The sequence below is a fragment of the Candidatus Edwardsbacteria bacterium RifOxyA12_full_54_48 genome (assembly GCA_001777915.1).
Lineage (GTDB): Bacteria > Edwardsbacteria > AC1 > AC1 > EtOH8 > UBA2226.
On record MFFN01000001.1, the window covers coordinates 1 to 57,671 of the forward strand.

The 57,671-nt window shown below is 55.4% G+C and carries 49 protein-coding genes, 3 tRNA genes and 1 pseudogene (1 of these 53 running past the window's edge); 48 read left to right on the plus strand and 5 right to left on the minus strand.

The window, feature by feature from the left end; all coding sequences use genetic code 11:
* The 18 genes and pseudogenes from A2273_09960 to A2273_10045 all read left to right on the plus strand — a co-directional run bounded on the left by A2273_09960 (position 1) and on the right by A2273_10045 (position 21,034).
* Positions 1-927: pseudogene (locus A2273_09960) on the plus strand (hypothetical protein).
* 193 nt (positions 928-1,120) lie between these two features.
* Positions 1,121-1,768, plus strand: a complete 648-nt coding sequence (locus A2273_09965; protein ID OGF09142.1) for a YggS family pyridoxal phosphate enzyme — start codon at positions 1,121-1,123, stop codon at positions 1,766-1,768.
* Positions 1,769-1,916: 148 nt separating this feature from the next.
* The gene (locus tag A2273_09970) at positions 1,917-2,222 is read left to right on the plus strand and encodes a hypothetical protein (protein OGF08949.1); all 306 of its coding nucleotides are present in this window, start codon (positions 1,917-1,919) and stop codon (positions 2,220-2,222) included.
* Positions 2,223-2,240: 18 nt separating this feature from the next.
* Positions 2,241-2,972, plus strand: a complete 732-nt coding sequence (locus tag A2273_09975; protein ID OGF08950.1) for a hypothetical protein — start codon at positions 2,241-2,243, stop codon at positions 2,970-2,972.
* Positions 2,969-3,793: a purine-nucleoside phosphorylase gene (locus A2273_09980; GenBank protein OGF08951.1), complete on the plus strand. Its 825-nt coding sequence runs from the start codon at positions 2,969-2,971 to the stop codon at positions 3,791-3,793. Before A2273_09975 ends, A2273_09980 begins: the two co-directional genes overlap by 4 nt.
* Before the next feature lie 89 nt (positions 3,794-3,882).
* On the plus strand, positions 3,883-4,797 hold the full coding sequence (locus tag A2273_09985) for a sugar kinase (protein OGF08952.1): 915 nt from the start codon (positions 3,883-3,885) through the stop codon (positions 4,795-4,797).
* A 146-nt stretch (positions 4,798-4,943) separates the two neighbouring features.
* Complete coding sequence (locus A2273_09990; protein ID OGF08953.1) at positions 4,944-5,822, plus strand: hypothetical protein; 879 nt, start codon at positions 4,944-4,946, stop codon at positions 5,820-5,822.
* 49 nt (positions 5,823-5,871) lie between these two features.
* Positions 5,872-9,126 carry an isoleucine--tRNA ligase gene (locus A2273_09995; protein ID OGF08954.1) on the plus strand — a complete coding sequence of 1,085 codons (3,255 nt, stop codon included), beginning with the start codon at positions 5,872-5,874 and terminating at the stop codon, positions 9,124-9,126.
* A 15-nt stretch (positions 9,127-9,141) separates the two neighbouring features.
* Positions 9,142-9,540: a hypothetical protein gene (locus A2273_10000; GenBank protein OGF08955.1), complete on the plus strand. Its 399-nt coding sequence runs from the start codon at positions 9,142-9,144 to the stop codon at positions 9,538-9,540.
* A gap of 7 nt (positions 9,541-9,547) precedes the next feature.
* The gene (locus A2273_10005; GenBank protein OGF08956.1) at positions 9,548-10,096 is read left to right on the plus strand and encodes a signal peptidase II; all 549 of its coding nucleotides are present in this window, start codon (positions 9,548-9,550) and stop codon (positions 10,094-10,096) included.
* An 88-nt stretch (positions 10,097-10,184) separates the two neighbouring features.
* Positions 10,185-12,587: a hypothetical protein gene (locus A2273_10010; protein OGF08957.1), complete on the plus strand. Its 2,403-nt coding sequence runs from the start codon at positions 10,185-10,187 to the stop codon at positions 12,585-12,587.
* 19 nt (positions 12,588-12,606) lie between these two features.
* Entirely contained in the window at positions 12,607-13,353 is a 747-nt protein-coding gene (locus A2273_10015) for a hypothetical protein (protein OGF09143.1), read from the plus strand.
* Complete coding sequence (locus A2273_10020; GenBank protein ID OGF08958.1) at positions 13,340-14,524, plus strand: hypothetical protein; 1,185 nt, start codon at positions 13,340-13,342, stop codon at positions 14,522-14,524. The genes A2273_10015 and A2273_10020 overlap by 14 nt, the downstream gene beginning before the upstream one ends.
* Positions 14,525-14,674: 150 nt before the next feature.
* A tRNA-Leu gene (locus A2273_10025) sits at positions 14,675-14,759 on the plus strand.
* A 206-nt stretch (positions 14,760-14,965) separates the two neighbouring features.
* The gene (locus A2273_10030) at positions 14,966-16,279 is read left to right on the plus strand and encodes a trigger factor (GenBank protein OGF08959.1); all 1,314 of its coding nucleotides are present in this window, start codon (positions 14,966-14,968) and stop codon (positions 16,277-16,279) included.
* A 31-nt stretch (positions 16,280-16,310) separates the two neighbouring features.
* Complete coding sequence (locus tag A2273_10035; protein ID OGF08960.1) at positions 16,311-17,720, plus strand: aminopeptidase; 1,410 nt, start codon at positions 16,311-16,313, stop codon at positions 17,718-17,720.
* A gap of 84 nt (positions 17,721-17,804) precedes the next feature.
* Positions 17,805-19,613 (plus strand): hypothetical protein, encoded by a 1,809-nt coding sequence (locus A2273_10040; GenBank protein OGF08961.1) that lies wholly within the window; start codon positions 17,805-17,807, stop codon positions 19,611-19,613.
* Between the two features lie 185 nt (positions 19,614-19,798).
* Complete coding sequence (locus tag A2273_10045) at positions 19,799-21,034, plus strand: hypothetical protein (GenBank protein OGF08962.1); 1,236 nt, start codon at positions 19,799-19,801, stop codon at positions 21,032-21,034.
* Positions 21,035-21,329: 295 nt separating this feature from the next.
* Here the strand turns inward: A2273_10045 and A2273_10050 are convergent.
* The 5 genes from A2273_10050 to A2273_10070 form a co-directional block, all read right to left on the minus strand.
* Positions 21,330-21,406: transfer RNA gene (locus A2273_10050), tRNA-Met, on the minus strand.
* A 73-nt stretch (positions 21,407-21,479) separates the two neighbouring features.
* A tRNA-Met gene (locus tag A2273_10055) sits at positions 21,480-21,556 on the minus strand.
* 49 nt (positions 21,557-21,605) lie between these two features.
* Positions 21,606-21,932, minus strand: coding sequence for a hypothetical protein (locus A2273_10060; protein ID OGF08963.1), 327 nt, complete (start codon positions 21,930-21,932; stop codon positions 21,606-21,608).
* 9 nt (positions 21,933-21,941) lie between these two features.
* Positions 21,942-23,219, minus strand: a complete 1,278-nt coding sequence (locus tag A2273_10065; GenBank protein ID OGF08964.1) for a phosphopyruvate hydratase — start codon at positions 23,217-23,219, stop codon at positions 21,942-21,944.
* A gap of 26 nt (positions 23,220-23,245) precedes the next feature.
* Positions 23,246-23,983 carry a hypothetical protein gene (locus A2273_10070; protein OGF08965.1) on the minus strand — a complete coding sequence of 246 codons (738 nt, stop codon included), beginning with the start codon at positions 23,981-23,983 and terminating at the stop codon, positions 23,246-23,248.
* A gap of 124 nt (positions 23,984-24,107) precedes the next feature.
* Between A2273_10070 and A2273_10075 the strand changes: the two genes are divergently transcribed.
* The 30 genes from A2273_10075 to A2273_10220 form a co-directional block, all read left to right on the plus strand.
* Positions 24,108-24,788 (plus strand): hypothetical protein, encoded by a 681-nt coding sequence (locus A2273_10075; protein OGF08966.1) that lies wholly within the window; start codon positions 24,108-24,110, stop codon positions 24,786-24,788.
* Positions 24,785-25,960, plus strand: a complete 1,176-nt coding sequence (locus A2273_10080; GenBank protein OGF08967.1) for a hypothetical protein — start codon at positions 24,785-24,787, stop codon at positions 25,958-25,960. The genes A2273_10075 and A2273_10080 overlap by 4 nt, the downstream gene beginning before the upstream one ends.
* A 27-nt stretch (positions 25,961-25,987) precedes the next feature.
* Complete coding sequence (locus A2273_10085) at positions 25,988-26,182, plus strand: rubredoxin (protein ID OGF08968.1); 195 nt, start codon at positions 25,988-25,990, stop codon at positions 26,180-26,182.
* 168 nt (positions 26,183-26,350) lie between these two features.
* Positions 26,351-27,175, plus strand: a complete 825-nt coding sequence (locus A2273_10090) for a hypothetical protein (GenBank protein OGF08969.1) — start codon at positions 26,351-26,353, stop codon at positions 27,173-27,175.
* Positions 27,176-27,247: 72 nt separating this feature from the next.
* Complete coding sequence (locus A2273_10095) at positions 27,248-29,014, plus strand: hypothetical protein (protein ID OGF08970.1); 1,767 nt, start codon at positions 27,248-27,250, stop codon at positions 29,012-29,014.
* 532 nt (positions 29,015-29,546) lie between these two features.
* Positions 29,547-32,645, plus strand: coding sequence for a hypothetical protein (locus A2273_10100; GenBank protein OGF08971.1), 3,099 nt, complete (start codon positions 29,547-29,549; stop codon positions 32,643-32,645).
* A 3-nt stretch (positions 32,646-32,648) separates the two neighbouring features.
* On the plus strand, positions 32,649-33,503 hold the full coding sequence (locus A2273_10105) for a 2-oxoacid ferredoxin oxidoreductase (protein ID OGF08972.1): 855 nt from the start codon (positions 32,649-32,651) through the stop codon (positions 33,501-33,503).
* On the plus strand, positions 33,500-33,883 hold the full coding sequence (locus A2273_10110; GenBank protein OGF08973.1) for a hypothetical protein: 384 nt from the start codon (positions 33,500-33,502) through the stop codon (positions 33,881-33,883). The genes A2273_10105 and A2273_10110 overlap by 4 nt, the downstream gene beginning before the upstream one ends.
* A gap of 21 nt (positions 33,884-33,904) precedes the next feature.
* Positions 33,905-34,270 (plus strand): hypothetical protein, encoded by a 366-nt coding sequence (locus A2273_10115; protein ID OGF08974.1) that lies wholly within the window; start codon positions 33,905-33,907, stop codon positions 34,268-34,270.
* A gap of 24 nt (positions 34,271-34,294) precedes the next feature.
* Positions 34,295-34,804 (plus strand): flavin reductase, encoded by a 510-nt coding sequence (locus tag A2273_10120; protein ID OGF08975.1) that lies wholly within the window; start codon positions 34,295-34,297, stop codon positions 34,802-34,804.
* Position 34,805: 1 nt separating this feature from the next.
* Positions 34,806-35,474 carry a hypothetical protein gene (locus A2273_10125; GenBank protein ID OGF08976.1) on the plus strand — a complete coding sequence of 223 codons (669 nt, stop codon included), beginning with the start codon at positions 34,806-34,808 and terminating at the stop codon, positions 35,472-35,474.
* Positions 35,475-35,493: 19 nt separating this feature from the next.
* On the plus strand, positions 35,494-36,072 hold the full coding sequence (locus tag A2273_10130) for a hypothetical protein (protein OGF08977.1): 579 nt from the start codon (positions 35,494-35,496) through the stop codon (positions 36,070-36,072).
* 9 nt (positions 36,073-36,081) lie between these two features.
* Entirely contained in the window at positions 36,082-36,360 is a 279-nt protein-coding gene (locus A2273_10135; GenBank protein ID OGF08978.1) for an NrdH-redoxin, read from the plus strand.
* Complete coding sequence (locus A2273_10140; GenBank protein ID OGF08979.1) at positions 36,357-36,857, plus strand: hypothetical protein; 501 nt, start codon at positions 36,357-36,359, stop codon at positions 36,855-36,857. The genes A2273_10135 and A2273_10140 overlap by 4 nt, the downstream gene beginning before the upstream one ends.
* Positions 36,838-38,070 carry a hypothetical protein gene (locus A2273_10145; GenBank protein ID OGF08980.1) on the plus strand — a complete coding sequence of 411 codons (1,233 nt, stop codon included), beginning with the start codon at positions 36,838-36,840 and terminating at the stop codon, positions 38,068-38,070. Before A2273_10140 ends, A2273_10145 begins: the two co-directional genes overlap by 20 nt.
* Positions 38,071-38,226: 156 nt before the next feature.
* Positions 38,227-39,198, plus strand: a complete 972-nt coding sequence (locus A2273_10150) for a hypothetical protein (GenBank protein OGF08981.1) — start codon at positions 38,227-38,229, stop codon at positions 39,196-39,198.
* A gap of 9 nt (positions 39,199-39,207) precedes the next feature.
* Positions 39,208-40,278: a hypothetical protein gene (locus A2273_10155; GenBank protein OGF08982.1), complete on the plus strand. Its 1,071-nt coding sequence runs from the start codon at positions 39,208-39,210 to the stop codon at positions 40,276-40,278.
* 29 nt (positions 40,279-40,307) lie between these two features.
* A complete protein-coding gene (locus A2273_10160) occupies positions 40,308-41,477 on the plus strand; it encodes a hypothetical protein (protein OGF08983.1) in 1,170 nt (389 codons plus the stop codon).
* Positions 41,478-41,529: 52 nt separating this feature from the next.
* Positions 41,530-41,898: a hypothetical protein gene (locus A2273_10165; protein OGF08984.1), complete on the plus strand. Its 369-nt coding sequence runs from the start codon at positions 41,530-41,532 to the stop codon at positions 41,896-41,898.
* Positions 41,899-41,994: 96 nt separating this feature from the next.
* Positions 41,995-42,795 (plus strand): hypothetical protein, encoded by an 801-nt coding sequence (locus A2273_10170; protein ID OGF08985.1) that lies wholly within the window; start codon positions 41,995-41,997, stop codon positions 42,793-42,795.
* Positions 42,796-42,830: 35 nt separating this feature from the next.
* Positions 42,831-43,724, plus strand: coding sequence for a glutamate racemase (locus tag A2273_10175; GenBank protein ID OGF08986.1), 894 nt, complete (start codon positions 42,831-42,833; stop codon positions 43,722-43,724).
* Positions 43,721-47,077, plus strand: coding sequence for a hypothetical protein (locus tag A2273_10180; GenBank protein ID OGF08987.1), 3,357 nt, complete (start codon positions 43,721-43,723; stop codon positions 47,075-47,077). Before A2273_10175 ends, A2273_10180 begins: the two co-directional genes overlap by 4 nt.
* An 8-nt stretch (positions 47,078-47,085) precedes the next feature.
* The gene (locus tag A2273_10185; GenBank protein ID OGF08988.1) at positions 47,086-48,060 is read left to right on the plus strand and encodes a hypothetical protein; all 975 of its coding nucleotides are present in this window, start codon (positions 47,086-47,088) and stop codon (positions 48,058-48,060) included.
* A gap of 79 nt (positions 48,061-48,139) precedes the next feature.
* Positions 48,140-50,182, plus strand: coding sequence for a hypothetical protein (locus tag A2273_10190; protein OGF08989.1), 2,043 nt, complete (start codon positions 48,140-48,142; stop codon positions 50,180-50,182).
* Positions 50,183-50,322: 140 nt separating this feature from the next.
* Positions 50,323-51,555 carry a hypothetical protein gene (locus tag A2273_10195; protein OGF08990.1) on the plus strand — a complete coding sequence of 411 codons (1,233 nt, stop codon included), beginning with the start codon at positions 50,323-50,325 and terminating at the stop codon, positions 51,553-51,555.
* Positions 51,552-54,056: a hypothetical protein gene (locus A2273_10200; GenBank protein OGF08991.1), complete on the plus strand. Its 2,505-nt coding sequence runs from the start codon at positions 51,552-51,554 to the stop codon at positions 54,054-54,056. Before A2273_10195 ends, A2273_10200 begins: the two co-directional genes overlap by 4 nt.
* The gene (locus A2273_10205; GenBank protein OGF08992.1) at positions 54,044-54,505 is read left to right on the plus strand and encodes a hypothetical protein; all 462 of its coding nucleotides are present in this window, start codon (positions 54,044-54,046) and stop codon (positions 54,503-54,505) included. The genes A2273_10200 and A2273_10205 overlap by 13 nt, the downstream gene beginning before the upstream one ends.
* A 100-nt stretch (positions 54,506-54,605) precedes the next feature.
* Positions 54,606-56,081, plus strand: coding sequence for a lysine--tRNA ligase (locus tag A2273_10210; GenBank protein ID OGF08993.1), 1,476 nt, complete (start codon positions 54,606-54,608; stop codon positions 56,079-56,081).
* Positions 56,082-56,134: 53 nt separating this feature from the next.
* Entirely contained in the window at positions 56,135-57,367 is a 1,233-nt protein-coding gene (locus A2273_10215) for an ABC transporter permease (GenBank protein OGF08994.1), read from the plus strand.
* Positions 57,368-57,390: 23 nt separating this feature from the next.
* Positions 57,391-57,671: the 5' end (the start) of a hypothetical protein gene (locus A2273_10220; protein OGF08995.1), read on the plus strand. Its footprint extends 754 nt past the window's final position; 281 of the gene's 1,035 nt are visible here — the first part of the coding sequence; its start codon is at positions 57,391-57,393; the stop codon falls past the right edge of the window.

The window sequence follows — 57,671 nt, forward strand, 5'->3', positions numbered from 1 at the left end:
GAATACGACAACGGCTGGACGCAATACGAACGGAATATTTCCTACGCTTCCGGCGGGTTGTCAAAATATCCATCGGCTTGCGTCAGACAATTATGGCCCCAATCCAAACTGTACATTCTCTGGACAGAAGACTTGCCAGACGCTAAAGCCATCATTCAAAAACCGGTAAAAATCTATGCCCAGGAAATAGAGCCGGTGCCGTATTATTATGCCGATCTTGGCACAGAAGAAGCTTCAGTTTATACAATACAAAAAGAAGGCGTTTTGATCTACGGCCAAACGCCGGACTTGACCGTTGATTACCATTCCACCCAGCTAAAATACTCTTTCTCCGGCCTTGATCCCGCAAGGTCATACATGCTGAAGGCCGTTTACTACCATGAAACCAGCGATCGCATTCAGCAGAAGATGAAAATTGACGGCCAGCAGTTCGATGTGGCCAACCTCAAGCCCAAGGAAAAGGTCGAGTTCAAACGGTGGCTGATGCCCAAACTTTACAGCGACGGGCAGATTGACATCACAATAGACAAGCAGAAGGGCGAATATGCCGTTTGCGCGGTTTTATCCATCGAGGAATACGAGAAGGACTGCGACAACACCAAGGACGGCGGCGCACAGGCAACTTTAAGCGAAACAAAGATCGTTGCCCACCGCTATGAATTATTGCCGAATTCACCCAATCCCGCCAGCGGCCAAACCACCTTCAGGTATCAATTAGCCCAATCTGGCAAGACCACATTTAAGGTTTACAATACTTTGGGGCAGGCGGTAAAGACCATCGTGGACGCTTACCAACAGCCGGGCGTATACAGCGTCAACTGGGACGGCAAGGATACGCAAGGCAAAAAAGTGGCTAACGGCGTTTATTTCTACCGTATAAATTCCGGCGAATTTGACGCCACCAAGAAAATGGTGATATTGAAGTAACCAATCCAAAACTCGTTATTCAAACAAGAAAGGCCGGTTTAGTAACCGGCCTTTCTTGTTTACCGACCGGGCGGCGTAAGCCGTAACCTCTTTTTATCGGGGGCATTTTTGTATTGCAAATGGGGCTTTAAATGAGATATAATAATATGTTATGCAACAAGTAGGGTATAATCTAAAGCGGCTTGGCAAAAGCATCGACGATGCTTGTCGCGGTGCCGGGCGGCGACCGGAGGATGTTACCCTGGTGGCGGTCACCAAAACCTTCCCGGCCGAGATTATCGAGCTGGCCATCGCCGCCGGGGTGGACATCATCGGGGAGAACCGGGTGCAGGAGGCTCTGGAGAAATATTCCCGCATTGGTCCCAAGGTGCAGTGGCACCTGATAGGGCATCTGCAGTCCAACAAGGCCAAAAAAGCGGTGGAGATCTTTTCCCTGATCCACTCCGTAGATTCGGTAGATTTGGCCCGGGAGGTGGGCCGGAGGGCCGGACAGATCGGCAAAAACCAGGAGGTCCTGCTGGAGATAAACACCTCCGGGGAGTCCCAGAAGTACGGGTTTCAGCCGAATGATGTTCTAACGGTTTTAAAAGAGATAAATGATATTGCGGGGCTAAAAGTGCTGGGGTTGATGACAGTGGGGCCGCTGACCGATGATGTCGACAAGATCAGAAATTCGTTCAAGATGCTGAAAAAAATATTCGATGAGATCAGGCTTCAAGCCATGCCCAACATCGAAATGAAACACCTGTCCATGGGGATGTCGGGAGATTATCGGATGGCCATCGAGGAGGGCTCAACCATGATCCGGGTGGGCAGCGCCATCTTCGGGAGCAGGGATTGAATTTGCCACTGAGACACAAAGGCACAAAGGTTTTTACGTCAAGAAAAGGCAATTGCGAACAGACGTCTAAGCCTAACAAATGAAACAATCCGGCCCATCATTTTCGGGTAAACGGGAATCTAGATAATGTATTTTTAAAAGAAATCGAATAATCCTTTTGACAAATTTCATAATCGCACTGGGAAAAGCGCTGGCCCTGGCGTTGGATGTTTACATGTGGGTGATCATAATCCGGGCGCTGATCTCGTGGGTCAACCCCGATCCCTTCAATCCCATCGTCCGGCTGCTGGCCAGGCTGACCGATCCGGTATTAAGGCCCATCAGGAGGGTGATCCCGCTGGGGAACAGCGGGCTGGACCTCTCTCCGATGCTGGCCATACTGGCCATATTCTTCATCAGGAATTTTCTGGTGGCCAGCCTGATCGAATACGGCTATCGTTTAAAAATCTATTGAAATTAAGGAGGAGTCGCCATGAAACTGACCCCCTTGGATATAAGAAAACAGACCTTCAAGAAGAAGCCCATGGGCGGGCTGGACCCGGCCGAGGTGCAGGCCTTCCTGGAGATGGTGGCCGGAGAGTTCGAAGAACTGATCCGGGAGAACACCAGCCTGGCCGAGAGGATGCAGGGGCTGGACGGCAAGATAGACGATTACCGCCGGATGGAGAAGACCCTGCAGGACACCCTGATGTCGGCCCAGAAGACCTCGGACGAACTGCGGGACAACGCCGAGCGGCGGGGCGAACTGTTCATCAAAGAGGCCCAGTTCAAGGCCGACCAGATCATCGGAGAGGCCCGGGCCCGGCTGATGGATTTGCAGCGCCAGATAGCCGACCTTAAGAACGTTCGCAGCAGCTACCTGGCCAAGCTGCGCAGCCTGGTGGATTCGCATCTGGAAATGCTGCAGACCCAGGAGATGGATTCGGGCATCAGGATCCAGACCAATATATTCTCGGCCATGAAGAAGGAAGAGCGGGCCGGGAGCCAGCCGCCGGAGCAGCCCCAGCCGGAGATCTCCCAAGATGAGCCCAGCTTGGCCGATATGAAGAAGATGCTGAGCACCTTGATGAGCACCGCCAAGATCCGCGAGTCCGATGAAATTCCGGCGGCCGAGTCCGAGAAGGACGACCTGCCGCCGCTGATCAACGACGGGCCGGAGTCCCCAGGAGAGATCGATCACAGCGACAGAGAGGAAGCGAAATGAGCGATATGATCAAGATGATAGGCCAGGCGGCCGATCACATAAAAGGCAAAACCAGGATCAGCCCCAGGATCGGCATCATCCTGGGCACCGGCCTGGGCGGGCTGGTCAAGGAGATAGACATCCAGGATACCATCCCCTATCAGGAGATCCCCCATTTTCCGGTGTCCACCGTGGAGAGCCACGCCGGCAAGCTGATATTCGGGCATCTCTCGGGAAAACCGGTGATGGCCATGCAGGGCCGCTTCCATTACTATGAGGGCTACAACATGCAGCAGGTGACCTTCCCGGTGCGGGTGATGAAGGCCCTGGGGGTGGAGATCATGATTGTCTCCAATGCCTGCGGCGGGGTCAATCCGGCCCACCAGGCCGGCGACATCATGCTGATCTCGGACCATATCAACCTGATGGGGGACCATCCCCTGATCGGCCAAAATTTCAACCAGCTGGGCCCCAGATTTCCCGACATGTACAACCTCTACGATATGGACCTGCAGAAGCTGGCCGAGCAGACCGCCCTGGAGGAAAAGATCAAACTGCAGAAAGGCGTCTACCTGGCGCTGACCGGCCCCACCCTGGAGACCGGGGCCGAATACCGGATGGTCCGCCTGCTGGGGGCCGACGTGGTGGGGATGTCCACGGTGCCGGAGGTGATAGTGGCCCGCCATTCGGGAATGAAGGTGATGGGTTTTTCCATCATCACCGACATGGGCTTTCCCGAGGCCATGAGATCGGTCAGCCTGGAGGAGGTCATAGCGGTGGCCGGCCAGGCCGAGAAAAAGTTCGTACAGCTGGTCAAGAGCGTGATGGCTAAAATAAAGTGATGTCGCATCGGTTTGAGCTGTTTGAAAAGTGAGAAACAGCTCGAACCGTTTCAAACCATTAAACTTATAAACTATAGTGAGACTTTGTCATGCCTATGTTAGTGGTCGGTTCCATCGCATTGGATTCCGTCAAAACACCCTTCGGGGAGACCAAGGAGGCCCTGGGGGGAAGCGCCCTCTATTTTTCCTCGGCCGCCAGTTTTTTCACCCAGGTCAGCTTGGTGGGGGTGGTGGGGGAGGATTTCCCAAAAGATAATATCGAGTTTCTGGCCAAGCGGGGGGTCGATCTCTCCGGGCTGGAAGTGGTGCCGGGCAAGACCTTCCGCTGGGCGGGTTCCTACCAATACGATATGAACGAGGCCAAGACCCATGCCACCGACCTGAACGTCTTCGAGGGATTCCGGCCCAAGCTGAAGCCGGAGCATGAAAATGCCGAATTTCTCTTTCTGGCCAATATCGACCCGGTGCTGCAACAGGACGTCATCTCCAAGGTCAAGGGACCGAAAGCCATCGGCTGCGACACCATGAACTTCTGGATAAGCGGCAAGAAGGACGAACTGTTGAAGACCATCAAAAAAGTGGATATCATGTTCATCAATGACGCCGAGGCCCGGCAGCTGGCCGGGGTGCCCAACCTGATAAAGGCGGCCAAGGCCATCAGAGCCATGGGCCCCAAGATCCTGGTGATAAAAAAAGGCGAGCACGGGGCCATTCTGCTGACAGATGATACGGCCTTCACCGTGCCGGCCTATCCCCTGGAGGACGTGTTCGATCCCACCGGTGCGGGCGATTCCTTCGCCGGCGGGTTCATGGGATATCTGTCATCCAAGGGAGAGATAAACGACCGAAACCTCCGCCGGGCCATGATCTACGGCAGCGTGATGGCCTCCTTCAACGTGGAGAGCTTCTCCATGGATCGGCTGAAGACATTGACCAGGGAGGAGATCGAAAAACGCTTCCAGGAGTTCAAGAAACTGTCGCATTTCGAGGAATGCGAGGTTTGAAGCTGAGATTTTAACCACAAAGGCACTAAGGCACAAAGGTTCCATTAAAGTATTTGTAAAAGATCCAATACTCTACGTTAGTAAGATAATCGGAAGTGTATCTTGTATCATATAAACCGGATGTTAATCGAAATGGGGGAAGGGTAATGAAAAAAACTCTGATGTCGGCAATAATTTTGATCATGACAGCATCGGTCGTTCTGGCACAGACCGCCAATAAAACCGCGGTGGCGGTGATGCCGCTGCGCGGTTCGGACATCTCCGAGACCGAATCCAAGTTCCTGACCGAGCGCCTGACCATCGAACTGCAGAGGACCGACAGCTTCGACGTGCTGGAGCGGGACAAGATGGATGAGATCCTCAAGGAGCAGGGTTTCCAGCAGACCGGGGCCTGCGACGAGACCGCCTGCCTGGTGGAGGCCGGAAGGCTGCTGCCGGTGCAGAAGATGGTCGGCGGTTCGGCCGGCAAGGTGGGCAACATCTACTCGGCCCAGGTCCGGCTGATAGATCTCAAGACCGGCAAGGTGGAAAAAACAGCCACCAGGGATTATCAGGGTCAGCTGGATTTCCTGCTGACCGCCGGCATGCGGGAATCGGCCGAGGAACTGGCCGGGATACTCAAGCCCCAGGAGAAGGTCCCGGTCCAGCAGCAGATGAACCAGCAGACCGAGACCATGATGCGGGGCTTCATGGAGGCACAGTACGAGGACAAATCCAAATCGAAGGGTTGGGCTATCTTTTGGTCGGTGATCCCAGGTTGCGGCAACTTTTACGCCAAAAATTACAAAGCGGGGGTGCTTTTCCTGACGGCCGGGCTGATGACCCAAAGTTTATGGGTTGAGAAACAGGACGAATCGAAAAAGACTTGGGGGTTTATCCATTTGGGCGTCAGGGTGACCGACTGCGTGGTGGCGGTGAAAAGCGTAAGCAGTTATAATGCCAACCTTCGTAAAAAACTGGGCCTGAGCTTTCAGGTCACGCCTTTCGATAAACGCCCGGCGTTGGCGTTAAGCAAAGAATTCTAAATTCAGATGACACAAATATAACCCTCAGTATCACTCAACAAGGCAGACAATGTACCAAAGCGTTCCCCAAAATCTGGACTTTCCCGAACTGGAAAAACGGATACAAAAGTTCTGGGAAGACAACAGGACCTTCGAAAAGCTGGCGGCCCGCAATCGGGGTTCGGCTCAAAAATTCCGTTTCATTGACGGGCCGATCACCGCCAACAATCCCATGGGGGTGCATCACGCCTGGGGCCGCACCTACAAGGACCTGTACCACCGCTACAAGGCCATGCAGGGCTATGATGCCCGCTATCAGAACGGCTTCGACTGCCAGGGTCTGTGGGTGGAGGTGGAGGTGGAAAAAGAGCTGGGCTTCAAGTCCAAGAAGGACATCGAAACCTACGGCATAGATAGGTTCGTGGAGAAATGCAAGGAGCGGGTTGACAAGTTCTCCCAGGTCCAGACCGAGCAGTCCAGGCGGCTGGGCTACTGGATGGACTGGGACAACTCCTATTTCACCATGGCCCCGGACAACAACTACGCCATCTGGCATTTTCTGAAAAAATGCCACGACCAGGGGTGGATCTACCGGGGCACCGATGTGATGCCCTGGTGCACCCGCTGCGGCATCGCCCTCTCGGACATGGAGATCGCCACCGAGGGCTACCAGGAGATGACCCACAAGAGCGTCTACATCCGGCTGCCCATCCAGGGCCGCGCTAAGGAATATCTGCTGGTCTGGACCACCACCCCCTGGACATTGACCTCCAACACCGCGGTGGCGGTGCATCCCGACTTCATCTATCTCAAAGTGCGCCAGGAGGGCAATGTCTATTACCTGGCCAAGGGCCGCAAGGAGGTCCTGAAAAATGATTACCAGATCCTAAGCGAATTGCCAGGCCGGGAGTTGGTGGGCCTTAAATATGAAGGGCCGTTCGATCACCTGCCGGCCCAGAAGGGCATCGAGCACCGCACCGTGGCCTGGAAGGAAGTGACCGAAGAGGACGGCACCGGAATGGTGCACATCGCCCCGGGCTGCGGCAAGGAGGACTTTGCCCTCTCCAAGATCGAAAACCTGAAAGTAGTGGCTCCCCTAGACGAGGCCGGTGTCTATCTGCCAGGCTTCGACTGGCTGACCGGCCAGAACGTCGGCCAAGCGGCCGAGGCCATCGTCGAGGACCTGAAGAAACGGGGGGTGCTGTACTACGCCCACAAGTTCACCCACCGCTATCCCGAATGCTGGCGCTGCCACTCGGAGCTGGTGTTCCGCCTGGTGGACGAATGGTTCATCAGCATGGGCCCGGTCTACGACAAACCCTACGGCCAGGTGACGGCCGAGGAGAAAAACAAAAGCCTGCGCTACCGGATCATGGATTCGGTCAAAACCGCCCGCTGGATCCCGGACTACGGCCTGGACCGGGAGCTGGACTGGCTGAAGAACATGGGCGACTGGTGCATCTCAAAAAAACGCTACTGGGGGCTGGCCCTGCCCATCTTCCAATGCACCTGCGGTAGTTTCGAGGTGGTTGGCGGTTACCAGGACCTGAAGACCCGGGCCGCCTCCGGCTGGGATAAGTTCGACGGCCATACCCCGCACCGGCCCTGGGTGGACCAGGTCAGGGTAAAATGCTCCAAGTGCGGGAAGGACGCCTCGCGCATCCACGATGTGGGCAATCCCTGGCTGGACGCCGGGATCGTGATGTTCTCCACGGTGATGCCGCCGGAGAAGTGCTACACCCCCGACAAGGACAGATCGGGAAAGTATCGCTACGATCCCTCCCAGGCCTATCCCGCCAACCGGGAGTACTGGCAGCAGTGGTTCCCGGCCGAATTCATCACCGAGAGCCTGCAGGGCCAGTTCCGCAACTGGTTCTATGCCATTCTGACCATGAGCACCGTGCTGGAGGGAAGGGCGCCTTTCCAATGCCTGTTGGGCCACGCCCAGGTCAAGGACGAGAAGGGCGATGACATGCACAAGTCGGCCGGCAACTCCATCCCCTTCGACGAGGCGGCCGGAAAGATCGGGGCCGACCTGATGCGCTGGGTGTTCTGCTGCCAGAACCCGGTGATCAACCTGAATTTCGGCTACCACATGGCCACCGAGTTCAAACGCAAACTGCTGACCCTGCACAACGTCTATTCCTTCTACATCACCTACGCCAAGCTGGATGGGTTCGTTCCCCGGGGTAAAAGCCTGGACAAATGCCAGCTGACACTGCTGGACCGCTGGATCCTCTCCGAACTCAACCTGCTGGTCAGGGAAGCCCGCCAGAAGCTGGACCAATACGATGCGGCCTCTGTCTGCAAGCGACTGGAAGCCTTCACCGAGGACCTCTCCACCTGGTATGTGCGGCGGTCCCGGCGCCGGTTCTGGAAATCTGAATCCGACTCCGACAAGGAGGCCGCCTATCTGACGCTGTACACCTGCCTGGAGACCATGATAAGACTGATGGCGCCCATCATGCCGTTCTGGGCCGAGGAGATGTACCAGAACCTGGTAAGGTCAGCCGATGCCTCCGCCCCGGAGAGCGTCCATCTGGCGCAATACCCGGAGGCAAACGAAAAATTCATCGATCAACAGTTGTCTCAGGAGATGGCTTTGGTGCGCAAAGCTGTATCTCTAGGTCACGCCGCCCGCAAAGACTCTAAGCTCAAGGTCCGCCAGCCACTGGCCCGTTTGCTCTATAAAGGCGAAAAACAGAAGGATTGGACGGTCGTTGAGAAATATCAGGATATAATCAAGGATGAGGTGAACGTCAAAACTGTGGAAGCCATCGATGATCCGGAAAAGCTGATCCAATACAGGGCAAAAGGGCTGGTCTCGAAGCTTGGTCCTAGATATAAAAATCTGGCGGGCATTGTCAAAGACAAGGTGCCAGGCATGACCAGCGAACAGGTCAAGCAGCTCATGCAGGATGGTAAATATACATTAGAGACGGCTTCAATGCCGGTGGAAGTATTTATCGAGGATATGGAAATAACGACCGAGTCAAAGCCGGGGTTCAGCGTCAAGAATGAAGGCCAGGACCTGGTGGCTTTGGAGACCGTTCTGACCCCGGAACTTTTATCCGAAGGCCTTGCCCGGGAGCTGGTGCACAAGATTCAGAACCTGCGGAAGGATTCCGGCCTGGAGGTGGCCGACCGGATCGGGATAACCTACTCGGGCGACGGGGAACTGGAGGCGGCCATGAAAGGGCATGACCGTTATATCAGAGCGGAGACGCTGGCGGTGACCCTGCAGCAGGACGGCATTGTGACAGGGCAAAAAATTGAGATCAACGGCAAAGAAATAACAATAGCAATCAATCACGCACAAACCTAAGGGGGAAAAATTGGTATGAACAAAAAAGACCTGCAGCATTACGAGCAGAAACTGATCGCGGAGAGAAAACTCTGCCTGTCGGAGCTTAGCAGCATCGAGAACGGCGAACTGATGGTGAACCAGAAAGAGGCCTCCGGCGACCTGTCTTCGTACTCCTTTCATATGGCTGATCAGGGCTCCGATACCATGGAGAAGGAGAAGAGCGTTTTCCTGGTTTCCTCCAAAGGGAAGGACCTCTACGAGATCGACCAGGCTCTGTATCGGATGAAGGACGGCAAGTTCGGACCCTGCGAAAAGTGCGGCAAGGAGATCGAGAAGGACCGGTTGGATGCGGTGCCCTACGCCAAGCTGTGCATAAAATGCCGGATCGCTGAGGAGACCGAGATCAAGAATAAGAACAACCAATCTCGCTAGACAGCCGGTGACCAACAACAGCCTCAATAACCGGGTGATCCTGATGGCAGTGGCCATTGTGGTCTTCTTTCTGGATCAGGCCAGCAAGATACTGGTGCAGGGTTCCATGGCGCTGGGAGAGAGCCGGCAGGTGCTGGGCGACCTGCTGCGTTTCAGCTACATTCTCAATCCCAACGGATTGATGGGCCTTTCCTTTGGCCCCTGGACCCGATATCTGTTGCTGCCGCTTTCCCTGGTGGCCCTGGCGGCCATAATATATTTCTATTATCGCTGGCAGGGAAGGAATGTTCTGGCGGCGGTGTCCCTGGGGATGATCCTGGCCGGGGCGGCCGGCAACCTGCTGGACCGTTTCCGCCAGGGGGCGGTGGTGGACTTCATCGACTGCGAGTTTCCCAATATCAGTCTGGCTCCCTTCAAGTGGGGCTTTATCAAGTTCGGCGGCTATCACCTGGAGCGCTGGTATACCTTCAATATTGCCGACAGCGCGGTGCTGATAGGGGTGATAATGCTGCTGCTGATCACCCTCAAGGAGGAATCGCAGTCCCCGCCCGAATGAAGGCGCCCTGCGGGAGTTGATCATCCTTGTTTTTGAAGGTTTTCTATAAACCCTATTCATCATTGCAACACCCAATGTATTGCGGATAATGAACCGTTTTTCAAATATATGCTGGCGGCAGCCTTCAAAAAGCTGGCCGCTGTTGTTGTTTATCGGGTGCTTGATCCTGTATCCCCCGACATCCGGTCAGGCCCAAGAGCCGGAGATATTATTCGATGACATGCTTCAGAACGAAAACTCCAACACTGCGCCTGCCCCTCTTGAAACCCAGGGCGACAGCCTCCGGACAGCAGCCGACGACCCCTGGGAACTGCCCGGCGACGACAGCAGCCGGACGGCCATCAGGTACCGGGCCAACACTATAGAATACGATGTCGGGAACAGCCTGATCCAGCTGTCGGGCGATGCCCAGGTGCGCTACAAGGATATCAAGGTGGTGGGCGACACCATCGAATTCGACACCAGGCGGCAGACCCTGACGGTGCGGAAGGACCCGGTGCTGTACGACCGCAGCGACTCCATCTACGGCGACCGGATGGTGTATGACTTCAAGGCCCGAAGGGGCTGGATATACAACGGCCGGACCAAGTTCGACCGGGGGCGCTACTGGGGGAGGAAGATCCGGCAGGTGGAGGCGCGCACCCTGAATGTCGACTATGGAAAATACACCACCTGCGACGCCGACACTCCTCATTACTATTTTTGGTCCCGGCGGATGAAGATCTATCTGGATGACAAGATCGTCGTTCAGCCGGTGGTGCTGTGCTTCAGCGATGTCCCGGTGCTGGCCATTCCCTTTTGGTTCTTTCCCTTAAGAAGGGACCGGCACTCCGGCTTCATGGTGCCGCGCTTCGGGTCCAGCGCCTACGAGGGGGTGTTCGCCAAGAACATCGCCTATTACCAGGTGATCAGCGACCAGGCCGACGCCATGGTGGCGGTGGACATGCTGGAGAAGGTGGGTTGGCGCGGCAATTTGGAGGCCCGCTACATCCGCCCGGGAAAAATCTCCTCCAACCTCAATTTTTCCTACCTGGAGGACAAGGCCCCGCTCCGCAAAAGATGGACCCTGAACGGCCTCTATCAGCATACCCTGGGAAGAAGGACCTCCATCTCCGGTGCTGGTAATTTTGTCAGCGACAAATCCTACAGCCGGGATTTCTCCGAATCCCTGGAGGAGAGACTGGATCGGAACCTGCACTCCTATTTTTCCTTCAACCACTCCTGGAGCCGGGCATCAATGCGGGCGGCGCTGGACCATTACGATAATCTGGACCTCCAGACCACCTCCAGCCGGCTGCCGGAGGTTTCCTTCAGCCTGTACCAGAAGGAGCTGATACCGGGCATTCTCAACCTATCCGGCAACAGCCTGGCCCTGGTGCAGAGGAACAGCGATTCCCTGAGCGTCAGCCTGAGGGAGGGCTGGGATAACCGGGCCGAGCTGGGCTCCAACATCAAGCTTCTCCGATGGATCAGCCTGAATCCGCGGCTGACCCTGAGGGGCACCTGGTTCGACCGGGACGTCTTCGGCCGGCCCAACGCCTGGCGCTGGCTGTATTCCGGCGGCCTTTCGGCCACCACCACCCTGTATGGCATCCTGCCCCTGAAGATCGGCCCGTTGCATGGTTTTCGGCACGTGCTCCAGCCCAGCCTGTCCTATTCCTACGCCCCGGAGATCAACCAGTCCCGGTTCCAAAACTTCGGCTCCATCGGAGGTATGTACCGCCAGAGCTCAATGAGCCTGTCGTTGAACAATAGTTTCCAGACCCGGTATCCCAAGGGAAAGGAGACGGTCAAGCTGGACCTGGCCTCGGCATCGCTGGGGGCCAACTACAACTATCTCAGCACCGATAAAAAATGGTCCAGCATCAGCTTCAACAGCAGCCTGCTTCCCGGCAACCGATATTTTGATTGCCGTCTCAGTTCCTATTACGATCCCTATCTGCGGCGGTCCGATAACACCAGTCTGTATCTGGGGCTGAGGTTCTCCGGGACCTGGCTGGGCAAAAAAGAGATTGTGCCCGATTCCGTCGGGCGGGACACCTCGGTTGTTTCGCCCCAGGATGAGGCCAGCATTGACCTGCCGGATTCACTATTGACTGCCTCCATTGATACCCTGAAAGCAGATTCACTTAAAGCGGATAGCCTGACCATTAGGGAAGCCCCGCCCAAGGCCAAGAACGGCCTGCCCTGGTCGTTCAATCTGGGCTACGACCAGAACTGGAGCCGCTATTACGACAACGCCAATCTGCAGGGGACATTGAACTTTGACATCACCAAGAACTGGAAGGTCAGCTACGGCAAGTATTACAATTTTAAGGCCGGGGAGATGGTGTCCGAGAGCTACTCTATCTATCGGGACCTGCACTGCTGGGAGGCCAGGTTTAGCAGCACCCGAAGCGGCGTTTACTGGTCATACGAATTCCGGATAAACCTGAAGGCCATTCCGGAGCTGAAGATCCACATACCAAAATCGGGCAGTTCGGGGTACTAAAATATTATTTTGAATGAATATGATACAAGTAACTAACCTGTCAAAACATTTTACCGATAAGAAACTGGGGCTGATTAAGGCAGTTGACAATGTCAACTTTACCTGCACCGCCAGCAGAATATTCGGATTATTGGGGCCCAATGGAGCAGGAAAGACAACCACCCTGCGGATGATAGCGACAATACTGAACCCAACCGGTGGTATGATAAAAGTCGGAGGGTTCGATACCGTAAGCCAATCGGATAAAGTACGAAACCTTATTGGTTTTTTAACCGGCGATACCGGTTTATACGACAGAATGACGGGCCGCGAGACGCTGTATTATTTCGGTAAATTGTATGGCTTTGGCAATGATGAAATAAGACAGCAATTGGAAAAGCTTTCAGAGCAATTCGGCCTGGCGGATTTTATCGACCGACGAGTCGGCATGATGTCCACCGGGATGAAACAGAAAATATCGCTGGCCCGGACCATGATCCACAATCCCAGGGTGCTGATATTAGACGAACCGACAACCGGACTTGATATCATAACGACCAGAAATATCGTAAATTTCATACATCATTGCCGGGATGAAGGAAAGTGCATCTTGTTCTCAACGCATATTATGTACGAAGCCGAGGCCCTGTGCGATGAAATTGCTTTTATAAATAAAGGAAGGATTTTGGATTGCGGCAGCGCTGCAGAATTGAAGATGCGCTATAAACAGACAAACCTGGAGGATGTTTTTTTTAATCTGATGGGGGTTTCCAATGAAACTCATTAAAATAAAAACCGTTTTTATTAAAGAATTGCGGGATACAATAAGGGACAGGAGCACCATTTTTACTGTTATATTGCTGCCGCTGGTCATCTACCCGCTAATGTTTCTCGGAATGGGTTTGTTATTAGGGAGACAATCGCTTAAAGAGGAAGGCAAGATCTCGCAAATTGCCGTGCAGAATAACGCCGCCCCGCCCCGCCTGATAGAATTGATCGAAGCCGATAAAAAGTTAAAAATAACCAATAACACCAACCCCCAATCCGCCCTGAATGGAGGCAAAATTCAGGCGGTGATAAACATTTCAGAAGATAGCGTATCCTCCGGGAATGCTCGGACTAAATTAAGTGTTTTATACGATGCCTCCAGCCGAAATTCCAAAGTTGCCATGGATCGGCTGCGGGGATTATTCGAAAAGTATCGTCATCAATTGATAATAGACCGATTGATTCAAAGCAGGATGGATACGATAATTATAAACCCATTCCAGACAGATTTTCAAAATATCGCCTCATCCCAAAAGATGGGTGGATTTCTGATGGGGACAATCATTCCGTATATGATAGTTATGCTGATCTGCATCGGAGCTGTTTATCCCGCCATGGACATTACCGCCGGTGAAAAAGAACGAAAAACCATTGAAACACTGCTGGTCAGCAATATAAGCCGCAATGAGATCGTAACCGGGAAAATGCTGACGGTGATAACCTTGGGCCTTGTCACTGCGGTGCTTGGTTTAATGAGCCTGGCTCTGACCATACTTTCCGGCCTTTCCGTCTTTTCAGTAAATAAAATCCAAACCAGCCTTTCAATTTCACCGGGCGCGGTGGCTTTTTCTTTGCTTACACTCATTCCAACCGCAATCGTAATCGTTTCCGTGATGCTGATGATAGGCAGCTATGCCCGCACGGTTAAGGAGGGGAGCGCTTACGGATCTTATTTTATGATGGCTGTTATAATGTTAGCCATGGGTTCGATGGTTCCGATGGAAGCATCTTCCAACTTATTCGCGATTCCGATATTAAATACGGCGCTGTGCCAAAAAGAACTTTTGATGGGAGTTTTTAATTGGCAGCATATTATGTTAGCGGTACTGACCAGCAGCTTTTTGGCTTGTATTTCCGTAGGGATAACTGTAGCTATATTCAAACAAGAGAGTGTATTGTTTCGAAGTTAATATTCCCATTAGCAAATCAGTTAATTTTGTATATCTACTAACATAAACAGCAACCCAAGGTATTATTTTACAGCCCATTGATCCCCAGCCGTTTATCTTGACGGTATAATTTTTATCTGTTATAATCATCTTTTATATCAATAATATCCAGCGAGGGTGGCGGAACTGGCAGACGCGCCAGACTTAGGATCTGGTGCCGCAAGGCGTGGGGGTTCAAATCCCCCCCTTCGTACCAAAATCACCTCTCCCCTATCCCTCTCCTAAAGTTCAGCCTTCGTAGCCGCAGCATACTTTTTTGGGTCAAGGCTCACTACGGCGAAGTAGGCCGTTAGGAGAGGGAAGTGCCTGCACTGAGTAAAGCAAACCAAATAACATACGAAGTGGTGAGGTCCGCCGACAAAGAGAAACAAAAAATTCAATATACAAATCTAAGGAGCCGTTTTGAAAGTCGAGATCAAAGAGCCCAAATCCTGGCAGAGGATATTCGAGATAGAGGTGCCCAGCCAGCAGTTGAATGAGGCCATCGAGGACCTGTACCAGGAGTACGGCCGAAAGGCCAAGATTCCGGGCTTCCGCCCCGGCAGGGTGCCCCGGACGGTGCTGGAGGCCAGGTTCGGCAAGGGCATCGAGGCCGAGGCCATCGAGCGTCTGGTGCCGGAATCGTATGAAAAGGCCCTGGTGGAGAACAAGCTGGTGCCGGTCAACCGGGCGGTGATCTCGGACCTGGACATCACCGGAGATAAAATACTGAAATTCAAGGCCACCTTCGAGGTCCTGCCGGCCATCACCCTCAAACGATACCAGGGCCTGCCGGCGGTCAAGCGTTTGCGCCAGGTGGCCGATGAAGACGTGGTCCGGGAGATCGAGTTCCTGCAGAACATCTACGCCGAGTACAACACGGTGGACCGAGCTTCGGCCCAGGGCGACCGGGTGATCATCGATTTCAAACCGGTCTCCGGGGTGGACCACCCCGAGAAATCCCAGGGTGAGAATTATACCATCGATCTGGGGGCGGCCCAGGTGCTGCCGGAGTTCAATGACAATCTGACCGGGGTCAAGGCCGGCGACGTCAAGGATATATCGGTCCAGTACAAGAATGACTACCAGGCCCAGGAGCTGGCCGGCAAGACGGTGGTCTTCCAGGTGACGGTCAAGGAGATCAAGCAGAAGAAACAGCCGGAGCTGAACGATGATTTCGCCAAGAAGGTCAGCGAGTACCAGACCATAGGGGAACTTCGGGAGAAGATCAAATCAGGCATGATCGCCCGGGCCGAGGCCGAGGCCATGGAGGGGGTGCGGATCCAGGCGGTCAACGCCATGATAGACGAGAACCCGGTGGAGCTGCCGGAATCTCTGGTAAAGGAGCAGACCCAGAGCATGGTGGCCGAGGCCAAGGAAAGACACCTGCGCCAGCACAACCATCCCGACAAAAAGGACTGCCCGGAATGCGGCTGGGACCAGGAGAAGATGCTGGCCCAGTATAAGCCGGCCGCCCTGTGGAAGATAAAGGAGGACCTGTTCCTGGCCCAGGTGGTCAAGGCCGAGAACATCCAGGCCGGGCCGGAGGAGATCGAAGAGGCCATAGAGGACTGGGCCCGGCACAACCGCACCGATCCGGCCGAGATCAGAAAGGTATTGCAAAAAAATCCGGAGCGGATGGACGACCTCAAGGACCGCCTGGCCGCCAACAAAGCCGGGCAGATGCTGGCCCAGTGGGCCGAGGTCAAACTGGAGAAGATCGCGGACAAGAAATAATCAATAATTCAACCTAAATGGGGGCCGAGTAATGTCCAACGATAGCAGCAAACTGATGCTGGAGAATAAAAGCGTCTGGGAGCGGGCCGACGCCAAACTGCGGGAAAGATATTTCGGCTTTGCCAGGGAATACGCCGGGTTTCTGGATGCCGGCCGCACCGAAAGACTGGCGGTGGAACGCCTGAAGGAGCTGGCCGAGCAGCAGGGCTTCCTGCCGGTGGAGAAGGTCAAGTCCTGGAAGGCCGGGCAGAAGGTCTATGCCATCAACCGCGGCAAGAACATCTTCCTGGCGGTGCTGGGACAGGAACCTCTGGAGAACGGCGCCAACCTGGTGGCCTCCCACCTGGACGTGCCCCGGCTGGACCTGAAACAAAGGCCGCTGTATCAGGATGACGAACTGGGACAGGCCCTGCTGCGCACCCATTATTACGGCGGGGTCAAGAAGTACCAGTGGGTGAACATCCCGCTGGGGCTGTACGGCAAGGTGATACTGCGAAACGGCCAGGAGGTGGACCTGGCCATCGGCCACGACGACGATGATCCCTGTTTCGTGATCACCGACATCCTGCCCCATCTCAACAAGAAGGAACAGGCCGACCGCAAATCCGGGGAGACCATCAAGGGTGAGGAGCTGGTGGTGCTGTGCGGCGGGATCCCGGTGGACGACGCCGAGGCCAAGAGCCGGGTCAAGCTGGCGGTGCTGGAGCACCTGAACAAGAAATACGGGATGGAAGAGGAGGACCTGATCAGCTCCGAGATCGAGATGGTGCCGCTGATCAAATCCCGCTTCATCGGATTCGACAGAAGCTTCCTGGGGGGCTACGGCCACGATGACCGGGTCTGCAGCTATACCTCGGCCCGGGCCATCTTCGACGTCAGGGATCCCAAGAAGACAGTAGTGGCGGCCTGCGTGGACAAGGAGGAGATCGGCTCCGAGGGAAACACCGGGATGCAGGCCATGTTCCTGTGGAACTTTTTGGGCGACCTGATGGCCCTGAACAAGCCGGATTATTCCGAGGCGGCCCTCCGGAGATGCCTGTCCCGCTCCCGGGTGCTCTCGGCCGACACCAATGCCGCGGTGGAGCCAAATTTCAAGGGGGTGCATGAGATGTCCAACGCCGGCCGGGCGGGCTACGGCCTGATGATGATCAAATACACCGGGCACGGCGGAAAGAGCGGGGCCAGCGACGCCAACGCCGAGTTCGTGGGCTGGGTCAGGAAGATATTCAACGATAACCACATCCCCTGGCAATGCGGCGCCATGGGCAAGGTGGACGAGGGCGGCGGCGGCACGGTGGCCAAATTCCTGGCCAAGCTGGGGATGGAGGTGCTGGACTGCGGCCCGGCGGTGATGTCCCTGCATTCGCCCTTCGAGGTGGTATCGGTGGCCGATATCTATGCCAGCTACCAGGGCTACCTGGCGTTTTACCAGGCGGGTTGACGATGGTCGGTCGCCAAAATACAAAACAAGCGATAAGTTAATCTAAAAATCAGGAATAAAACAGGGAGATAAGCGGATATGATAATGAAGGCAATGCGCAGCCAGATGAAGGTGATCATGTGGATCGTGGCCGTGGCCATGGTGGTGGGCTTCGGGTTCATCATTACCGGGACCGGCGGGAACCTGGGCAAGAGCCAGAGCAAGCTGGCCCAGGGCATCGTGGGCGAGGTTGACGGACAGTCCATCAGCCTGCGGCAATACCAGGAGATATACCGGCAGAACCTGCAGAACTACCGCCAGCAGTCGGGCGGCGAGCCGGATGAGGCCACCGCCAAGCAGATAGAGAACCAGACCTGGCAGTCGCTGGTGGAGGAGATGCTGTTGCAGCAGGCCTACCGCAAGCTGGGAATAAAGACCTTTGATGAAGAAGTGGTCAGCATTATCAGGAACAGCCCGCCCCAGGAGCTGAGGGGCAACGAAAACCTGATGACCAACGGGGTTTTCGACATCCAGAAATACCATGCCTTTATCAGCCATCCCCAGAGCATGCCCTGGCTGCTGGATTACGAAATCCAGATCAAAAAGCAGCTGCCCCTGCAAAAACTGAGGCTGCAGCTGGTGGCCGGCATCCGGGTCACCGACCAGGAGCTCAAGGAGGCCTTCATTGACAAATTTGACCGGGTCAGGGCCAGCTATATAGCCATCCCCTTGGGGGCTTTTTACAACCCCAACCAGGAGATATCCCAAGACCGGATCGCCGGATATTACCAGGAGCACCGTTCAGAATACCAGGCTCCGGAGAGGGCCAACCTGGAGTTCGTGGCCTTTGCCCACAGCCCCACCGAAAAGGACCTTCAGGCCGTCAAGGACCGGATAGGGGAGATATACCAGGAGGCCAGGACCCCGGGGGCCGATTTCGCCGAACTGGCCATGACCTACTCCGAGGATCCGGGAACCACCGAAAAGGGCGGAGACCTGGGTTTCTTCGGCCGGGGGCAGATGATCCCCGAGTTCGAGAAGGTGGCTTTCGAAATGGCGCCGGGGAAGGTATCCCCGCCCTTCCAGACCCAGTTCGGGTGGCATATAGTCAAGGTGGAGGAGAAGAAGACCGAGCAGGGGAAGCCCATGGTCCGGGCCAGGCACATCCTGCTTCGCATCAAGGCCAGCGAGGAGACCCTGGCCGACCTGCGGATCAAATCCGATATCTTCAACGATGCTGTCAAGGAGCAGGGATTTGAAAAGGCCGCCGCCGAGCAGGGATTGGAGATCGTCAAGACCGGCTTCTTCCCCAGGGGTTTTTATGTGCCCCGACTGGGCTCTATGCCGGAGTTGGTTAATTTTGCCTTCGACGAGAGCCAGGGGAGCGTCAGCCCGGTGCTGGACAACGGGCAGAGCTATGTGGTGGCCAGGATACTGGACCGCCAGAAGAAGGGCATCAAGCCACTGGCCGAGGTGGAGCAGCTGATAAGGTCCAAGATATTGATGGAGATGGCCAAAGCCGAGGCCCAGGCCATGGCTCAGAACCTTCGTTCCCAGATCGCAAATCCCGGCGAGCTGGAGAAGGCGGCCAAAGCCGCCAATGCCAAGCTGGAGACCACCGGCGAATTCAGCCGGGCTGATTTCCTGCCCAACGTGGGGAACCAGAACGAATTCTTCGCCGCCGCTTTTTCCCTGGCCCCGGGAACGGTGTCGGGCCCGGTGGCCACCGACCAGGCGGTCTATATCATCCGGGTGGACAGCCACAATCCCATCAACCAGGAGCTGTTCAACCAGGAGGCCGGGAAGCTGGAGCAGGAATTGATACAGAAGAAACAGAATGAGGCCATTCAGAACTGGTACCAGAGCCTGCAGAATAACGCCAATATCCGGGATTACCGGGTGGCCGGGATGTAGCTTAGCTATCAGCTGATAGTTGTCAGGCAACAGAAGAGCCGGAGTCTTAAGACTCCGGCTCTTTATATTTTGCCCATAAAAAAGCTTGACGTGAATGTTATCTTGTAATATTCTTATAGGGTAGTGACGAGTTCTTATCTCCTCTCATAAAAAGTAAGAAATATAATCATAAAAGGAAAACGGAAATGAAACGGTTTAAAATCGTAATGACAATATTCGTGACATTAGCAATATTGTTTGGCATTAAGACGTATGCTCAAAAAGCACCGATGGATTCTTTAACCAAGGCCATAAAGAGTAATATGCATACTGTGCAGCTTGCCATTGAGGATTGTGCCCTTCGCCACGGCGGTATTTACCCTTCATCAGTGAAGGATGTTATAACGCTTTTACCGAAAAAATTTACCAATCCCTGCAACACAAAACTCCCAGCAGTAGCAGATGGCGAGAGCGATATCCCCGGGCAAGCGATGTACATTTCTGGGGGGCCAAATAATTATACTGTCTTAGGGAATGACGAGCGCGGCCAAAGGATGAAGTTGAGACTGGCAGGAGCGCCTGTTAACCGGACTGTAATTCAGAAGCCATTGAAGGAAGTTGCTAAAAACACAGCTTCTGAGGCAGACAGCCTGCCGGAAAAGTATGTTAAAAAAGTTTTGATCGAAGCCAAGTGGGGTGATAAACCAGGAGAATTTAAATTAGATCCCATTAATGAAACACATGAGTGGAAAACATTTATAGCACTTGACAAATGGTATAATATATATATAGTTGACCCTAATAATTTCAGAATAAATATATTTAATAAAGAAGGTAATTTTAAAAAAGCTGTACAATTATCTGAAAAAGAAAGGATAATAATAACAGGCATTGCTGTTGATCCCAGAGAGCATATATTTATAACCTCTTCTGCACCAATAAGTGGTCAAGTAATTATAGAGATAAACAGAAAAAGTCAGATTATTGATAAATTTGAATTACCAGGCGTTTGGGTTGGCCTTTCGAAATTTAGCGAAGACAGTGAAGGGAATATTTATGTACGTAGACGCAGAACGGATTCTATTTCTGTACCGTTATCTTTGGCAAGTAAACGAAAAGACAGTAAGGACGTAATTAATAAAATAAAGGAATTAAAATTATTAAAAAATCATTCTAAAGAAAAAATAACAAAATGCGGTTTAATTGCTTCTGTAGATAATACAGGACAAATTATTTTTAAAGATAAAAAAGGTGAAACTTTATTTAGTAAAAGACAATATGATATAGTTGATAATCATTCGTTTAATTACAAACATTATAATGATATCATGGCGACAGCTATTGCTATTGTTGATGACAATGGAAATTTCTATATAGTCCAAGGGACAGCACAAGGGCTTCAGGTGCTAAAATGCACCCCCCAGTTCGAAGAATTAAAATGAATAAGAAGTTATCCAGCTTGATTTTGTGCCTTTTATTGCTTTTGTCAAGCAGTTTTGGCGGAACAAAAAAGCCAGACTATGTCTGGCTTTAATTTTTCTGGTAGCGGCTCAGGGATTTTCCGCCGGCGCCATAAATGTCCCAGCGCTGACAGTAGTCCGCCGTAGGAGGACAGGAATGATTATCTGCCAAGCGTCGGCGGACCCGCCGTCGCCTTACTTTGAAGCCGGGTTGCCGGAGGGGAACCCCGGACGATCAATAAAAAAAGCCAGACATATGTCTGGCTTTGGTATTTTCTGGTAGCGGCTCAGGGATTTGAACCCCGGACACGCGGATTATGATTCCGCTGCTCTAACCAACTGAGCTAAGCCGCCACTATCGGGGGACATTTAAAAACCCCAGTAAAGTTTCTAGTGCCTCTAAACTCATTACTAGGGCCTATATTTATGGTAGCGGGGGGAGGATTCGAACCTCCGACCTTTGGGTTATGGGCCCAACGAGCTACCAGGCTGCTCCACCCCGCGACGTTTATTAAGATCGACCATGCAATGATACCAAAGAACCGGCCCAAAGTCAAGGTCTTTTCTTGAGCGAGTCGGCCGGGTAGAAACGGTACGAGGTCTCTCCGGCCCTGGTCATCCCCAGCTTCTCCCGGGCCTGGGATTCCAGATAAAAGCTGTCGGTCTTCAGACGCCTGATCTCCCGGCACAGGATCTCGCTGTGGGCCAGGTTGGCCAGCATCTCCTTTTTTATCCGCTTCTGCTGGCGGTCCACCCGGAGCATGGTAATCCAGCCGTAGCGTCCCATCCCGAACATCAGGATCACGATCACAAACGAGGATATCACCAGGGCCAGAACGGCCTTGGTGGAGCTGCTCCTATGTGCGCCGGAACGGGGCATGGTGCTGTATCATTTGAATACGGACCTGCCGGGGTAATGGGCGGCCGGCCCCAGTTCCTCCTCGATGCGCAGCAGTTGGTTGTACTTCTCCAGCCTTTCCCCGCGGCAGGGAGCCCCCGTTTTAAGGTGCCCGGTCTTCATGGCCACGGTGAAGTCGGCAATGAAGCTGTCCACCGTTTCTCCGCTGCGATGGGAAACCATGGCCTTCCAGCCGGCCTGATAGGCCATCTCGATGGCGGCCTGAGTCTCGGTCAGGGTGCCGATCTGGTTGAGCTTGATCAGGACGGCGTTGGCCGCCTTCTCCTTAATACCTCTGGCGATGCGTTTGACATTGGTGACGAACAGGTCGTCCCCCACCAGTTCAATCTTGTCCCCCAGGCGCTGGTTCAGCAGTTTCCAGCCATCCCAGTCGTCTTCAGCCAATCCGTCCTCGATGACGATGATGGGATATTTCTGGCACCACTGCTGGTACATGTCCACCATTTGTTCTGAGCTTATGCTTCGGCCCTCGGTTTTCAGATTATACTTTCCATCCTGGTAGAAGCCGCTGGAGGCCGGGTCCAGGGCCAGTGAGATCTGCTCCCCGGGGCGGTATCCGGCTTTCTCGATGGCCTGGATGATCAGGTCCAGGGCCTCGGCATTGGTCTTCAGGGCCGGGGCGAAACCTCCTTCGTCTCCCACTCCGGTGGAATAGCCCTTGTCCTTGAGCACGGATTTCAGGGCATGGTAGGTTTCGCTGCCCCAGCGCAGGGCTTCCGCAAAACTGGGAGCGCCCAAGGGGGCGATCATGAATTCCTGAAGGTCGGTGCCCTGCCAGTTGGCGTGGGCCCCCCCGTTCATGATGTTGAACATGGGGACCGGCAGGGCAGTGGCGGCCTCCCCTCCCAGGTAGCGGTACAGGGGCTGGCCCGAGGCGGCCGCCGCAGCCCGGGCCACCGCCAGGCTGACTCCCAAGGTGGCGTTGGCTCCCAGCTTGGATTTGTTGTCGGTTCCGTCCAGGTCCAGCATGACCTGATCCACCGCCTTCTGTTCGCTGGCCTCCCGGCCGGAGAGGGCTGGGGCGATGGCGGAATTGACGTTCTCTACTGCCTTGAGCACGCCCTTGCCGCCATAACGGTTCCGGTCTCCGTCCCTCAGTTCCAAGGCCTCATGGATTCCGGTGGATGCGCCGGAGGGGACGGCGGCCCGGCCCATGGCTCCGCAGGCCAGATGGCAATCCACCTCGACCGTGGGGTTGCCCCGGGAATCCAGGATCTCCCGGGCATGGATCTTGGCGATGGCGGTCATGATAAAACCTCCGGAAAATAGGTTGATTATTTTATGTATTCCAGGGTTAAAACGCCGTCCCGGAATACCGCATAGGAGAAGCTGGCGATGAAATCCCCCAGGTTGATATAGATCTTGCCGTTCTCTTCATGAACTGTCGGCAGATGGGTGTGCCCCAGCAGCACGCAATCGAATCCCTGGGCGAACTTTTCCCGGGCCACCTCCAGCATCGGGCCGGGATCGAGGTGCATGTCCCTGGTCAGGTGGTTGCGGGAGACCTGCGAGAACCATTTGGCAAAAGGAATGGCCAAGTCGGGATGCAGCAGGCGGTACAGCCAGATGGTAAAGGGATTTCTCAAGACAACCTTCAGCATCTTATATCCCAGATCTCCCTTTCCCAGGCCGTCCCCGTGGGCCAGGAACATCTTTTTTCCGCCGGCCTCCAGGGCCAAGGGCTGGCGATGAACCGTTATTCCCAGCTCCCGGCTCAGGAAATCGCCTATCCAAAAATCGTGGTTGCCCACCAGCAGGTCGACCGTTACCCCCCGGGATCTCAGGTCTTTCAACAGTCTGATGATCTCCAGGTGTTCCTTCTGGATCACGCTGCGGTATTCGAACCAGAAATCGAACAGGTCGCCCAGAATAAAAAGCCTGTCGCCCGGACCCGCCATCCGGCCGAAAAGGAGGCTTAATTTTGCCAGTTTCTCCCGGTCGCTTCCGGAGTGCCCGGCCGAGCCCAGGTGGACATCGGAAATAAAATATATCACCTTGACATTTTCAAATATTTCATGCTAATGTTATCAACAGGTAAGACTATAGCATATGGTTTATTAAAAGGCAATATATTTTTATTGACATTTGCCGCCGGTATGCATAAAATGGATTATCGACATTTCGAATGAGGGTAAAATGAAACAGAAAGCGTGGGCCAAGTGCACAGCGATGGTCCTGACACTGACGATTATGGCCGCCCTGGGCTGCGGCAAAAAAAAGGCCGCTGTCTCCCAGGGCATAACCCCCAATGTCCTGAACTTTTATATCCTGCATCAGGAGATAGGAGCCATCAGGGGCAAGGTCGGAGCTTCGACCCCCGAGCAGAAGGCCCAATACCTTCCCAGTTATAACGAGCTTATCGGCCGCAGCCAGAAGATGATCCAGGACAACCAAACCTCCCAGGAATTGAAAAAATATCCGGCCATAGATGCGGCCATGGATTCCTGCCTTAATGCCGGGGTGGCATTCCTCATCCTGGAGGCCAAGGCGGTTGAGACCATCAGCAGGCTGGCTGATGTAAAACAGCAGTTGTCCGATCTCAGGCAATCAACCAGGAACAACAGCCTGCTGGCCAAGAAACAAAAGCCCAAGATGGACGCCCTGGCCAAACAGCAGGCCAGCCTGCAGAAACAGCTTGACGGCCATAAGCCGGGCTTAAGCCGAAACAGCCAGACCTGCCGGGCCTTATTGAAAAGCTACAACAACCTGGTTTTGCAGGGAAAGATACTGGAATACACCAACGATGTAAAATTGTTTGCCTTGTTCTCCTGGGAAAAGCCGGCCCCGGTCAAAACGGTAAAGAAAAAGCGGAAATGAGCCGGTTGATAAGGGCCGCCACGGTCTCGCTCCTGATATTCGCTGCTTTGGGCTGCGGAGACCGCAGGGCCGTAAGCAAAGGCCGGGAGTTCCTGGAGATGGGCGATCTCTCCCGAGCCCTGGCTCAATTCGAACAGGCCGTGTCCCACAATCCCCGTAACGCCCTCGCCCACTATCTGCTGGCCAGAACCTACTGCCTGTGCGACTCGGCGGCACTGGCCATAAAGGAATATTCCCTGCTGGCGCAGCTGGACCGGGAGATGGCTGACGACACCTTGCTGCGCCAGAGGATATCACTGTACCTGGGGCTGGAGCCCTACCCTTCGCTCAGGCTGACCGGGGCCAAAGGCAATGACGCCTTTCCCTGCATCTCGGGGGATGGGAAAAGGATCGCCTTTTCCTCCAAACGGGACGGCAATGCCGAACTTTACATCATGTCCGGCGACGGCGGGGACCAGCAGAGGCTCACCAGCCACCCGGCGGTGGATTACGGGCCGTCGTTCTCGCCCGATGGCAGCAAACTGCTGTTCGTCTCCGACCGCGAGGGCAACGATGAGGTATATCTCTACGACCTGTCCGCCAAAAAGGAAACCAGGCTGACCTACAGCAAAAGCGATGACTGGCTGCCATGCTTTTCGCCCGACGGCCAGGAGGTCTTCTGGGTCTCCGACCGCTCGGGCAGATATGCCGTGTGGAGGATGTCCCTGGGGGCCGGCAACCCCGAAAAAGAAAACTCACCCCAGGTTCTTTTTGAGGATCAGACCGGAGAGGTGGCCTATTTCGGGCTCTGCTCCGGCCGCCTGGTGGTGCAGAGAGAGAGCCAGAACCAAAGCTTCCTGCTGTCGGTTGATATCAGCGACGGCCGGACGGCCGAGATCGATATTCCGTCATTTCGTTCGGGGATACCGACCATAGTTCTGCCGGATGGCAGATCCATAGCCTATGTCTCTGCCTGTGACGGCAACGACGAGATCTATCTCTACCAGCCGGATCAGAAGCGTTCCCTCAGGCTGACCAACAATGCTTCGGAGGATTTCGTCTTCGGCTTCACCCCCGATGGCAAAAAGATGCTGTACGATTCGGACCGGGGCGGCGACCGCGATGTCTACCTGATGCAGCTGGACAGGCTGATCGCCCGGGATCAATTGCTGAGCAGGATCACCAAACTTTAATACAAAAAACACAATGGCGAGGGCATCATGAAGCTCAAGTGCAACGTTTGCGGCTACATCTACGATCCGGAGGCCGGCGACCCCGACGGAGACGTCAGGCCGGGAACATATTTTGACAATCTTCCGCTGGACTGGGTCTGCCCGGACTGTGGCGCGTCGCAGGATATTTTCGAGATCATCGACGACGATTTTGAGGAGGAAGGCGGGGAGGAGGATGAGTAGTCCTCTTCCCGTTTCTTTTTCGGAAGCAAGGGGCAAGCAGCCACAATATCATCCGGCCAGTCAGCGATGCCTTCGGCCGGGGGATGGGGCTGGCGATGAAAATCTGTCTGAAATACCAGGAGATATAAATTTTGTCGGTTATATAGTTAATACAACTGGGAGGGACGAATGAAGGTCACTTTTTACGGGGTGCGGGGCTCTATCCCGGCGCCGGGCGCCGACACCTACCGCTACGGCGGCAACACCACCTGCGCCGAGGTGATCACCTCCAGCGGCTACCGGATGATCATCGACTGCGGCACCGGGATCCGGAAGCTGGGGCTAAAACTGCTCAAGGAAAAGGATCCGGCCGCCATCCCCATCTTCATCACCCACGCCCATTGGGACCATGTCCAGGGGCTGCCGTTCTTCCTTCCCATTTATATGCCCCGTTTCAAACTGATGTTCGTCAGCGCCAACGACAGCTTCGACCGGCTGTATCAGACCCTCTACAATCAGATGGACGGATACGTGTTTCCGGCCGACCTGCAGGAGGTGCAATCCCAGGTCAAGTTCGAGATAATAGACTCCAAGGGCTTCGATTTCGGCGGGGTGCATTTCGACACCATCCTGAACAACCATCCGGTGCCCACCCACGGCCTGCGGATAAAGGACGGGGAGAAGACCTTCGTCTTCATCACCGACAACGAATTGCGGGCGGAGAAGCCGGCCACCCCTTACCAGGATTTTGCGGCCTTCTGCCGGGGGGCGGACATTCTGGTGCACGACGCCCAGTACACCGAGGAGGACATGAAGAAGACCCGGGGCTGGGGGCATTCCACCTTCGGCGAAGCCGTAAAACTGGCCGAGGAGGCCGGGGTCAAGCGGCTGGGGTTCTTCCACCACGATCCGGAGCGGACCGACGATCAGCTGGATGAGATCATAAAACAGATGCAGGGGACCACCCAGGTCAAATTGTTCGGGACCCGGGAGGGTGAGGTGCTGGAACTTTAGACCTAACCCCCGCCCCTTCCCCAAGGGGGAAGGGGTCCAGTATAAAAAAAAGAAAATCAAATGGTATAAAATATGGTCGATCTGACCATCAAAATAGCCGGGGCGGCCGGGCAGGGGATGCAGACCATCTCCACCATCCTGGCCAGATCACTCACCCGGCAGGGCTATTACGTCTACTGCTACCAGGATCTGATGTCCCGGATCCGGGGCGGGCATAATTACGCCACCATCCGCATCTCCGACCACCCGGTGGGCGGACTGTCCGAGGAGAGCAACATCCTGATAGCCCTGAATGCGGAATCCGTCAAACTTCACTCCGGGGAGATGATCCCCAACGGGGTCATTGTATACGACGACAAATTGCAACCCTTCGACAAAGCTCAGGGCAAGAATGAAGATCTTGAAATTCAAAATGATGAATTGAATCTATTTCCGGTGCCGATGGAAAAACTGGCGGTGGAGGCCGGACAGAACAAGATTCTGGTCAATTCGGTGGCCTGCGGGGTGTGCTTCAACCTGATGGAATACGATTTCGATGTCCTGGCCGATACCTTGGGGGATATATTTGCCGCCAAGGGCGACGCCATGGTGGAGGCCAACATCCGGGCGGCCCGGGCGGGCTACGAATATGCCCGGAAAAATTTCCCGGAAGGAACCTGCCCCTATTGTCAGTTAAAACTTGAAAGGGAAAAGTCGAAAGCCCGGTTGCTGATGAACGGCAGCCAAGCCGCCGGACTGGGGGCCATCCTGTCCGGGCTTAAATTCATGTCGGCCTATCCCATGTCTCCATCCACCGGAATCATGGAATATATCGCTTCCCAGCAGGTGGAATTGGGGATCATCATGGAACAGGCCGAGGACGAAATCGCGGCCATCAATATGGCGCTGGGGGCCTCTTTCGCCGGGGTGCGCAGCATGACCGCCACCTCGGGCGGCGGCTTCGCCCTGATGACCGAGGGGCTGTCGCTGGCCGGGATGACCGAGACCCCGCTGGTCATCTTCTTGGCCCAGCGGCCCGGCCCGGCCACCGGGCTTCCCACCCGCACCGAGCAGGGCGACCTGATGTTCGCCCTGTACGGCGGGCACGGCGAATTCCCCCGGGCCATCCTGGCTCCCGGCGATGCCGAGGAGACCGTACATTGCATGAACCGGGCCTTCAACCTGGCGGACCGCTACCAGATCCCGGTGATAATCCTGGGCGACCAGAACCTGAACGATTCTTTCTGGACGGTGGATGCTATCGATCCCGGGCGCTTCTCCATAGACCGTGGGAAGCTACTCGATAAATGGGATGAAACCCAGGAGGAATACAAGAGGTATCACCTGACACCCGACGGCATCTCGCCCCGGCTGATCCCCGGCAGCCCCGGAGCGGTGGGCTACTGGGACAGCGACGAACACACCGAGGAGGGGCACATCGCCGAGAGCGCCTCGGTCAGGCGGCAGATGACGGCCAAGAGGATGAAGAAAATCCAGTCCCTGCAGGCGGAAGCCCTGGCCCCCGTAATGTGCGGCACCGGCGACCAGGTGCTGCTGATCGGTTTCGGCACCACCAAGTGGCCGGTCATGAAGGCCGTGGAGGCTTTGGCCAGAAAGGGCGAAAAGATATCCGGCCTGCATATAAAACAGCCGTACCCTCTGTCATCGGAGATCAGAACGATATCGGAAGGTTTTTCCAAGATAATCGTGGTGGAGCAGAACGCCACCGGGCAGCTGGAAAAACTGCTGTTGACAGAATCGGGCATCAAAGCCTCCGGGTCCATCAGAAAATTCGACGGCCGGCCGATCACGGCCAAATATATAGTTGATAGTTACGAAACCGTAAGACAAACTCTATAAGGAAGCCAGGAATGCAGGAAAATCGAATACATGGGGAAATTGGTTTTGGATGTGGAAAGGGACCAAGCAAAATAATTCCTGTCTTCATGGTTTCATTATAAGGGATTCTATAAGGAAGCCAGGAATACAGGAGAATCGGATACGCGGTTTTAGGGAGTTGGAATGTGAAAAAAGTCTCGCTTATCCCTAATAATTCCTGCCTTCATGGTTTCATTATAAGGGATTCTATAAGGAAGCCAGGAATACAGGAAAATGGATGCACGGGTAAAGTGGTTTTCGCTTTGAAAAGGGTGATCTCAAAATAATTCCTGCCTTCATGGTTTCATTATAAGGGATTCTATAAGGAAGCCAGGAATACAGGAAAATGGATACACGGGTAAATTGGTTTTCGATTTGAAATGGGTGATATCAAAGTAATTCCTGCCTTCAGGGATTCCTAACAAAAGGGATATATGAGGGACGTTAATATATACAAAAGCGGAGACGGGCGGCCCATAACGGCAAAATATATTGCGGATAGTTATAAATCGTTATGAAAAAAATACTGGCCATATCGATATTCCTGCTGTCAGTCTTGCCGGGTGGGGAGTGTCTGGCCCAGGATTCCCTCAACCTGAGGACCGTGGGGGTCTGGCCCTACGGGCTTACCAATGCCGTAAATAAATACATCAGCGGCGGTCATGATTACATCCTGATGGGCAGCGGCCGGCGCATCAGTTTGCTGAACGTGGACGACCCCGCCCATCCCTGCATCACCGGCGAGACCGGCGTTGCCGACGATATCAACAAGATATGGGCCGATGGCAATTACGCCTATACGGCCCACGGCCACTCCGGGGTCAGCATCATTGACCTTACCGATCCCCACCACATCCGGGGATCCTATAAAACAGAGGGGCCGGCCAAGGACATCGAGGTCAGATGGCCCTATGCCTACGTGGCGGTGGACAGCCAAGGCCTGACGGTGCTGAACATATCCGATCCGGCCGATCCCTTTCTGGTTTCGAGATTGAATTTTTCCGGGGAGACCATCGGCATCGGGCTGGGCGGGAATTACGCCTTTCTGGCCTCGGGCGGCAACGGGGTCAGGGTGCTGAATATCGGCAATCCGAATGTCCCAACGCTTATCGCCAGCTGCAACAGCCTGGGTTATGTTTACGATGTCTCCGTTTCCGGCAGCTATGCCTACGTGGCGGCCGGAGATTCCGGCCTGAGGGTCATGGATATCTCCAATATCTCCGCCCCGGTGCCGTCATCGAAGTTCAAATTCCAGAACAAGGCCAGAGCGGCGGTGAGGTCCGGGGACAATGTCTTTGTGGCCGGGGATTTTGCCGGGCTGAGGATCATCAATGCGGCCACTCCCGGTAAGATCGGGGAGGTGGGATATTTTAAAACCGCCTATAATGTGGTGGACCTGTGTATGATAGGCGACCATGCCTTCCTGGCCGACAGAGCCGGCGGACTGCGGGTTATAGACGTCTCACAGATAAAGAATCCGGTCCTGGCCGGCCAGTTCGACACCCCGGGATATGCCAAGAACCTGCTGATAAAAAACGGCTATGCCTACATCAGCGACGGAGATTCCGGCCTGTGCATCGCTGACATCAGCGATCCGGTGGCGCCGGTTGCCGTGGGGCGGTATCATTCGCCAGGCTTTGTCTCGGCGGCCGATATCCCCGGCAGACATGCCTACCTGGCGGCCGGCGGTGCCGGGCTGAGAATTGTTGATATCCTGGACCCGGCCAATCCGGTGGAGACAGGTTTCTGGGACAGCCCCGGCCAGGCCAACGATGTGTTGCTCCAGACCATGGATGATGAAAGGAGGTATGCCCTCCTGGCCGACGGGGATTCCGGCATATCCCTGGTATATGTACATGATCCTTACAATCCGGTGGATACCGCCAGGCTCGATTCGGTCGGCCATGCCTGCGGCTTGACAACCGTTAGTATCTTGGGTGGCAGCAGTATCCTTGGGGCGATGGGAACCCATGATTTCACCGGTATAGATATCTGGCAGATCTATCCCGACAGCTTGGATTCAAGCAAGGTAACCTATGCCCTAAATGCCGGCAGCGGTCCGGCTGCCGATTACAACTACTCAGTCAGCTTCAATGATAACAAGCTCTGCATATCCAATGGCAATCAGGGGCTCAGTATTAGAAATCTCATCATTGAAAACCTCAATGGTGTGTGGATATACTGGTTTTCCCCCGGGGGAACTTATTATACCTCAACCAAGACCAAGGATGCGGCGATTTCCGGCAACTACGCCTATGTCACCGACAAATATTCGGGTCTGCAGGTGGCCGACTTTACTGACCAGGGAAATCGGGGAGGGATCGGGTTTTATGCCGTGCCCGATTCCATGGAAACGGCGCTTCTCTACGGCAATTATGCCTATCTGCTGTGCGGCCAGGCCGGCATCAGGATCGTGGACGTCACCCAAAAATCCATCATCACCGAAGCCGGGGCCTACGACATCCCCCTGGCTGTCTACGGTCTGCAGGCGAGGGACAGCCTGGCCTACGCGGCGGACGTGAATTCGGGGATAAGGGTGCTGGATATATCCGATGCGGCCCATCCCCGGGAGATAGGCTACTGCCGGACAGCGGGCACCCCTTTCGGGCTGGACATCGCGGACAGCATCATCGGGGTGGCCGACGGGGAGTTCGGGCTGGCATTGATAAACGCCAAAGACCCGGTCAGTCCGGTGGTGGTCGGCAGCTGGAACAGCCCCGGGTTTGCCTACAAGGTAAAGATGGACGGAAATTCCGCATACCTGGCCGACGAGTCCGCCGGATTGCGGATAATAGATATCAGCGACAAAGCGATGCCGGTTGAAACAGGCTTCTATAACACTTTGGGCAATGCCTACGGGCTGGATATCAAAGGCGGCCACGCTTACGTCGCAGACGGGTCCAATGGATTGCAGGTGATCGACATTACGAATAAAGCCGATCCTACGCTGACCGCCAGCTTGAGCCTGCCGGGGACGGCCTACGATGTGGCCATCTCGGGGAATTATGCCTACCTGGCTGCCGGATATTACGGCCTGAGGATCGTCAATATCGCCGATCCCAACCATCCCGCCGAGACCGGATATTGCAACACCGCCGGCTATGCCCGGGGACTGGCAGTCAACGGCAGCACGGCCTATGTGGCCGACGGCCACAACGGACTGGCATCGATTGACGTGTCTGATCCCACCGCCCCCCGGCAGACCGGGCGGTATTACAGCGGGAGCAGTGTCTGGGCGGCGGCCGTTTCCGGAGAGAACATACTTCTTTCGGACGGCAACTATATATTAAGGGTCTTGGAGACCTGGCAATCACCGCTGCCACCGGAAAAAAGATACGAATCTCTGGTATCCCAGAATTATCCCAATCCTTTTAAGGCCGGGACTCGTATCAATTATTCCGTTTCGATTTTCGGCCGGGTCTCAATTTCGATCTACAACGCATACGGACAGAAAGTGATCGAGCTGGTGAACCAGGAGAAAAACGGCGGGCAGTATTCGGCTTATTGGGATGGCCGGGACCAGCAGGGCCGTCCCGTCCCCTGCGGCGTTTATTTCTACCGGGTCAGCACTCCCGATCTTACCCGGACCAAGAAGATGATGATAATCAGGTGATATATGCTTGACCCCGAAATCTATAACAGCCAAGATGAGATAGCCTGGTGCCCCGGCTGTTTCAACCACTCCATCCTGAAGGCTCTCAAGCAGGCCCTATCCGACCTGGAAATACCGCCCCATCGGGCGGTCTTCAGCTCCGGGATCGGCCAGGCGGCCAAGCTGCCGCATTATATCAAATGCAACCTTTTCAACGGGCTGCACGGCCGGGCCCTGCCGGTGGCCACCGGGATCAAGCTGGCCAATCACCATCTCCAGGTCATTGCCGAGGGTGGCGACGGAGACGGCTATGCCGAGGGGGGCAATCATTTCATCCACGCCATGCGGCGGAACATCGGCCTTACCTATCTGGTGCACAACAATCAGGTCTACGGGCTGACCAAGGGCCAGACCTCGCCCACTTCCGAGTCTGGCTTCATCAGCATCACCACCCCGCTGGGCAATTTCAGTTTCCCGGAACAGCCCCTGACCATGGCCATTGCCGCCGAATGCTCCTTGGTGGCCCGTGGTTTTGCCGGGGATTCCGATCATCTGGCCGGGCTGATAGTAGAGGGGCTCAGGAACCCGGGCTTTTCGTTCATCGACATCCTCCAGCCCTGCATCACCTTTAACAAGGTCAATACTTTCAAGTGGTACCAGGAAAGGGTTTATAAACTGCCGCCGGAGTACGACCCCTACGACAAGACAGCGGCCTTTGCCATGGCCCAGGAGTGGGGGGACAAAATACCGACCGGCATCATCTACAGAAACAACCGGGTCCCCTTGGAAAAACAGCTGCCCCAGATTTCCCGGACATCCCTACTGAATCTGGAGATCGAGCAGGAAAAAAGAATTTCACTGATAAATGATTTTAAATGACCGGAGGGAGTAATTTGGAAAGAGTATCTTTTGTAAAACACAAAAACAGGGACATCCTGGTGGTGGATATCTCCGGCATCAGAAATGTGGAAGAGAGCATTGCCACCCTGCAGAACGCCACCCGGCTGGTGAAGACCCAGGCACCGGGATCGCTTCTGATGCTGACCAACGTCAGCGGCACCCATTACGACAAGGCCGGGGCCGATGCCATCAAAACCTATTCCCGGGAGAACACTCCTTTCGTCAAGGCCAGTGCGGTGGTGGGAGTGTCCGGCATCAAGCGTTTGGTGCTGAACACCATAGTCAAGATCACCGGGCGGAGGATCATGCCCTTCGACGACGCGGAGGCGGCCAAGGATTGGCTGGCCGGGCAGCAGTAATAATCAACCAGGAGGCGATAGATGGATAGGGTGAAATATCTTAACCATAAAGGCCGGGAGATCCTGGTACAGGACCTGACCGACTCCAAGAACATCGATGAGAACATTGCCGTCTTCGACCGGACCCAGGGCATCATCGCCGGCCGCCCGGAGAAATCGGTGTTGCTGCTGACCGTCCTGGTAAACACCCATTATTCGCCCCAGGCGGTGGACCGACTGAAGAGATTCTCGGTGGAGGTGACCCCCCATATCAAGGCCAGCGCGGCGGTGGGGATCACCGGCATCAAGAAGGTGGTCTACCAGACGCTGTCAGCGCTTATCGGGCGCAAGATCCACCTTTTTGACAGCATTGACCGGGCCCTGGATTGGCTGGCGGAACAGGAATAATAAACCATAAGGCGAGGAATATCCATGGCAAGCCAGTTTAAAAATATCGACCCCGAGCAGATCGGCGATAATGCTTTCAAGCTCATCAACAAGGATTGGATGCTGATAACTGCCGGCAAAGCGGGTTCCTTCAATACCATGACCGCCAGCTGGGGCGGACTGGGGATACTGTGGCACAAGCCGGTGGCTTTCTGCTTTGTCCGCCCCAACCGCCATACCTACGGGTTCATGGAGCGGGAGCAGTATTACAGCCTTTCGGTTTACCCGGAGAAATACCGGAAGGTGCTGGAGCTCTGTGGCACCAAGTCCGGACGGAACATCGACAAGGTCAAGGAGACCGGGCTGACCCCGCTTTCGGGGGTAACCGGGGCGGTATATTATGAACAGGCCCGTCTGGTGCTGGAATGCCGCAAGATATATTATCACGATATCGATCCCCAGAAATTTCTGGACCCCGAGATCCACAAGAACTACCCCATCAAGGATTATCACCGGATGTATGTGGGAGAGGTGCTTAACTGTCTGGTAAAATAAAATGACCATAAAAATAAATTTAAGGAGGCAAAAAATGAAAAAACTTATTTTGATTTCGTTAAGCCTTTTATCGGCTTCGTTCTGCTGGGCCCAAAGCAAACCGCACGGGATACTGAACCTGAACACGGTAAACGTCAAGGTAGACGGGCAGGTGGGGCCGGAGGAATACCCCACCAATTTCGTGGATTCCCAGACCGGCATCGGCGTCAGCTGGGTGAGCGACGGCAGGCTGCTGTATGTCGCCCTGCAGAGCCCGGCCCGGGGATGGGTGGCCATCGCTTTCGGCAACAGCAAGATCAGGGGGACCTCCATGGTCATCGGATACCACAAACCAGGCGGCGGAAGGGTGGACGAACATGTAGGCAGCTGGGTCTCCACCCACAAGCCCATAGACAAGCCCTCCCTGGTGAACTTTGCCACCGGATCCAATCCCACGGGCACCGTCATAGAATTCGCCATGCCCCTGACCCTTTCCAACGGGCAGGTGATCGTGCCGGGCCAGCCCATGTCTTACGTTCTGGCCCACCACGCCAAAAAGACCTCCTTCAAGGGCCGCCCGTCCAAGAAGAGCGCCGGCACCCTGCTGCTGGGAAAACCGGAGAGGGCCGACGAGATGCCGGTGCAGACCAGCCCGTCGGCCGATACCATCAAAAAATCCGATGAAAAATAATCTCCCAGGGAGGATCGAAATGAAGACAGTGTTACCGATATTCTGTCTGCTGCTGCCGATAGCGGCCTGGGGCGGAGAGACCATATGCCTGCCTCAATATGATCGATGCGCCAGCACGGTGGACGGCAAGATAGATAAGGACGAGTACCGGCATTCTTTTACCGATCCCGTTACCGGCATCATGGTTTTCTGGCAGGCCGACAGCTTCAACCTCCAGGCGGCCCTGAAAAGTCCGGGATCGGGCTGGCTGGCCATCGGACTGGGGTCGGGCAAGATGAACGGGGCCGACATGATAATAGGCTTTAAGGATGGCGCCGGGCAGTGGGTGGCGGAGGAGCATCTGGGAAAGGCTTTCTTTCGCCATGCCCCGGTTGAAAAGCCCAAATTGGCGGCCGGAAAAGCGGCAGCGGCGGAGGGCCGGACAATATTGGAATTTATCCTCCCCCTGAAGCTTTCCAACGGCAAGGAGATCAAGCCGGGACAAAACTTCCCGTTCCTGCTGGCCTATCATAAGGACAAAGTAAAAATTTCCAAGCATACCAAGAAGTCGGCAAATATGCTGATGCTGGCCAGGGAAGCCGAGAAAACCGGCAAGTGAGGAGTTGTTATGGCCAACAAAGTCAAAGGGGCCAACCGGGTCCACCAGATCATGCTGTATGCCCTGTCCACCTGCGTTTGGTGCCGGAAGACGAAAAAACTGCTGGACACCCTTGATGTCGAATATGAATACATCTTCGTCGACCTGCTGGATGGGGTGGAAGAGGAGCGGGCGATGGACCAGTTGGAGCGGTACAACCCCGGCCGGACCTTCCCCACCATGGTGATAGATGGCAAACGGGTTATAGTGGGCTTCAAGGAGCCGGAGATCAGGAAGGCATTGTCATGAGGAAGATAAAAGAGATCGAGGCCGAGGTCCGGGAGCTGGCCGATAAAGAGGGATATCTGCTGAATTCCGACCGGGAGATCCTTGAGGGTATCATCGAGGGTCTGGCTATCAACGAGGAAAAACTGGGTTACTGGTCTTGCCCCTGCCGTAAGGCTTCGGGAGACAGAATGCAGGATCTGGACATAATCTGCCCCTGCCAGTACCGCGACCCGGACCTGGCGGAATACGGGCGCTGCTATTGCGCGCTGTATGTCACTCAGGGATATGTCGACCAGGGCTCATCCCCTGAACCGATCCCGGAAAGAAGGGAAAAGGAAATCAAGTCCGGATCCAAGGATTCGGAGGCTCATAATGAGATCCCCGAAGATCAAGGGGAAAATAAAATAAAGACCTGGCGATGCCAGGTCTGCGGGTATCTCTGCGCCAGGCCGGAGGTCCCCCCGGTCTGTCCCATCTGCCGGGCCAAGAAGGAGAGGTTTGAGGAATATCGGATTTAGCAAAAGAACGATCTTTCGGCTGGCTTTTGCTTTTGCCGGACTGGTGATATTTGCCGGGTGCCAGCATAATCCAGTGTATCCCGATATCGGCTCGGTATACATCTACAGCGACCCCGATAAGGCCGAGGTGCTGATGGACGGACAAATGCTGCGCCTGATCACGCCGGTAAAGATAGACGGGATACCGGTGGGGCTGCATACCTTTACTCTGAGGCATAACAATTACAAGGTAATGAACTTTACCATGGAGGTAAAACCGGGTCAGACCAGGACGGTCTACAAAAAACTTTCTACTATCTCCCTGCAAAGGAAGGACACATTATCCATATCGGCCGGCGATATGGACCTAACCAGCGAGGGAGTGATATTTTTAACCAATCTCTGGAGCGGCAATATCACCATTGCCCGGATAGCCGACAACGGTCAAATTTCTACGATCGACCAGATTGATGTGGGGGCTCCCCAGCGGCTGATCGCCGCAAACGAATCTGCCAACCGGGTATTTGTCACCAGGCAGAAACCCGACGGCGAGGAGGACCTGGTGGGGCTGGAGATACTGTCCCATAAAATAATCCGTTCAATATACCTTAACAACATTAAACATTACTCCGCTCTGGCCATTTCCCCGGACGGGAATATACTGGCAGCCGCCGACAGTTTAAATAAAAGACTGGTTTTGATAGACAGCCGGCTTTGCACCGTGATAAAAACCATAAGCACCACCGGCTTCCCGACGGATCTGTCTTTTGACAGAAATAATTCTTTGCAGATTTATGTCACTCAAAGCGGGATAAACCGATTTGATCTGGTGAACCTGGAGACCGGAGAGGTGGCAAACAGTGTTGCTACCGGCAATTCCCCCGGAGGGATCTTCTGGAATAATCACTGTACCCAGGTGGGTTTCTGCAACCGTACGGACATTACCTATACGGTCGTCAACATCGGCAATTGGACCACCGCCACTTCCGGTCAGGATGTTGTCGGAAAGATTATTGTCGGGGCCTGCTGGAGCAGCAGCGATGTATACGTACTGTGGGCCATGGATCATAATGTGGGGATAATGTATATTCCCAACTGGCAGCAGACATCAAAGATCTACAATTATGTGCCGGTGGGGGGTGGTCAACTGGTTGAAATATCATTGACCGGCGATCAAAGATACCTGCTGATGCTGAATGATGCACAGCTGGTCACGGTGGAATTGGGCCTGTGAGCCATACCCGGATCATCACATACTAAGCAGATGCATCACCGGGTTTAAAACGCTGGAATATTAGGCTGTTTTGTGATATATTCTACAAAGTTAAGCATAGGATATGATAATTTTTGTCGGCCGTCCCCGTTACTTAAAACCAAAATATCAGAAAAAATGACCCTACAGATAAAAGTTTATAAAAGCAACCTCCGGACCCAATGGGAGGAATTCGTGGCGACTGCCAATAACGGCACGGTATTTCACCGGCAGCAGTTTTTGGATTATCATCCCCAGGGCCGGTTTGACAACCATCACCTGATGCTGTACGACGGTGCGCGGCTGGCTGCCGTGATGCCGGCCCTGATAAAGGACGAGCAGGGCAGCAAAACGGTGATATCCTACGGCGGGGCCTCCTATGGCGGCCTGGTGGTCGCCGCAGGATCGGGAATCGCCGAGATAAACCGGATGGCCGAAGCGGCCACCGAATATTGGTCCCGCCAGGGGGCCAAGCGGATATTGATCACCCAGCCTCCGCTGATCTATATGCAGCAACCCAATCAATACATCGATTTCAGCCTGTCTAAATTGGGCTATTCTTATCTGAAGAGGGAGATAACCGCCGTCATCCTCCTGGAATTCCCCGGGGAGGAGGCCATCGCAAGTAGCTTCAAACCGGAGACCAGGACCGCCCTCAGAAAATCATACAGATCAGGCGTCACGGTCAGGGTCAGAGAAGATATCGATGAGTTCTATCATATATTGGAGAAGAACCTGAGTGCCCGGCATAACGTCAAACCCACCCATACTCTGGCAGAGTTGAAGAGGTTGAAAAAACTGCTGCCGAAGAACATGCTTCAATTTACCTCCTACCTGGGGAAGACCCCGGTGGCCGGAATGACGGTCTTCATCTGCAATCCCAGGGTCCTTTTGGCCTTCTACATCAGCCACGACCAGGATTACCAGGAGCATCGCCCGGTGAACTCGGTCTATCACCAGGTGATAAAATGGGGCTGGGAGAGCGGGTTCAAATACCTGGACCTGGGCACCTTCACCCTGAACATGCAGCCCAACTGGGGCCTGGGACGGTTCAAGGAGGGTTTCGGGGCCCGGGGGTATTTGCGGGAAACATTTGAATTAAGATTTTAAAGATCCAGCATGCGGATACTTCATATCGCGCCATACAACACCGCCGGGGTTCCCATAACCTTCGTCAAGGCCGAAAAAGAGCTGGGACACTACAGCCGCCTGCTTACCCTGCACCACGACGGCCGGGGATACCAAGAGGATATCTGCCTGAAGCTGCCCCTTTGGCAGCCGGAAATTGTTGCCAAATTGAAAAAAATATGTTATCCTAAACCCAGGCTTTTGCAGGATACCGGCCTGGCCCAGCCCCGCCAGATCCCGCCAGTCTGGAAGCCGGCCAATCAATTGGCCGGCCTTCTATTAAATGTCCGGGACCGGATGACCCGGCCGTTGATAAAGGGATATATAAAAAAATACCGGCTGGATTCGTTCGATGCCTACCAGCTGGACGGCGGCCACGGGTTTTTAAAGAACGATGATTTCATTTCCAAATGGCATCAGGACGGCAAAAAAGTGATCTGTTGTTATCTGGGCAGCGATCTCCGGCGAAGAGGCGTCATGCCGGGCATGGATAAGATATCCGATCTGACCCTGACCCTGGAGTGGGACCATTTGAAACTATATCCCGGCATCAAGCACCTATATTTTCCGTTTGATATTTCCGGCTTCAAGGTCGCAGATTCATCGCTCGGGAAAAAGGTCAGGATCGGTCATTCCCCCACCAACCGGGCGGCCAAGGGCTCGGACCGGATCATTGACGCCGTGAATAAATTGTCGCAAAGATATCCGGTGGAGCTGGTGCTGATCGAGAACCGGCCGCATCTCCGGGCCCTGGAGCTGAAGGCCACCTGCGATATCGGTATAGACCAGCTGGGCGATCTGGGGTACGGCATCAGCGCCCTGGAGTGGTTGGCCATGGGGATCCCGGCGGCCAGCAGCATCGCTTCAGAGATGGAGGCGGCCGGAATCAGCCATCCCATTGTTTCGATAAACGAACAGAATATCGAGCAAAAACTGGAGCCGCTGATCAATAGCCGGGAGCAGCGTATAAAACTGGGCCGGGCGGGCCGCCAATGGCTGGAACAGAATCACGATGCGCAAAAGATAGTCAAACAGATCCACCAATCAGCAGGTTTGAATTGAAAAAAACAGCAGTTATCCTCTGGTTATTATTGGTCAATGCTTGCCTCTACGGGCAAACCAACATCACTCTGATAGACGCCAAAGGCGGCACCACGGTGGTCGGTGCTCTATCATTCGATCATGAAGAATATCTGTCCCTGGCTGACCTGATGGGCCCCTGGTCCGGTCAGGCTGCCTGGTCGGATATCGAGGGCCGGGTCGAGGTTAAACTGCCGGGCCATACCTTAAGGCTTTCGGCGGAGAACACCTTCTTTTTGATGGACGGCAAATCTTACAATCTCTACCACCCGGTAAGGCTGTATGACTCCGGGCTGTGGGTGCCCCTGGAGATGTTCACCCGCTTTCTGATCCCCATCTGGGGCAAGGGGGTGGGCTGGGATCCCCAGGGCCGCAAATTAAGTCTGGGAATGCTGGATCCCCGCGAGGTCAGCATCCCGCAGGCCAGGCCGCGGCTGCCCCAGAAGGCCAGGGTGATCGAGAAAGTGGTGATCGATGCCGGACACGGCGGAAAGGACCCGGGGGCGGTGGGCCCCAGCCGCCTGCTGGAGAAGGATGTCAACCTGGATATCGCCTTCCGGCTGAAGACCATCCTGGAGGACAAGTACGGGGTCAAGGTGGTGATGACCCGGGATGAAGATGTCTTCATCCCTTTGGGCGACCGCACCGCCATTGCCAACCGGGAGGCGGCCGACATCTTCATCAGCATCCACTGCAATGCCGCTCCCAAGAAGAAACGCAACCGGAGCACCACCCGGGGGGTGGAGACCTATTTCCTGTCGCTGGCCAAGACCGACGACGCCCGGGCCACCGCCGCCATGGAAAACTCCGCCATCCAGTTCGAACAGCCGGACAAGAAGAACGCCAATTTCGACGACATTCAGCTGATACTGTGGGACGTGATGCAGAACGAATTCCTGAAAGAATCCAGCGACCTGGCGGAGTGGATCCAGGAGGCGCTGTCGGCCGGACTGGCGGTCCCCAACCGGGGGGTCAACCAGGCCGGATTCTATGTGCTCAACGGAGCCTATATGCCGTCGGTGCTGGTGGAGACATCCTTCATCTCGCATCCCGAGGAGGAGAGGCTGCTGAAGAAGACCACTTTCAGGCAGAGCGTGGCCGAAGGGATCGCCCAGGGCCTGAGAGAATTCGCCAAACGGTATAAATGCAAGTTCGGCAGGATAGAGCCGCGAGAGCAATAGGTTTTCCCGCGAAAAAACGCGAAATTTTGATAATATTATATGTTGGGCAATAATGAATGAAGAAAAGATTGAAAAAATAATTTACGAACTTGAAAGTAAATTGTTGCTGCCCGAAGTTCGCAATTCATCAGAGGAAGTTTCCCGTCTGCTAAGTAAAGAGTTTATTGAATATTGCAGCTCCGGGGCCATATATAAATATAAAGCCAACGATTGTTTTCCCTGCCAGGGCATCGATTTCAGGATATATGATTTTGCCGTTAAAATATTGACAGAAGATTTTGTGCTAGCCACTTTTAAACTAATAAAACATTCCGAGCTGGATGAAAGCAAAAAATACTCCCTGCGCAGTTCCATCTGGCAGTTGGTTGACGGGCAATGGAAAATGATATTCCATCAGGGGACCCTTACAAAAATGTTTTGAAAAAATCAATAACACCAACGATCTCCATTTAATATCCCAACCAACGCCCATTGGCATATTCTACTCTGTTTTCGGCGGACTGACTACTTTCAAAACATGATATTCGATAAAATAACAAACCGAGACCTCGACAGTCTCGGCCCGTTGCAGCCCGAGGGCTGGGGCGATATCGTCCCGAGCTTCAAATTCTATCTGGAATTGCCGTTCTGTTTCCCGGTAAAAACTATCGTCAACGAAAAGATAGCCGGCATCGGGGCGGCCATCATCCTGGAGGGCACGGCCTGGCTGGCCCACATCATCGTCGGCCCCGAAAACCGGAAACAGGGGATTGGCAGCGAAATAACCGGCCATTTGCTGGAGCTTACCCGGGAACAGGGATGCAAAACCGTTTCCCTTATTGCCACCGCAATGGGCCGCCCGGTCTACCAAAAGATTGGATTTGCCGACCAGGAAGAGTATGTCTTTTATCAAAGGGAAACTCCTTTGGCGGACCGGAGGGTCCCGGACAGCATTTCCGGTTTCCGGGAGGAGAACCGGGCCGGTATTTTGGAGCTGGACCGGGCCCTGTCGGGCGAAGGGCGAAGCCGGCTGCTGGAGAAACATTTGCGGAATTCATATCTCCATCTATCCAGCGGACGGATGGACGGCTATTACCTCCCCGGCCTGGGCGAGGGCCTGATCATGGCGGAGAACCAACGGGCTGGCATTGAACTGCTAAAGCTGAAATTATCACTCTCCGTCAAGAATGTGCTGCCCGCCGGCAACCGGCCGGGGGTGGCCTTTATGCAGGAAATCGGTTTTAGGGAGACCAAGCGGGCCACCAGGATGGTTTGGGGCCAAAGGTTTCCCTGGCAGCCGGACAATATGTTCGGCAGGATCGCGGGGAACCTGGGATGACCGTTAATACCCGATCATATATATAAGAAAATATAATGTCCCATCATTCACCCATAGGTATCTTCGACTCCGGGTTCGGCGGGCTGACCATCTTCCGCAAGATCCGGGAGCTGATGCCGCAGTACGATTACATCTATCTGGGCGACAACGCCCGGACACCATACGGCAATCGCTCATTCGAGACGGTGCTAAAATTCACCGCCGAGGGGGTGCAGTATCTGTTCTCCCAGGGATGCCCGCTGATCATCATCGCCTGCAATACCGCCAGCGCCAAGGCCCTGCGCAGCATCCAGCAGCAGTATCTGCCCAAGACCTACCCCGAACGGAGGGTGCTGGGGGTGATCCGGCCCACGGTGGAGTCCATTCAAAGTAAAACCCTGACCGACAGCGTAGCCCTGTGGGGAACGGCCGGAACGGTCAACTCCGGGAGCTTCGTGATGGAGATGGCCAATCACGCTCCCTCGGTGAAGCTGGTCCAGCAGGCCTGCCCCCTGCTGGTGCCTTTGGTGGAGGCCGGAGAACTTGAGGGAGAGGGGCTGGACTTTTTCATAAAAAAATACTGGAAGCAAACCGAGATCCAAAATTGCAAAATTGATACACTGTTATTGGCCTGCACCCATTATCCGCTGCTCAAAAAGCAGATCGCAAAGATCATACCTCGGAACATCAATATCCTTTCTCAGGATGAGCTGGTGGCGCCCAGCCTGGCCGAGTATTTTAAGCGCCATCCGGAGATGGAGCTGCTGGTGACCACCGGGGGCGGTTGCCGGTACCTGACCACCGACCAGTGCGGCCATTTTGACAACCTGGCCAAAATCTTCATGGGACAGGAGATCTCTTCCGAGAAGATAGAACTCAAAGAAGTAAAATTGCTGGATAACCCCCGGCATATGCCGCTGAACGCCGAAAATGAAGGTGCTCCGGGATGAATATTTTCCAAAGAGATAAAAACCAGAAAACGGCCGCCGTCATGGAAAAGCCCGGCCATACCTATGAAAACCGGCTTTCGGAGAACGATCTTAATAACTATCTCACCAAGATCGGCCAGTTCACCGATCTGCTTCCGGCCATCATGGAGGGCATCAAGCAGCTTTCGGCGGCCGACAATGTCCATCTGACCGTCATTCAGGAATTCCAGGATAAACTTACCGAGATATTCCGGGGACAGGAGGAGATCGCCGGATATTCCGCCATGGTGCTGGATACCAGCCTGGATTACAACCAGGTGATCCTGGAGACCGAGGCGGTCCTCAAATCGCTGATAACATCCTTCGACCAATCGCTGGAACTTAACCGCCAACTGACCATCGGCTTGGAGAGCCTGTCGGAGATATCCAAACAACTGCAGGACCTGGTGGCGGTGATGACCGAGATGTCCCTGGCCATCAGCCAGGTCTCCCGCAACGCCGAGATAAAGGCCTTTCATGCCGGCACTGTGGGCCGGGGCTTCGGGGTGATCGCCGAGAACATGAACCTGCTGTCCCAGGAGCTGAGGAAAACCGCGGGGAAAGCCCCCGAGCTGGACTCATCCCTGAAGGAAAAGATCACCCGGGCCGTCCAGGGTTTAAGCCGGGCCAAGGACCTGGCGGCCAGCCTTAAGGAGAGCTCGACAGCCATGGAGGCCGAACTGTCGGATATCTACCAGGCCAACCAGCTGATAGTGCAGGGATTTCAGGAGATGCGCCGGCATTCAGACAGCCAGCAGGAGATAAAGGACCGGTTGCTGTCCGGCATTGCCGATATCAGCCAGATCACTGCAAATTTGGGCATAAGCCAGGAGGTGGTGGCCTCGGTGCTGACCACCGAGATGGCCAGCGTGGGGCAGATAGAGTTTGTCCGCGAGCAGCTGGAGACGGCCCGGGCGGTATGGCAGAAACGGCCCGCCCCTTCCATCCTGCGGGAGATAGCCATAAAATTGAAACATCTCCAATCGGCCTTGGGGTCTTCCGTCAGCCACTGGCACGGCCTGCAGGAATCGGTCATCGGGCTTAAAAGCACCGCCCTGCAGGAGGAGAAGATCTCCACCCAGGTATGGGCCGAAATGGAACGGCTGTTCGGGGACATCGACGGATTGGGCAACGGGGTGCAGCAAGTAGTGCTGATGCTGGAGTCGGTGACCAGCCGGGCCGATGGCCTTCAGAAAAACCTGAAAATCTCCACCGAGAACCTGGGATTGCTCCGCAGCCTGCTGGATGAATTCAGGGCCACCAGCGCCGGCATCTCCCGGGACCTGGCCGAGCTTCAGGAGACCGGCCAGGGGATCCGTTCTTTTGCGGAGCAGGTCAAGCTGCTGGCCTTCTACTCGGCGGTAGAGGTGGCCGATATGGGGCAATGGACCAAGGAGCTGGAGCCGATAGTCTCCCAGACCAGAGGCCTGGCCCTGCAGGCCGAAAGCGATTCGGCCAAGATGACGCCGATGCTGGCGGAACTCCAGAAGCAGTTCCTGAACACCGTGTTGCTGCTGGACCGGAATATAGAAATGGTCGGCCTCAATTTGACCGATATCTCGCAGGCCGATATCTCCCTGAACAAAGTGCTGGAGGAGACCGGAAGACTGTCCGCCATCGGGAGCAGCGCCAAGATCGGGATAGACGCCCAGGCGGCCGACCGCAACGGCCTGGTGGAGGTATATTCCCACTACGCCAACTCATTCCGGGCGGTCAGCAGCAACCTGGAGATGGTCCAGCGGCTGTTCAAACAGGCCCATGAATCGTTGTTGGGCTTCGGGCAGATCGCCGGACAGCTGTTCGGCCAGATAGACGAACGGATCATAAAAGAGGATTTCGGCGGGGTATTGAAATTAACCCTGCCCTCGGAGCCCCTGACCCTGGACCCGGCTATGAGGACCGACGCCACCTCCAATGAAGTGGTGGCCCAGATATACGAGGGCCTGGTGCAGTTCGATGCCGGGGTCAACGTGCTGCCTGCCATCGCCACCCACTGGAGCATATCCGGCGACGGCCAGGAATGGACCTTCAATATCAAGAAAGGGGTCAAATTCCACAACGGCAGGGAACTGACCTCCGATGATGTGAGATACACCCTGGAGAGGCTTTTGAGCCCGGGCCTGAATTCTCCCAACGCCTATTTCGTGGATATGATAGAGGGGGCGGCCGATTTCCGGGCCAGCCGGACCAATTCCGTCAAGGGGATCAGGATCATTGATTCCCACACCCTGATCATCCGGCTGGAATCGGCCTATATGCCCTTTCTGGCAAATCTGGCATCCTCGGTAACGGCCATTGTCCCCAAGGAGGAAGTGTTGAAGGCCGGGGACAATTTAAGCAGTAATCCCATCGGAACCGGTCCCTTTAAGTTTAAGGAATGGATACCCGGCAGTAAAATCGAGCTTGAAAGGTTCAACGACTATTACGAGCAGAAGGTCTCCCTGAGGGGGATCATTTACCATATAAACATTTCCGATGACCAGCGGAGCGAAAAGCTGGAGCGCCGGGAGATAGACCAGCTGGAGGTCAGGGGCAAGGAGAGGGAGGCGATCTGCTCCCTGGGAAGCTGCCTGGTGGAAAAGCTTCCGGCCCTGAACATCCAGTATGTCTGCATAAACGTCAGCATGGCTACACCCTTCGTGGACAAGCGGGTGAGGCAGGCCCTGAACTATGCCATAAATAAGAACAACCTGATCGATGCCAGCAGCCTGCGGGCCGAGGCCACGGTGGCCAGGGGGGTTTTCCCGCCGGGACTGGCGGCCCACAACCCCGATCTGAAGGGATATGACTACAGCCCGGAAAAGACCAAAGCCCTGCTGGCCCAGGCCGGCTACGCCGGCGGCCTGCCGGGCGAATATCTGATGGATATCCGGGACAACCGGGAGCAGATGGAGAGGGCCGAGATAATGATCAACGATTGCCGCAAGGCGGGCATAATGCTGAGGGCCAATCCCCTGCCCTGGAAGGAGCTGTTGGAGAGATCCTACGAAGGGCAGGCGGTCCTGTCGGTCCGGGGCTGGTCCTCCGATAACGGCGATCCCGACAATTTCCTCTATCCGCTGTTCCACTCCAAGAACTGGGGCCGGCCGGGGAATACCTCGTTCTATAGATCTTTGAAAGTAGACGAGATGCTGATCCGGGCCCTGGCGATGAGAAACCCGGTGGAACGCCTGAATTTCTACCGGGAGATAGAGCGGCTGGTGGTGGAGGATGCCCCCTGGGTATTTCTCTACCATTCCATGAAATATACCGCCACCAATCCTTACGTCCACGGCTGCCGGATCCGCCCCATGGGGGCGGCCCGGCTGAAGGACTGCTGGATGGAGACGGAATGAAAATATAGATGGCGATCCCCAGCGACATCACCGTATCCTCCCAGCAGACCCCGGTCCGGCTGGACCGGTATCTTATCTGCCAGGGCCTGAATATCTCCCGCAACCGGATACAGGGCCTGATCCAATCCGGCAACATCACCGTCAACGGCCGCCGGTCGGCCCCCTCCTATCTGGTCCGGCCCGGCGACCAGGTCCACCTCCGGCAGGAGACCGGACCCTTAAAAAGAGACCGGCCCCAGGCAGAGGACCTCCCGCTGGAGGTGGTGTTCGAGGACGGCGACCTGATGGTGGTCAACAAGCCGGCCGGTATGGTGGTCCATCCGGCGGCCGGCAATTACAGCGGGACGCTGGTCAACGCCCTGCTTCATCACTCCGATCAACTTTCGGATGCCGGAGACGGCCAGCGGCCCGGCATACTGCACCGGCTGGACAAGGACACCTCGGGTCTGCTGCTGGTGGCCAAGTCCGACCAGGCCCACGCCGTCCTGGCCCGGCAGATGGGGGCCCGCAAGATCACCCGGCGTTATCAGGCGCTGGCCTGGGGCCTGATGGCGGCGGCGGAGGGAACCATCAATGCCCCCATCGGCCGGTCCGCCTTCGACCGCAAGAAAATGGATGTCTCGGCCATCCGGGGCCGGAATGCAATCACCCATTACCGGGTGCTGGGAGAGTACAGGATAGCCAGCCATCTGGAGCTGAAGTTGGAGACCGGCCGCACCCATCAGATAAGGGTCCATCTCAAACATCTGGGGCATCCCATAGTGGGTGATATTACTTACGGCGGCACCGGAAAACAGGTGATAACAACTTTTGCCCGGCGCGATCCCGGCTCGGCCGAAAGTATTCTGTCATCCATCGGCCGCCAAGCCCTGCATGCCGCGGTCCTGGGGTTCATCCACCCCGTCACCGGAAAATACCTGGAGTTTTCATCTCCGCTTCCGAACGATATCCAGGGGCTGATCAAAACCCTGAAAGCCCTTTAACCCTTGACAAGCAGGATAATAAATTGGTATATTTAAGCTTGTCATATTTTTGGCACAAATAACTGGTAGGAGGAATATCATGAGGTTCATCAAAACGCTGACATTGTCGGCAATAATGTCTGCATTATTAATTGCTACCGGGCAGGCTTATAATCCGCCGGCCTTCGACGGAGGCTGCGGGACCTTCAAGGTCTCATCGGCCCGAACCCTGGGACGGGGAATGCTGGGAGTGGGCTTTTTGGAGTCGGACCTCTCCTCCCGGTCGCTGATAAAGGGCGATCTTCTTTTTCAAGGGGACACCATGACCGGAGGCAAAGGAGACCAGCACTACACGGCCTGGTCCCGGCTTTCAATAACCTATGCTCCGCTGGATTATTTTGAATTCTCCATCGCCCCGCGGATGTACGCGGTATATGACAAGCACTCCAACGTCGAAGGGGTCATCTCCGACCGGATCCGTTATGACGGCATCAACAACGACCTGGCAAAGTTCTGGCTGAGGGATCTGTTGATAAAGGTCAAAGGCAGTTATCCTTCCAAGGTTTATGGCCGGGCCAGATTTTCGTATGCCGTCGGCCTGGAGCCGTTTATTTCCATAGGCTTTCCCGGCACCACCGAATATATATATACCGACAATACCACCTTGGCCGAGCAGCCGGACTCTTTTTTGGCCACCCATGGCTTCGGCAATCTGATCCCCCACAGCACCGATTTGGGAGCCAAGTTTTTGACCACTTTGTCTCTGGGCCCGGCCTCGCTGCACGGCAACATCGGGTATCTAAAAGCCGGCAGTGCCAAGCCAGCTTTTATGGTTGATTATTCCCAGCTGGTTCCTGCCCGGGACACCCTGCCGATGGATTCAACCGCCCGCCGGTGGTATGTGGATTCGGTGCTGATGGTGGATCCGGACAGCTGGACCCATCCCGCCAAGGAAACCACCGTGGTCAGGGAAAATCAGATACTTTGGGGTCTCGGACTGGAGATAGACGCCGGTCCTTATGTTACCTTCGTTCTTGAAGCCGGTGGAGAAAAACTCAGCGGTAAAAAGTCATTCTTCTACAACAGTCCGGCCAGGATCACCCCAGGTATCCGATTCAAGACCCCGGGCGGCTTCACCATCGACGGCGGCTGCGAGTTCAAAATGGGCAGCCACTCCTCGGCTCCGGAGTGGAACGCCCTGTTCGGCTTCTCGGTCTCCTCCCAGACCCTGGCCAAGGCCAAGCCGGTGCCCCAGGGGGTGATCTCGGGCAAGGTGCTGATCGCCAACACCGATTCCCTTCTGATGGCCACCATCACCATGCCGGGCTACCTGGTGGACTCCGCCGGGCAGGCCAAACCGATCCTGCAGAAGATAGACGGCAGCTTCTCCATCACCGTTCCTCCGGGAACCTACCGGATGAGGGTGTCGGCCGGAGACTCCTTCCTGTGGCAGGAGCGCCCGGCAATCGTGGCCGACGGCCAGACCCTGATGCTGGACTTTCCCGTCAAGCGTAAGGAATTCCCCAAGGGGACCATCACCGGAAAAGTGGTGGACAAGAAGACCGGCAACCCCATGGGCGCCACATTATATTTCTACGGCCCGGATAGGAAGGCCATGGACAACCCGGCCACCAGCGATTTGCTGACCGGCATCTACAGCATCCAGCTGCCTCCCAACATCTACAACATCCAGGCCCATGCCGAGGGCTACAACATCGAGACCGCCCCGGCCCCGGTCAACGACAAGCAGACCTTCATCCAGAACTTCGAGATGCGGATGATCCCCAAGAAGGGCGAGAAGGTGGTGCTATCCGGGATCAAGTTCCGTACCGGCAAGGCCGACATCATGGCCAGTTCAATGCTGATTCTTGACGGGGCCGCCAAGCTGCTGAAGGAGAATCCCACCATCAAGGTGGAGATCGGCGGGCATACCGACAGCCGGGGCAGCAGAGTCAGGAACCAGAAGCTTTCCGAGGCCAGGGCTTACTCGGTCCGCAATTACCTGATCAACAAGCATGGCATAGCCGGAGAACGGCTGACCGCGGTGGGCTACGGCGAGGATATGCCGATGGAGACCAACAAGACGGTAAGGGGCCGGGCGGCCAACCGCCGGATAGAGTTCGTGGTGATGAGCCAGCAGTAAACGGCTATCATCATGATCAAGGCGGAGGATGGAGACATCCTTCGCCTTTTTGTTATTTTACATGCCAGCTTTTCAGGTTGACAATAACCCCGCAATTAGGCTATTATTAACCATCTATCAACCCGATGGTAATCAGTCAAATGCATAATATCATCTTATACGAGGATCATCTGTATCCCGAGCTGTATCCCCTGACCTATCTCCGGCCGGTCTGGGACTTGAAGTGCGGGGCTTTTTCGCTGAAACAGCGGATGGAAAAAGGCGTCAAGCCGGCAATCGTTCACCAATGGACCAGCCGGGAAAGGATCGCTTTTTCCGCCAGCCCGGCATTCGGCCAGGGGCCGGTGGTTCTGGTCAACGGGAGGGCCTTCATCTCCCAAAAGGATTTGTCCGCATTGCTGAAAGCCAAAGGGAAGGCGGCGGTCACCGGCGACGGCTTTATCGCCGCGCTGAAGCTGGACGATGCCTCGGGCATCGGGAAAATATTGTCCTCCGACCCGGATGAAAGCCTTTTGCTCAAGCTGGCCGAAGGGGCCAGGAGGATATCATCATCAGCAAAATTGTTCCGCCACCTGTGGGAGGTGGTGGAGCACAACGGACCGGCCATAGAACACGATGCCGGTTATTTCAAGAGCAGTTCCCTCCCAATGTCCAAAGGTTCATACCTGCTGGGGAAACGCAGCGATCTGAAATCATCCGCCAAGGCCGTCATCGAGCCGGGATCGGTCATAGACACCCGGCAGGGTCCGGTGATCATCGAAGCCGGGGCGGTGATCCGGCCCTTCAGCCGGATAGATGGGCCCTGCTACATCGGGCCGGATTGCCTGATAGACGGTGCCAAGCTCCGGCCCGGGGTTTCCGCCGGGCGGGGCTGCAAGCTGGCCGGGGAGATAGAGGCAACGGTGATCTTGGATTTCTCCAACAAACACCACGACGGATTTCTGGGCCACAGCTATCTGGGCAGCTGGGTGAACCTGGGGGCCCAGACCTGCAACTCCGATCTCAAGAACAACTACGGCAATATCATCGTCTGGGCCAACGATAAACATATCGATTCCGGCCGGATCAAGGCGGGCTGTTTCATCGGCGACCACAGCAAGACCGCCATCGGCACCATGATCAACACCGGAACGGTGGTGGGGATCGGCTGCAACATCTTCGGCGGTCCGGTGAAAAAATACCTGCCATCCTTCAGCTGGGGCTGCAGCGACCTGTTCCACGACCACAAGCTGGAGAAGGTCCTGGCCACCTGCCGGATGGTAATGGCCAGGAGAAAAATGGAGATGCCGGAGAGGGATGTCGAGCTGATGAAAAAGATCTTTGAGGCTACGGCCCGGGACCGGGAAAATATATCCGGAGGGAAGCAGCGATGAAGGCGATCATCATGGCCGGGGGCTTCGGCACCCGCTTAAGGCCGCTTACCTGCCAGATCCCCAAGCCGATGGTGCCCATGGTCAACCGGCCGATGATGGAGCATATCATCATGCTTTTGAAGGAGCACCAGATCACCGAGATGGTGGCCCTGCTGTTCCACCAAGCGGAGAGCATCTCCGACTACTTCGGCGACGGCACGGGCTTCGGGGTCAAGATAGAATACATCCGGCCGGACTCCGATTACGGCACCGCCGGGGCGGTGGGCATGGCCCGGGAGCTTTTGAAGGAGCCGTTCATCGTCATCTCCGGCGATCTGCTGACCGACTTCGACCTGGGCGGGATCATTGCCTTTCACAATAAAAAGAAGGCCCTGGCCACCATCACTCTGACCCGGGTGGCCAATCCATTGGAATACGGGATAGTGATCACTGACCAGGATGACCGGATCAGCCGCTTTCTGGAGAAGCCCACCTGGGGACAGGTGTTCTCCGACACCATCAACACCGGGATCTATGTCTTTCAGCCGGAGATCTTCGACCTGATACCTGTTAAAAAAGAATTCGATTTTTCCCAGGACCTTTTTCCTCTGATCCTGTCCCAGAACAAGCCGCTCTATGGCTGCATCACCAACGGATACTGGCGGGACATCGGCAATATCACCGAGTACCGCCAGGCCCATCTGGACGCCCTGAAGGGCGAGGTCCGGGTGGACATCGAGGGCGACCGCTTAAACCTGATCGGCAAGGACATCTGGGTGGGCAAGGGCTCCAGCATCAACGCCAAGAATTCCCGGCTGACCGGGGCGGTGATCATGGGCCGGAACGTCACGGTGGGCCAGGGGACCCACCTGCATGACGTGGTCGTCGGCAATGACTGCCATATCGGCCAGGACGCCTTCATCGAGCATTCCATCATCTGGTCGGGCTGTCATATAGGAGATAAAGCCCGGGTCGAGGAGGCCATCGTCTGCGACGGGGTGGAGATCGGCAGCCAGGCGGTGATCGAACAGCACGCCATTCTCAGCAGCCAGGTGAAGATCGGCAGCCAGGCCCGGGTCAGCGCCAATGTCAAGGTGTGGCCGGGAAAATCGGTGGATGACCAGGCGGTGCTGACCTCCAGCCTGATCTGGGGCGACCGCTGGTTCAAGGAGTTCTTTGCCGGGCCCCGGGTGACCGGGCTGGCCAACATGGAGATGACCCCGGAGTTCGCCGCCAAACTGGGGGCGGCCTACGGAGCGCTGTTGGGCAAGGGATCGGTGGTGCTGACCAGCCGGGACAGCCACCCGGTCAGCCGGATGATCAACCGGGCGGTGATATCCGGGCTTCTTTCGGCCGGGGTCAAGGTCCACGAGCTGCGGGCCCTGCCCATCCCCATCGTCCGCTACCAACTCAAGACCGGCGGGGACCAGGGCGGGCTGCACACCAGAAAATCGCCCTTCGATCCCAAGATGGTGGACATCATCTTCTTCGACAAGGACGGCAAGGACCTCCCGGCCGGGAAGATCAAGAACCTGGAGCGGATGTTTTTGCGGGAGGATTTTTCAAGGGCCCAGCCCGAGGACACCGGGGTGATTGAATTCCCCCACCGGGTGATGGAGGGCTACCGGGAGGGCCTGCTGTCATACATCGACACCCAGGCCATCCGGGAGGCCAAATACAAAGTGGTGATAGATTACGCCTACGGGGCGGCGGCCGGGATCTTTCCCTCCATCCTGGGGGAGCTGGGCATCGAGGTGGTGGCCCTGAACGCCTTTGAGAACCCGGAGAAGCTCACCAAGAGCGGGGATGATTTCGTGGCCTCCCAGCAGAGGCTGTCCCAGATGGTGCAGTCCATAAAGGCCGATGTGGGCTTTCTTTTGGACAGCGGGGCGGAGCGGGTCTTCTTAGTGGACGAGCAGGGAAAGATAATGGACGAGGACCAGGCCCTGGCGGCGGTCTGCCTGCTGGTGATGAAGGGCCGGACGGTCAAGGAACTGGCGGTGCCGGTGACGGCCTCCCGGGCCATCGAGGAGATGGCCCAGAAATACCAGGTCAGGGTCAAGCGCAGCCGGATAGACAACCGGTCGCTGATTGAAGAGGCCGCCAGCGAGAACGTGGCCTTTGTGGCCAGCCGCCGGGGCGGCTATATCTTCCCGGAATTCCAGCCGGCCTTCGACGCCATGCTGTCCATCACCAAGATACTGGAGCTGATGGCGCTGACCGGAAGCAAACTGGGGAGCATCACTTCCGAGATCCCCCCAAGCCACATGGTCAAGAAGAACATCCCCTGCCCCTGGAGCAAGAAGGGCCTGGTCTTAAGGACCCTGATGGAGCAGACCAAGGACCACCCGGAGAAGCAGTTCATCGACGGCATCAAACTGTTCTACGGCCGGGACTGGGTGCAGGTGCTGCCCGATCCCAACCGGGAGCTGTTCCACATCAATGCCGAGGCCGACGATCAAAACCGGGCCCAAGAATTGGTGAATGAATACACCAGGAAGATAGAAGAATGCTTAAAGTAGGCAAAAACAGGATCGTTTTGGCCGCTATTGTCCTGGCGGTCCTGATCGTCTTTGCAGTTATCTATAATAATTGGCTGAGCCCCAAAGCCAAGGTCAAGGCCGTCGTGGAGCAGACCACCAAGGCCTTTCTGATTAAGAATAAAGCGCTGATCATGGAAAACATCAGCCCGGATTTCTATTGTGATCCTTTCGACAAGCCCAAGGTGGACACCAGCCTGACCCTGTTCTTCCGAGAGTTCGAAAAGGCCAAGGTCACCCTTAACGACCAGAAGGTTCAGGTAACGGGAGATGAGGCAACGGATACCATCGGGGTCATCGTAGTAGTGAGCCGGGGAGGCGAGCAGGGGTTCATTTTGGGATCTTTCGGCAATCCGGCCCGTTTGACCCTTAAATTGAAAAAACGTAAAAAATGGCAGATAACCGGGGTCGAGGGTTTGAAAATCTATTGATTTTAAGGTATAATTACCGAGAACCAGACGACACCGAACTGAAATTTTTAGGTTCGGTGTTTTTTATACACTTCACCCAGCAGTAAACCAGGAGAATCAAATGTCCGAACATTTGGGAAACCAGATCCCGGAAAGGGCCGAGAGAATCCATAAGCTTGAAGAACTGAAAAAGATGGGGATAGATCTCTACCCCTATTCCTATCAGGCCGACATCAAGGCGGCCGAGATACTGGCCGCCCCAGACCAGCTGATCGAATCGGGACGCGAGGTTAAGGCGGCCGGCCGGATAGTGGCCATCCGGGGCCACGGCAAGGCGGCCTTTCTGCACCTGTCGGACGACAGCGGCAAGATACAATGCTACATCCGCCAGGACGAGGTGGGCGAAGAGAACTACAGGGCCTTCAAGCTGTATGATCTGGGTGACTTCATCGGCGTGGCGGGAAAGATCTTCCGGACCAAGACCGGGGAGGTAAGCATCCACGCCAAGGAGGTGGTCCTGCTGTCCAAGTCCCTGCTGCCCCTGCCGGAAAAATTTCACGGCCTGCAGGATGTGGAGCTGCGCTACCGCAAGAGATACCTGGACCTGATCGCCAACCCGGAGGTCAAGCAGCTGTTCATCAAGCGCACCAGATTCGTCAAGGCCCTGCGCGATTTCATGGATGCCAAGGGGTTCATGGAGGTGGAGACGCCGTGTCTGGAGCTGATACCCGGCGGGGCCGACGCCCAGCCCTTCACCACCCATCACAACACCCTGGATATCGATATGTTCCTGCGGATATCGCTGGAGCTTCACCTCAAGCGGCTGATCGTGGGCGGTTATGACAAGGTCTACGAGATGGGCCGGGTGTTCCGCAACGAGGGGATGAGCCCCCAGCATCTGCAGGAATTCACCATGATGGAGTTCTACTGGGCCTACGCCGATTACAACCAGCTGATGCCCTTGGTGGAGGAGATGTACATCACCCTGCTGGAAAAGACCTTCGGCAGTCTGGAGATAACCTTCGAGGACAAGGTCCTCAATTTCAAAGGGCCCTGGCCCCGCTATGACTACCGCCAGCTGCTGATAGACAAGTCCGGGGTGGACCTGGACCAGTATCCCACCACCGAATCGCTGATACCCAAGCTCAAGGAGATGGGCATCAAGCCCGATCCCAAGCTGGGACGGGGGCGCCTGATAGACCAGCTTTATAAAAAATTCGTCCGGCCGGAGCTCACCCAGCCGTGCTTCCTGATAGATCATCCGCTGGACGTTTCGCCTTTGGCCAAGAAACATCCCACCCGCCAGGGATATGTCCAGCGCTTCCAGGTGCTGTTCGCCGGGGCCGAGGTGGGCAACGGTTTCTCCGAGCTCAACGATCCGCTGGACCAGCGGGCCAGGTTCGAGGAACAGGCCCGGCTGCGGGAGAAGGGCGACACCGAGGCCCAGATGTACGACCGGGATTTCGTCGAGGCCCTGGAACACGGGATGCCGCCCTGCGGCGGGTTCGGGGTGGGCATGGACCGGTTCTTCGCCATCGTCAGCAATTCCACCTCGGTGCGGGAGATCGTGTTCTTTCCCACCATGAAGCCGGAATGATCCGCAAATAATTTCAACTTGATATTTTAAATTGTAAATTGCAAAATAATTGAATGTCCTACGAATTTTTCATAGCCGTAAGGCACCTCAAGGCCAAGCGAAGGACCGGATTCATCTCGGTGGTCAGCTTGATCTCCCTGGCCGGGATCACCGTGGGCGTGGGGGCTCTGGTGATAGTCCTTTCGGTGATGAATGGTTTCCAGACCGACCTGCGCAACCGGATACTGGGGACCAACGCCCATGTGATAATCCTGAAATACCACAATCAGCCCATCGAAGGCTATCATGAACTGATCGCCCGGATAGATTCCCTGCCGGGCATCATCGGCAGTTCGCCTTTTATTTACACCAAGAGCATGATCGCGGTGGGCAGCCGGGTGGACGGGGTGGTCCTGCGGGGGGTGGATCCAGAGATTGAAAAATCCATAACCGATATCTCCCGCAATATGATCACCGGGGATTACGATTTCACGGCCTATTCCGACAGCCTTCCGGCCATAGTGCTGGGGGTGGACCTGGCCGACCGGCTGGTGGCCCACCTGGGCGACACCGTCACCGTGGCCTCACCCCAGGCCGCCCGGGCCACACCTTTGGGACTGGTGCCCCGGGCCAGGCAGTTCCGGCTGGTGGGGGTGTTCGATGCCGGAATGTACGAATATAATTCCACCCTGGCGTTCATCGGCCTCAACGAGGCCCAGGATTTTCTGGACATGGGCGCTGCGGTGACCGGCATCGAGGTCAAGATCACGGACATCTACCAGGCCCAGCAGGTGGGGCGGGAGATCGTCAAAAAGCTCGGCCCTGCCCAGTACCGCTATAACGACTGGATACAGCTGAACTGGAGTCTTTTTTCGGCCCTCAAACTGGAGAAGACGGTGATGTTCCTGATCCTGGTGCTGATCATAATGGTGGCGGCCTTCAATATCATCTCCAGCCTGATCATGACGGTGATCGAGAAGACCCGGGAGATAGGCATCCTCAAATCCATGGGGGCCACCTCCCGCAGCATCATGCGGATATTCGTCTACGAGGGGTTGATGATCGGCCTGGTGGGGACGCTGCTGGGGCTGGGGCTGGGCTATGTGATGTGCCTGCTGCTGGCCAAGTACCAGTTCATCGATCTGCCGGCCGACGTCTATTTCATCAACAAGCTGCCGGTGCAGATCCAGCCCTGGGATTTCGTCTTGGTGGCGGCGGCGGCGGTGTTGATCAGCTTTCTGGCCACCATCTACCCGGCCTGGAAGGCATCGCGGCTGGACCCGGTGGAGGCCATAAGATATGAATAATAAACTCAGGTAAAATATTTAAAATGAAAAACAAAACCATACTTTCCATCATTCTATCAACCTTATGGCTATCGGCACAGCCGGTAAGGGCCTTCGACCGGGTCTATACCATGGGCGATAAGATAGATTCCTCGCCGTTGATAGTCTATGCCAATGTGCAGGAAGCGAAGGAATTGGCGGCCAAAAAGAAAAAAAACAGCGGACCAGAGGAGATCGTCGGCGATTATCTTTACCGGCTGAAGGTGCTGGAGGTGGTCAAGGGCAGCCCGAAGATAAAAGAGGTCATGGTCATCCAGTCCCCTGA

Bases quoted from the DNA above. Each gene is read 5' to 3' on its own strand.
- A2273_09975 (OGF08950.1), top strand. From the start codon at position 2,241: ATGAAACTGACCCCCTTGGATATAAGAAAACAGACCTTCAAGAAGAAG.
- A2273_09980 (OGF08951.1), top strand. From the start codon at position 2,969: ATGAGCGATATGATCAAGATGATAGGCCAGGCGGCCGATCACATAAAA.
- A2273_09985 (OGF08952.1), top strand. From the start codon at position 3,883: ATGCCTATGTTAGTGGTCGGTTCCATCGCATTGGATTCCGTCAAAACA.
- A2273_09990 (OGF08953.1), top strand. From the start codon at position 4,944: ATGAAAAAAACTCTGATGTCGGCAATAATTTTGATCATGACAGCATCG.
- A2273_09995 (OGF08954.1), top strand. From the start codon at position 5,872: ATGTACCAAAGCGTTCCCCAAAATCTGGACTTTCCCGAACTGGAAAAA.
- A2273_10000 (OGF08955.1), top strand. From the start codon at position 9,142: ATGAACAAAAAAGACCTGCAGCATTACGAGCAGAAACTGATCGCGGAG.
- A2273_10010 (OGF08957.1), top strand. From the start codon at position 10,185: ATGAACCGTTTTTCAAATATATGCTGGCGGCAGCCTTCAAAAAGCTGG.
- A2273_10015 (OGF09143.1), top strand. From the start codon at position 12,607: ATGATACAAGTAACTAACCTGTCAAAACATTTTACCGATAAGAAACTG.
- A2273_10020 (OGF08958.1), top strand. From the start codon at position 13,340: ATGAAACTCATTAAAATAAAAACCGTTTTTATTAAAGAATTGCGGGAT.
- A2273_10035 (OGF08960.1), top strand. From the start codon at position 16,311: ATGTCCAACGATAGCAGCAAACTGATGCTGGAGAATAAAAGCGTCTGG.
- A2273_10040 (OGF08961.1), top strand. From the start codon at position 17,805: ATGAAGGCAATGCGCAGCCAGATGAAGGTGATCATGTGGATCGTGGCC.
- A2273_10045 (OGF08962.1), top strand. From the start codon at position 19,799: ATGAAACGGTTTAAAATCGTAATGACAATATTCGTGACATTAGCAATA.
- A2273_10060 (OGF08963.1), bottom strand. From the start codon at position 21,932: ATGCCCCGTTCCGGCGCACATAGGAGCAGCTCCACCAAGGCCGTTCTG.
- A2273_10065 (OGF08964.1), bottom strand. From the start codon at position 23,219: ATGACCGCCATCGCCAAGATCCATGCCCGGGAGATCCTGGATTCCCGG.
- A2273_10075 (OGF08966.1), top strand. From the start codon at position 24,108: ATGAAACAGAAAGCGTGGGCCAAGTGCACAGCGATGGTCCTGACACTG.
- A2273_10080 (OGF08967.1), top strand. From the start codon at position 24,785: ATGAGCCGGTTGATAAGGGCCGCCACGGTCTCGCTCCTGATATTCGCT.
- A2273_10085 (OGF08968.1), top strand. From the start codon at position 25,988: ATGAAGCTCAAGTGCAACGTTTGCGGCTACATCTACGATCCGGAGGCC.
- A2273_10090 (OGF08969.1), top strand. From the start codon at position 26,351: ATGAAGGTCACTTTTTACGGGGTGCGGGGCTCTATCCCGGCGCCGGGC.
- A2273_10095 (OGF08970.1), top strand. From the start codon at position 27,248: ATGGTCGATCTGACCATCAAAATAGCCGGGGCGGCCGGGCAGGGGATG.
- A2273_10100 (OGF08971.1), top strand. From the start codon at position 29,547: ATGAAAAAAATACTGGCCATATCGATATTCCTGCTGTCAGTCTTGCCG.
- A2273_10105 (OGF08972.1), top strand. From the start codon at position 32,649: ATGCTTGACCCCGAAATCTATAACAGCCAAGATGAGATAGCCTGGTGC.
- A2273_10110 (OGF08973.1), top strand. From the start codon at position 33,500: ATGACCGGAGGGAGTAATTTGGAAAGAGTATCTTTTGTAAAACACAAA.
- A2273_10115 (OGF08974.1), top strand. From the start codon at position 33,905: ATGGATAGGGTGAAATATCTTAACCATAAAGGCCGGGAGATCCTGGTA.
- A2273_10120 (OGF08975.1), top strand. From the start codon at position 34,295: ATGGCAAGCCAGTTTAAAAATATCGACCCCGAGCAGATCGGCGATAAT.
- A2273_10125 (OGF08976.1), top strand. From the start codon at position 34,806: ATGACCATAAAAATAAATTTAAGGAGGCAAAAAATGAAAAAACTTATT.
- A2273_10130 (OGF08977.1), top strand. From the start codon at position 35,494: ATGAAGACAGTGTTACCGATATTCTGTCTGCTGCTGCCGATAGCGGCC.
- A2273_10135 (OGF08978.1), top strand. From the start codon at position 36,082: ATGGCCAACAAAGTCAAAGGGGCCAACCGGGTCCACCAGATCATGCTG.
- A2273_10140 (OGF08979.1), top strand. From the start codon at position 36,357: ATGAGGAAGATAAAAGAGATCGAGGCCGAGGTCCGGGAGCTGGCCGAT.
- A2273_10150 (OGF08981.1), top strand. From the start codon at position 38,227: ATGACCCTACAGATAAAAGTTTATAAAAGCAACCTCCGGACCCAATGG.
- A2273_10155 (OGF08982.1), top strand. From the start codon at position 39,208: ATGCGGATACTTCATATCGCGCCATACAACACCGCCGGGGTTCCCATA.
- A2273_10165 (OGF08984.1), top strand. From the start codon at position 41,530: ATGAATGAAGAAAAGATTGAAAAAATAATTTACGAACTTGAAAGTAAA.
- A2273_10170 (OGF08985.1), top strand. From the start codon at position 41,995: ATGATATTCGATAAAATAACAAACCGAGACCTCGACAGTCTCGGCCCG.
- A2273_10175 (OGF08986.1), top strand. From the start codon at position 42,831: ATGTCCCATCATTCACCCATAGGTATCTTCGACTCCGGGTTCGGCGGG.
- A2273_10180 (OGF08987.1), top strand. From the start codon at position 43,721: ATGAATATTTTCCAAAGAGATAAAAACCAGAAAACGGCCGCCGTCATG.
- A2273_10185 (OGF08988.1), top strand. From the start codon at position 47,086: ATGGCGATCCCCAGCGACATCACCGTATCCTCCCAGCAGACCCCGGTC.
- A2273_10190 (OGF08989.1), top strand. From the start codon at position 48,140: ATGAGGTTCATCAAAACGCTGACATTGTCGGCAATAATGTCTGCATTA.
- A2273_10195 (OGF08990.1), top strand. From the start codon at position 50,323: ATGCATAATATCATCTTATACGAGGATCATCTGTATCCCGAGCTGTAT.
- A2273_10200 (OGF08991.1), top strand. From the start codon at position 51,552: ATGAAGGCGATCATCATGGCCGGGGGCTTCGGCACCCGCTTAAGGCCG.
- A2273_10205 (OGF08992.1), top strand. From the start codon at position 54,044: ATGCTTAAAGTAGGCAAAAACAGGATCGTTTTGGCCGCTATTGTCCTG.
- A2273_10210 (OGF08993.1), top strand. From the start codon at position 54,606: ATGTCCGAACATTTGGGAAACCAGATCCCGGAAAGGGCCGAGAGAATC.
- A2273_10215 (OGF08994.1), top strand. From the start codon at position 56,135: ATGTCCTACGAATTTTTCATAGCCGTAAGGCACCTCAAGGCCAAGCGA.